At 52.2% G+C, this 57,671-nt stretch carries 57 protein-coding genes and 1 other annotated feature (2 of these 58 only partly in view); of the genes, 21 read left to right on the forward strand and 36 right to left on the reverse strand.

The window, feature by feature from the left end; all coding sequences use genetic code 11:
* The 6 genes from OGY71_RS16415 to ibpA all read right to left on the reverse strand — a co-directional run.
* Positions 1–157, reverse strand: the 5' portion of a protein-coding gene (locus OGY71_RS16415) for a radical SAM protein (RefSeq protein ID WP_286613475.1). 356 nt of this gene lie to the left of the window's left edge; 157 of the gene's 513 nt are visible here — the first part of the coding sequence; it begins with the start codon at positions 155–157; its stop codon lies beyond the left edge, outside the window.
* 14 nt (positions 158–171) lie between these two features.
* The gene (locus OGY71_RS16420; RefSeq protein WP_003827101.1) at positions 172–534 is read right to left on the reverse strand and encodes a DUF202 domain-containing protein; all 363 of its coding nucleotides are present in this window, start codon (positions 532–534) and stop codon (positions 172–174) included.
* Positions 524–871 carry a YidH family protein gene (locus tag OGY71_RS16425; protein WP_003023888.1) on the reverse strand — a complete coding sequence of 116 codons (348 nt, stop codon included), beginning with the start codon at positions 869–871 and terminating at the stop codon, positions 524–526. Before OGY71_RS16425 ends, OGY71_RS16420 begins: the two co-directional genes overlap by 11 nt.
* A 185-nt stretch (positions 872–1,056) precedes the next feature.
* The gene (locus tag OGY71_RS16430; protein ID WP_003827099.1) at positions 1,057–2,718 is read right to left on the reverse strand and encodes a putative transporter; all 1,662 of its coding nucleotides are present in this window, start codon (positions 2,716–2,718) and stop codon (positions 1,057–1,059) included.
* Positions 2,719–2,841: 123 nt separating this feature from the next.
* Entirely contained in the window at positions 2,842–3,270 is a 429-nt protein-coding gene (ibpB, locus tag OGY71_RS16435) for a small heat shock chaperone IbpB (protein ID WP_003827096.1), read from the reverse strand.
* A gap of 92 nt (positions 3,271–3,362) precedes the next feature.
* Positions 3,363–3,776 (reverse strand): small heat shock chaperone IbpA, encoded by a 414-nt coding sequence (gene ibpA, locus OGY71_RS16440; RefSeq protein WP_003023882.1) that lies wholly within the window; start codon positions 3,774–3,776, stop codon positions 3,363–3,365.
* Positions 3,770–3,841, reverse strand: a sequence feature (ROSE (Repression Of Heat Shock gene Expression) occurs in the 5'-region of heat shock genes and acts as an RNA thermometer to modulate expression.). Its footprint overlaps the gene before it by 7 nt.
* A gap of 238 nt (positions 3,842–4,079) precedes the next feature.
* On the opposite strand from ibpA, the gene OGY71_RS16445 reads away from it, so the two are divergent.
* Positions 4,080–4,412, forward strand: coding sequence for a YceK/YidQ family lipoprotein (locus OGY71_RS16445; protein WP_164084788.1), 333 nt, complete (start codon positions 4,080–4,082; stop codon positions 4,410–4,412).
* Between the two features lies 1 nt (position 4,413).
* On the opposite strand, the gene OGY71_RS16450 is transcribed toward OGY71_RS16445, so the two are convergent.
* Positions 4,414–5,640, reverse strand: coding sequence for a YidR family protein (locus OGY71_RS16450; RefSeq protein ID WP_286613476.1), 1,227 nt, complete (start codon positions 5,638–5,640; stop codon positions 4,414–4,416).
* Between the two features lie 99 nt (positions 5,641–5,739).
* Between OGY71_RS16450 and cbrA the strand changes: the two genes are divergently transcribed.
* On the forward strand, positions 5,740–6,858 hold the full coding sequence (gene cbrA, locus OGY71_RS16455) for a colicin M resistance lipid reductase CbrA (RefSeq protein ID WP_286613477.1): 1,119 nt from the start codon (positions 5,740–5,742) through the stop codon (positions 6,856–6,858).
* Between the two features lie 4 nt (positions 6,859–6,862).
* On the opposite strand, the gene yidA is transcribed toward cbrA, so the two are convergent.
* The 5 genes from yidA to dnaA form a co-directional block, all read right to left on the reverse strand.
* A complete protein-coding gene (gene yidA, locus OGY71_RS16460) occupies positions 6,863–7,675 on the reverse strand; it encodes a sugar-phosphatase (RefSeq protein ID WP_003827086.1) in 813 nt (270 codons plus the stop codon).
* Positions 7,676–7,884: 209 nt separating this feature from the next.
* The gene (gyrB, locus tag OGY71_RS16465; RefSeq protein WP_008786542.1) at positions 7,885–10,299 is read right to left on the reverse strand and encodes a DNA topoisomerase (ATP-hydrolyzing) subunit B; all 2,415 of its coding nucleotides are present in this window, start codon (positions 10,297–10,299) and stop codon (positions 7,885–7,887) included.
* Between the two features lie 28 nt (positions 10,300–10,327).
* The gene (gene recF / locus OGY71_RS16470) at positions 10,328–11,401 is read right to left on the reverse strand and encodes a DNA replication/repair protein RecF (protein WP_063941195.1); all 1,074 of its coding nucleotides are present in this window, start codon (positions 11,399–11,401) and stop codon (positions 10,328–10,330) included.
* 138 nt (positions 11,402–11,539) lie between these two features.
* Positions 11,540–12,640, reverse strand: coding sequence for a DNA polymerase III subunit beta (gene dnaN / locus OGY71_RS16475; RefSeq protein ID WP_003023863.1), 1,101 nt, complete (start codon positions 12,638–12,640; stop codon positions 11,540–11,542).
* A gap of 4 nt (positions 12,641–12,644) precedes the next feature.
* Positions 12,645–14,048, reverse strand: a complete 1,404-nt coding sequence (gene dnaA, locus OGY71_RS16480) for a chromosomal replication initiator protein DnaA (RefSeq protein WP_003827078.1) — start codon at positions 14,046–14,048, stop codon at positions 12,645–12,647.
* A gap of 297 nt (positions 14,049–14,345) precedes the next feature.
* Here dnaA and OGY71_RS23325 point away from each other — a divergent pair, with 297 nt between their 5' ends.
* The 10 genes from OGY71_RS23325 (at position 14,346) to OGY71_RS16525 (ending at position 22,315) form a co-directional block, all read left to right on the forward strand.
* Positions 14,346–14,426 (forward strand): hypothetical protein, encoded by an 81-nt coding sequence (locus OGY71_RS23325; RefSeq protein ID WP_418222139.1) that lies wholly within the window; start codon positions 14,346–14,348, stop codon positions 14,424–14,426.
* A 228-nt stretch (positions 14,427–14,654) separates the two neighbouring features.
* The gene (gene rpmH / locus OGY71_RS16485; protein ID WP_003023858.1) at positions 14,655–14,795 is read left to right on the forward strand and encodes a 50S ribosomal protein L34; all 141 of its coding nucleotides are present in this window, start codon (positions 14,655–14,657) and stop codon (positions 14,793–14,795) included.
* Between the two features lie 17 nt (positions 14,796–14,812).
* The gene (gene rnpA / locus OGY71_RS16490; protein WP_003844432.1) at positions 14,813–15,172 is read left to right on the forward strand and encodes a ribonuclease P protein component; all 360 of its coding nucleotides are present in this window, start codon (positions 14,813–14,815) and stop codon (positions 15,170–15,172) included.
* Positions 15,136–15,393, forward strand: a complete 258-nt coding sequence (gene yidD / locus OGY71_RS16495) for a membrane protein insertion efficiency factor YidD (RefSeq protein WP_003023846.1) — start codon at positions 15,136–15,138, stop codon at positions 15,391–15,393. Before rnpA ends, yidD begins: the two co-directional genes overlap by 37 nt.
* Before the next feature lie 2 nt (positions 15,394–15,395).
* A complete protein-coding gene (gene yidC, locus OGY71_RS16500; protein WP_003827058.1) occupies positions 15,396–17,042 on the forward strand; it encodes a membrane protein insertase YidC in 1,647 nt (548 codons plus the stop codon).
* 105 nt (positions 17,043–17,147) lie between these two features.
* Complete coding sequence (gene mnmE / locus OGY71_RS16505) at positions 17,148–18,512, forward strand: tRNA uridine-5-carboxymethylaminomethyl(34) synthesis GTPase MnmE (RefSeq protein ID WP_032945460.1); 1,365 nt, start codon at positions 17,148–17,150, stop codon at positions 18,510–18,512.
* Between the two features lie 183 nt (positions 18,513–18,695).
* The gene (locus tag OGY71_RS16510; RefSeq protein WP_003827053.1) at positions 18,696–19,877 is read left to right on the forward strand and encodes an MFS transporter; all 1,182 of its coding nucleotides are present in this window, start codon (positions 18,696–18,698) and stop codon (positions 19,875–19,877) included.
* Positions 19,846–20,805, forward strand: a complete 960-nt coding sequence (gene yidZ, locus OGY71_RS16515) for an HTH-type transcriptional regulator YidZ (RefSeq protein WP_003827051.1) — start codon at positions 19,846–19,848, stop codon at positions 20,803–20,805. Before OGY71_RS16510 ends, yidZ begins: the two co-directional genes overlap by 32 nt.
* Before the next feature lie 166 nt (positions 20,806–20,971).
* On the forward strand, positions 20,972–21,718 hold the full coding sequence (locus OGY71_RS16520; protein ID WP_003827048.1) for a 4'-phosphopantetheinyl transferase family protein: 747 nt from the start codon (positions 20,972–20,974) through the stop codon (positions 21,716–21,718).
* Positions 21,719–21,748: 30 nt separating this feature from the next.
* A complete protein-coding gene (locus OGY71_RS16525) occupies positions 21,749–22,315 on the forward strand; it encodes an NADPH-dependent FMN reductase (protein ID WP_003827046.1) in 567 nt (188 codons plus the stop codon).
* Positions 22,316–22,371: 56 nt separating this feature from the next.
* Here OGY71_RS16525 and adeP read toward each other — a convergent pair whose 3' ends face one another.
* The gene (adeP, locus tag OGY71_RS16530; protein ID WP_003827042.1) at positions 22,372–23,709 is read right to left on the reverse strand and encodes an adenine permease AdeP; all 1,338 of its coding nucleotides are present in this window, start codon (positions 23,707–23,709) and stop codon (positions 22,372–22,374) included.
* A 167-nt stretch (positions 23,710–23,876) separates the two neighbouring features.
* On the opposite strand from adeP, the gene yieH reads away from it, so the two are divergent.
* Positions 23,877–24,542, forward strand: a complete 666-nt coding sequence (yieH, locus tag OGY71_RS16535; RefSeq protein WP_003827040.1) for a 6-phosphogluconate phosphatase — start codon at positions 23,877–23,879, stop codon at positions 24,540–24,542.
* Positions 24,543–24,663: 121 nt separating this feature from the next.
* Here the strand turns inward: yieH and phoU are convergent, their stop codons facing one another.
* The 20 genes from phoU to asnC all read right to left on the reverse strand — a co-directional run bounded on the left by phoU (position 24,664) and on the right by asnC (position 45,189).
* The gene (phoU, locus tag OGY71_RS16540) at positions 24,664–25,389 is read right to left on the reverse strand and encodes a phosphate signaling complex protein PhoU (RefSeq protein WP_003023824.1); all 726 of its coding nucleotides are present in this window, start codon (positions 25,387–25,389) and stop codon (positions 24,664–24,666) included.
* A 14-nt stretch (positions 25,390–25,403) separates the two neighbouring features.
* Positions 25,404–26,177 (reverse strand): phosphate ABC transporter ATP-binding protein PstB, encoded by a 774-nt coding sequence (gene pstB / locus OGY71_RS16545; RefSeq protein WP_003023821.1) that lies wholly within the window; start codon positions 26,175–26,177, stop codon positions 25,404–25,406.
* Between the two features lie 46 nt (positions 26,178–26,223).
* Positions 26,224–27,114 carry a phosphate ABC transporter permease PstA gene (gene pstA, locus OGY71_RS16550; protein WP_003827037.1) on the reverse strand — a complete coding sequence of 297 codons (891 nt, stop codon included), beginning with the start codon at positions 27,112–27,114 and terminating at the stop codon, positions 26,224–26,226.
* Positions 27,114–28,073 carry a phosphate ABC transporter permease PstC gene (pstC, locus tag OGY71_RS16555; RefSeq protein ID WP_003827035.1) on the reverse strand — a complete coding sequence of 320 codons (960 nt, stop codon included), beginning with the start codon at positions 28,071–28,073 and terminating at the stop codon, positions 27,114–27,116. Before pstC ends, pstA begins: the two co-directional genes overlap by 1 nt.
* Positions 28,074–28,216: 143 nt before the next feature.
* A complete protein-coding gene (pstS, locus tag OGY71_RS16560; RefSeq protein WP_003827033.1) occupies positions 28,217–29,257 on the reverse strand; it encodes a phosphate ABC transporter substrate-binding protein PstS in 1,041 nt (346 codons plus the stop codon).
* Positions 29,258–29,591: 334 nt separating this feature from the next.
* On the reverse strand, positions 29,592–31,421 hold the full coding sequence (gene glmS / locus OGY71_RS16565) for a glutamine--fructose-6-phosphate transaminase (isomerizing) (protein ID WP_003827031.1): 1,830 nt from the start codon (positions 31,419–31,421) through the stop codon (positions 29,592–29,594).
* 240 nt (positions 31,422–31,661) lie between these two features.
* The gene (glmU, locus tag OGY71_RS16570; protein ID WP_003827028.1) at positions 31,662–33,032 is read right to left on the reverse strand and encodes a bifunctional UDP-N-acetylglucosamine diphosphorylase/glucosamine-1-phosphate N-acetyltransferase GlmU; all 1,371 of its coding nucleotides are present in this window, start codon (positions 33,030–33,032) and stop codon (positions 31,662–31,664) included.
* 673 nt (positions 33,033–33,705) lie between these two features.
* Complete coding sequence (locus OGY71_RS16575; protein ID WP_003023809.1) at positions 33,706–34,125, reverse strand: F0F1 ATP synthase subunit epsilon; 420 nt, start codon at positions 34,123–34,125, stop codon at positions 33,706–33,708.
* Between the two features lie 20 nt (positions 34,126–34,145).
* Positions 34,146–35,528 carry a F0F1 ATP synthase subunit beta gene (gene atpD / locus OGY71_RS16580; RefSeq protein ID WP_003023806.1) on the reverse strand — a complete coding sequence of 461 codons (1,383 nt, stop codon included), beginning with the start codon at positions 35,526–35,528 and terminating at the stop codon, positions 34,146–34,148.
* A gap of 26 nt (positions 35,529–35,554) precedes the next feature.
* Complete coding sequence (atpG, locus tag OGY71_RS16585) at positions 35,555–36,418, reverse strand: F0F1 ATP synthase subunit gamma (RefSeq protein WP_003023804.1); 864 nt, start codon at positions 36,416–36,418, stop codon at positions 35,555–35,557.
* A gap of 50 nt (positions 36,419–36,468) precedes the next feature.
* Positions 36,469–38,010, reverse strand: coding sequence for a F0F1 ATP synthase subunit alpha (atpA, locus tag OGY71_RS16590; protein WP_003827026.1), 1,542 nt, complete (start codon positions 38,008–38,010; stop codon positions 36,469–36,471).
* A gap of 12 nt (positions 38,011–38,022) precedes the next feature.
* Complete coding sequence (atpH, locus tag OGY71_RS16595) at positions 38,023–38,556, reverse strand: F0F1 ATP synthase subunit delta (RefSeq protein WP_003827024.1); 534 nt, start codon at positions 38,554–38,556, stop codon at positions 38,023–38,025.
* Between the two features lie 14 nt (positions 38,557–38,570).
* Positions 38,571–39,041, reverse strand: a complete 471-nt coding sequence (atpF, locus tag OGY71_RS16600) for a F0F1 ATP synthase subunit B (protein ID WP_003827022.1) — start codon at positions 39,039–39,041, stop codon at positions 38,571–38,573.
* Positions 39,042–39,100: 59 nt separating this feature from the next.
* On the reverse strand, positions 39,101–39,340 hold the full coding sequence (atpE, locus tag OGY71_RS16605) for a F0F1 ATP synthase subunit C (RefSeq protein WP_003023794.1): 240 nt from the start codon (positions 39,338–39,340) through the stop codon (positions 39,101–39,103).
* Positions 39,341–39,386: 46 nt separating this feature from the next.
* The gene (gene atpB / locus OGY71_RS16610; protein WP_003023792.1) at positions 39,387–40,202 is read right to left on the reverse strand and encodes a F0F1 ATP synthase subunit A; all 816 of its coding nucleotides are present in this window, start codon (positions 40,200–40,202) and stop codon (positions 39,387–39,389) included.
* A 7-nt stretch (positions 40,203–40,209) separates the two neighbouring features.
* On the reverse strand, positions 40,210–40,590 hold the full coding sequence (gene atpI, locus OGY71_RS16615) for a F0F1 ATP synthase subunit I (RefSeq protein ID WP_003827019.1): 381 nt from the start codon (positions 40,588–40,590) through the stop codon (positions 40,210–40,212).
* Between the two features lie 614 nt (positions 40,591–41,204).
* Positions 41,205–41,828, reverse strand: a complete 624-nt coding sequence (rsmG, locus tag OGY71_RS16620; protein WP_003827017.1) for a 16S rRNA (guanine(527)-N(7))-methyltransferase RsmG — start codon at positions 41,826–41,828, stop codon at positions 41,205–41,207.
* A gap of 102 nt (positions 41,829–41,930) precedes the next feature.
* Entirely contained in the window at positions 41,931–43,820 is a 1,890-nt protein-coding gene (gene mnmG, locus OGY71_RS16625; protein WP_003827014.1) for a tRNA uridine-5-carboxymethylaminomethyl(34) synthesis enzyme MnmG, read from the reverse strand.
* A 372-nt stretch (positions 43,821–44,192) separates the two neighbouring features.
* Positions 44,193–44,642 (reverse strand): FMN-binding protein MioC, encoded by a 450-nt coding sequence (gene mioC / locus OGY71_RS16630; protein ID WP_197385410.1) that lies wholly within the window; start codon positions 44,640–44,642, stop codon positions 44,193–44,195.
* An 88-nt stretch (positions 44,643–44,730) separates the two neighbouring features.
* On the reverse strand, positions 44,731–45,189 hold the full coding sequence (gene asnC, locus OGY71_RS16635; protein WP_003023780.1) for a transcriptional regulator AsnC: 459 nt from the start codon (positions 45,187–45,189) through the stop codon (positions 44,731–44,733).
* 151 nt (positions 45,190–45,340) lie between these two features.
* On the opposite strand from asnC, the gene asnA reads away from it, so the two are divergent.
* Positions 45,341–46,333 carry an aspartate--ammonia ligase gene (gene asnA / locus OGY71_RS16640; RefSeq protein ID WP_003827009.1) on the forward strand — a complete coding sequence of 331 codons (993 nt, stop codon included), beginning with the start codon at positions 45,341–45,343 and terminating at the stop codon, positions 46,331–46,333.
* A 3-nt stretch (positions 46,334–46,336) separates the two neighbouring features.
* Here the strand turns inward: asnA and viaA are convergent, their stop codons facing one another.
* Positions 46,337–47,788 carry an ATPase RavA stimulator ViaA gene (gene viaA / locus OGY71_RS16645; protein ID WP_197385409.1) on the reverse strand — a complete coding sequence of 484 codons (1,452 nt, stop codon included), beginning with the start codon at positions 47,786–47,788 and terminating at the stop codon, positions 46,337–46,339.
* Positions 47,782–49,278: an ATPase RavA gene (ravA, locus tag OGY71_RS16650; RefSeq protein ID WP_149335700.1), complete on the reverse strand. Its 1,497-nt coding sequence runs from the start codon at positions 49,276–49,278 to the stop codon at positions 47,782–47,784. The genes viaA and ravA overlap by 7 nt, the downstream gene beginning before the upstream one ends.
* Before the next feature lie 329 nt (positions 49,279–49,607).
* Between ravA and kup the strand changes: the two genes are divergently transcribed.
* The 7 genes from kup (at position 49,608) to rbsR (ending at position 57,554) form a co-directional block, all read left to right on the forward strand.
* A complete protein-coding gene (gene kup, locus OGY71_RS16655) occupies positions 49,608–51,476 on the forward strand; it encodes a low affinity potassium transporter Kup (protein ID WP_003827003.1) in 1,869 nt (622 codons plus the stop codon).
* Positions 51,477–51,668: 192 nt separating this feature from the next.
* Positions 51,669–52,088 carry a D-ribose pyranase gene (gene rbsD / locus OGY71_RS16660; protein ID WP_003827001.1) on the forward strand — a complete coding sequence of 140 codons (420 nt, stop codon included), beginning with the start codon at positions 51,669–51,671 and terminating at the stop codon, positions 52,086–52,088.
* Between the two features lie 7 nt (positions 52,089–52,095).
* Positions 52,096–53,601 (forward strand): ribose ABC transporter ATP-binding protein RbsA, encoded by a 1,506-nt coding sequence (gene rbsA / locus OGY71_RS16665; protein ID WP_003023764.1) that lies wholly within the window; start codon positions 52,096–52,098, stop codon positions 53,599–53,601.
* 5 nt (positions 53,602–53,606) lie between these two features.
* Entirely contained in the window at positions 53,607–54,572 is a 966-nt protein-coding gene (gene rbsC / locus OGY71_RS16670; protein WP_003826999.1) for a ribose ABC transporter permease, read from the forward strand.
* Between the two features lie 24 nt (positions 54,573–54,596).
* On the forward strand, positions 54,597–55,487 hold the full coding sequence (gene rbsB / locus OGY71_RS16675; RefSeq protein ID WP_003023760.1) for a ribose ABC transporter substrate-binding protein RbsB: 891 nt from the start codon (positions 54,597–54,599) through the stop codon (positions 55,485–55,487).
* A gap of 141 nt (positions 55,488–55,628) precedes the next feature.
* Positions 55,629–56,558 (forward strand): ribokinase, encoded by a 930-nt coding sequence (gene rbsK / locus OGY71_RS16680; RefSeq protein ID WP_003826997.1) that lies wholly within the window; start codon positions 55,629–55,631, stop codon positions 56,556–56,558.
* Between the two features lie 3 nt (positions 56,559–56,561).
* The gene (gene rbsR, locus OGY71_RS16685) at positions 56,562–57,554 is read left to right on the forward strand and encodes a ribose operon transcriptional repressor RbsR (RefSeq protein WP_003023757.1); all 993 of its coding nucleotides are present in this window, start codon (positions 56,562–56,564) and stop codon (positions 57,552–57,554) included.
* Here the strand turns inward: rbsR and mdtD are convergent.
* Positions 57,520–57,671 carry the 3' end of a multidrug transporter subunit MdtD gene (gene mdtD / locus OGY71_RS16690; RefSeq protein WP_003826995.1) on the reverse strand. 1,276 nt of this gene lie beyond the right edge of the window, so the window shows 152 of its 1,428 coding nt (coding positions 1,277–1,428); its start codon lies beyond the right edge, outside the window; it ends in the stop codon at positions 57,520–57,522. The two genes, rbsR and mdtD, sit on opposite strands and share 35 nt — an antisense overlap.

Here is a 57,671-nt window from a genome sequence, read left to right on the forward strand (position 1 = left end):
ATTCGTCTGTCAGATGACCTGAACCATCGTGCTTAACCAGCGGAATAAATTGTACCAGGCGAACATTTCCTTGTTGCAAACCACGGTACACTTCAACCGGTTGTAAACACTTCTGAAGGTCAATCACCACGTTTAAAACATCATCACTAACATCCATGTTCTCACATCCTGTCATGCAAAATTCCCTATAAATACGATAAGTTGGCGAACATGCGTTACAGCAAACAGCATTGCGAGGGATAACACCGCGAGGGAGATCATAAATTTGTCACGCACCGCGCGAGATTCAGAAAAATCGCTATGACTCACATCCATCAGATTACGGCTGCGGGTGTAGCGCCAGAGGATAATCGCCACTATCACCAGCACAACTACCGATATCCAGAACAGCACTCCCGCCTGGTGCCAGTTGTGCTTAATCGCCAGCGCCATTAACGCGCCATAGCCCAACAACGTGCGAAACCAGGCAAGTGAAGTCCGCTCCGGTTGTAACCCCGGGTCAGCGATGCGTCGCGATTTTCGGCTATCCGGCATACAGCACCAGCGTCATGACAATCACCGCCACAATAGTCAGCATGACACTGATAATCAGCAGGCTGTGGGTGTAGGGCAAGTCCTCTTTCAGTCGCATCGCCTTTTCATTACGTAGCCAGCGCAGGTAGCCGTAGATCGCCAGACCGCCGGCAAACAGACACAGCAACAAGGCAAGCGCCTCACGGATGACCGGCGTGGCAAAATCCGGGGCCAGTTGATCAAGGCCAACCCCCGCCGCCAGAAATCCGAGCGCGGTGCGGATCCACGCCAGAAAAGTACGCTCATTTGCCAGTGAGAAGCGATAATCCGGTGCTTCTCCAAGGCGAGAAATCTTCATGACAGCTCCTTAAATATTGTTGTCTGGTCGTTATACCGGAACAGTTAAGGAGTATGAACCTGATTCTCAAACGAGAGGGCGAGTCGGGTGATGAGACAATGGGAAAGAGAGAGGGTGTTTGTAATGCCGGATGGTGAGTTGCGTTTTATCCGGCCTACAGGAGATGCAGGCCGGATAAGTCAGTTTTAACCTAATCCCCAGAAGATCACCGCCAGCAGCTGTGGCGTGATAATCCTCAGGAACATAACCAGCGGATAAACGGTGGCGTAGGAGAGCGCTGCCGCCCCGCTGGTAGCATGCAGGTTATTAGCAAACGCCAGAGCCGGGGGATCGGTCATTGAGCCAGCCAGCATGCCGCACAGCGTCAGATAGTTCATTTTGACAAATAGACGAGCTAACAAACCCACGGTAATCAGCGGAATCGCAGTAATGAAAATACCGTACCCCACCCAGCTCAGGCCATCGCCCTGTGTCAGAGTATCGACAAAATCACCGCCTGACTTCAGACCAACTACCGCGAGAAACAGCACGATACCCAACTCTCGCAGCGCCAGGTTAGCACTGGGAGGCATAAACCAGTACAGCTTACCAATGCTGCCAATACGCCCCAGGATCAAGGCCATAATCAGCGGCCCACCGGCCAGACCCAGTTTTAACGCCACCGGAAACCCTGGGATGAACAGCGGGATTGAACCCAGTAGAACACCCAGCCCGATACCGATAAATACCGGCAGCATCTGCACTTGCTGCAGTTTTTGCTGCGCGTTACCCACAACATTGGCAACGGCATCAATAGACGAAGGGCGCCCCACCAGATTGAGGATATCCCCGAATTGCAGGCTGGCGTCGCTGCTGGCTACCAGCTCAACACCCGCACGGTTCAGGCGGGAAATCACCACGTCGTAACGTTCTTTAAAGTGCAGGTCACGGATACGTTTACCCAGCACCTGCTCGTTAGTCACCACCACGCGTTCGACGCGTAAATCGGTACCTCGCGTAGACAGCGATGTATCCACCTCCTGCCCAATCACCACCTGCGCGTTATGCAGGTCAGCAGGCTGCCCGACCAGGTGGAGCAGGTCGCCCAACTGGATAACTGTCCCTGGCGACGGCACCATCAATGTCTCGTCACGTTTCAGACGCGAGCAGATAATTTTGTCGCTGTTCAGAATCGGGACATCCTGAATCGCCATATTGTTGATGTTTGGGTTTTCCACGCGGATGTTCATCGTCTGAATCAGTGCGTGCCCGTTGGTCAGCGTGGATTCATGCTGCTGGGCTTCAGCATCGACGTTAACGCGGAAAATAAGGCGCATCAGCCACATGGTCAGTAAAATTCCGCAAATGCCGAAAGGATAAGCCATGGCATAGCTCATCCCCATCTGGTCAACCACATCGCCAGGCGTACCCAAATCGCGCAGAATTTGCTGCCCCGCGCCCAACGCCGGGGTGTTGGTGACCGCACCAGAGAATATTCCCAGCACCACAGGGAGAGGAATGGCAAAAATCTTATGCAGGATCGCGGTGACCAGGCCACCCATAATAACAATCAGTACGGCAAACAGATTCAGCCGCAGCCCGGAAACGCGCAGTGACGCAAAAAAGCCCGGCCCCACCTGAATACCGATGGTGTAGACGAAAAGAATCAGGCCAAATTCCTGAATAAAATGCAGCATGTCGCCGCTCAGGGTCATCCCTGCCTGATCGACAAAATGCCCGACAATAATGCCGCCGAACAGCACACCTCCAATGCCAAAACCCACACCACGTATTTTTATGTTGCCGATCCATAACCCGACAACTGCCACCAATGCCAGAACGCTGACCGTCAATGCTATATCACTCATATCCTGTTCCCTGTGAATAACATCATTAAGTAAATGGATTCTCGCAGAGTACAGTCGCAATGTATGGGTGGTAAAGCACAAAAAAGCCCCGTCATTTCTGGCGGGGCAAAGGCATGGAGCTATTTAACTGTCTAATGCGGGACGTTCGCTGATGGCGATACGTTGTGGAGCAATGGTTTCAGGTTCATTCCGGGTCAAATCAATATGCAGCAAGCCGTTAGTGAAGCTTGCGCCGGAGACCTCCATATTTTCAGCCAGCGTAAAGCTCAGGCTGAACGGCTGAGTGACCAGTCCCTGATGCAACCATTTGGTCTCTTTTTCCGGCTGCTGCGGCGTACCTTTCACTGTCAGGCGCGTGCCTTCCAGTTGAATATCCAGATCTTCCTGGCGGAAACCGGCTAACGCAAGGGTAATGCGGTAGTGGTTATCATCGCTCTTTTCGATGTTATAAGGCGGGAAGCTCTGGCTTTCACCGGTGTTTTGCAAGGCATTGGCCAGTTTGTCAAAACCGATCCATTGACGCAGCAGCGGGGATAAATCGTAGTTACGCATAATAATCTCCTTCTAAGAAGCGAGTAGGTACCTTTCGGCTCCCTGACGGCAAGCCGATGACTTAGCAAGGCCGCCTGAAGCGGCCTACAGAATTAGTTGATTTCGATGCGGCGCGGTTTGTTCGCTTCAGGAATCACGCGCTCAAGATCGATATACAGCAGACCATTTACCAGGTTTGCGCCGCGAACATGAATGTTCTCCGCTAACTGGAACTTGCGTTCAAAGTTGCGCTCGGCAATACCCTGATACAGGTAAGTACGTTCTTTTTGATCGTCCGCATGGGCGCCTTTTACCACCAGCAGATTGTCCTGGGCAGTAATTTCCAGTTCGCTTTCAGCAAAACCGGCAACGGCAATTGCAATGCGGTAATGGTTTTCGTCTACCAGCTCAACGTTGTACGGAGGGTAGCCGCCATTGCTCTGGCCCTGATTGTTTTCCAGCAGGTTAAACAGACGGTCAAAACCAATAGCAGAACGGTACAGCGGGGATAAATCAAAGTTACGCATAATCAATAGCTCCTGAAATCAGCGAGAATATTGACCTTCCATCATGGACAGGTCAGGTAGCCAGGACACCCATCAGGCATGCCCTTCATTTGCCTACACTCTAAAAATGGGTCTTAATACAAACTTTTCAAGCGTATTCATCTGACTTTTTTTGCAGTTTGTTGTCTATTGCATACACTGGGGGGAGCAGTTGTTCTCGTTAAATCGCGATGGCCGCCACAGTGCGACGAAATGGTGATGTTATTTTCGCAACGGATCGCTTTAACTCACCATGCAAACACGATAAATACAGATGAATAAATGATGATTAAAAAAATGTTGGTAACACTGACGATGTGTAGTGGGATGGTGTTTGTAAGCGGCTGTTCCAGCATCATGTCACATACAGGTGGCAAAGAAGGGACGTATCCTGGCACGCGAGCCAGTGCCACAATGATTAGCGAAAGTGATACGAACTGGGGAACCAAGTCGCTGGCGATTCTGGATATGCCTTTTACCGCGGTGCTCGATACGGTATTGCTACCTTGGGATCTCTTTCGCAAAGATAACTCGGTGAGATCCCGCGTAGAAAAGAGCGAGGAGAGAACCCAGGCCACGAACGCCGTTATTCCCCCGGCAGAAATGTCTGCTCCATAAATTAACGCCCGGTTTCAGTCACCCACAGCTGGCGGAAACCCTCGACGTCTTCCATCCACGCAACCTGTCGACCATCAGGGGAGAAGACGATCGCATCGGCCGACGGCGGGTTATCATGACGTTCCGTTAAAAAATCAATTTCGCCCGTTTGAACATCACAACAGGCAATTCTGTTCTCCAGTACAAATCCCAGCCATTTCCCCGATGGGTGCCAGTTAAAGGCTGACTGAATATTCGTAGCGCACTGGGTAAGCTGACGCAGCGATCCGCCCTGTGGGGAAATCAGCCATAGCTGCACAATACCGTTGTCATCACGCATTAAAAACGCAATCTCAGATGCCTTTGGATTACTGCGTACCCAGTGGCGAGGCTGATTCACCAGCCCCGGAAAGGCGCGCTCATGGGTAAACGTCAGACGGCGTTGGCGAATACCGGATGGCGGCGCAGGAATGGTCATGTCAGTCCCCTCCAGAGGCGCGTCCCCCGGCTGTTTCCAGCCGCTTTCATCCTGTGGCAAATCAACAATAAACAGCTCCGGTACTTTCTCGCCAGTGGCTGATAGCGTATCACCGATAAACGCCAGCCTGTTTTCTCCAACCCAGCCCTCTTCATAGGCGCGGTTAATCTCATCGCTACCCGGTTTTGGCGTTGGTGTCGTCTGGCTCACCAGCACACACCAGTAGCTACCGCTGTATTCACGGGGATGCTGCGCGGAGACATTCACCGGACCATACGGTGCAGCCACGCCGACGTTGCGTAAATCGAGCGCCGGAGAGCGCTCATGCAGAACATGGTCGTTATAGGTGAAACTGACAAACTCACCGTTCGGGCTAAAGACATGCACATGACTCCCGCCGCGCAGCGCACCTGGCGTATAGGGCGCAGTAATATCCATTGCATCCAGATTCTCCACCCCAGCCTGCGTAACAATCACCCCACGGCGATGATGGAAGTCGTAATACCATGTTTCATCAGGATTTTCAGGCCCGTGAATGAATACATATTTTTCCGAATTTGGATGAACGGTCACCACGCCAACGTGCGATCCCTGAGTAGCCCGGTAAATCACCTCCAGCTCGCCAGTATGGATATTGACGCGCTCAATTGTTTCACCGGTAAAGGAAGCGCCGGAAGGGCGCACATCAAAGACCAGCCACTGGCTGTCCGGTGTCCAGGTGTTGATATTGGTAAGCTGATGATTACGCGGCGTAAAGGTGATTTGCTTCATGGGATGCCCTGATACAAGACGATTAAAACAATCATACTTCACAAGCACTTCACTTTCAGGCTTTAGCGTATCGCCATCTTCATTTTTGCGGACAGAAAGATGGAACATTTTGACGTAGCGATTATCGGTTTAGGTCCGGCAGGCGCAGCGCTGGCGCGACAGTTAAGCGGAAAAATGCGCGTGATTGCGTTGGATAAAAAACGCCAGTGCGGTAACGAAGGTTTCACTAAACCCTGCGGCGGTCTGCTGGCCCCGGACGCCCAGCGTTCGTTTATCCGCGACGGGATAACCTTACCTGTTGATGTTATCGCCAACCCGCAGATTTTTAGCGTTAAAACGGTTGATGTTGCCGCTTCTTTGACGCGTAACTACCAGCGCAGCTACATTAATATCAACCGCCATGCTTTTGATTTATGGCTTAAATCTCTCATCACTGATGATGTGCAGGTGTATCACGACAGCCTGTGCCGGAAAATCTGGCGCGAGGGCGATAAATGGCACGTTATCTTCCGCGCCGACGGTTGGGAGCAGCAGATCACCGCGCGTTATCTGGTGGGGGCAGACGGTGCGAATTCACTGGTACGCCGTCATCTTTATCCCCAGCACCAAATCCGTAAATATGTCGCGATTCAACAATGGGTTGCGGAAAAACATCCCGTTCCGTTCTATTCCTGTATTTTTGATAACGATACAACTGACTGTTATTCATGGAGTATCAGCAAAGATGGCTATTTTATCTTTGGTGGTGCCTACCCCATGAAGGACGGACAGGCACGCTTTGACGCACTGAAAGAGAAGCTGGAAGCGTTCCATTTCCAGTTCGGCAAACCAGTAAAAAGTGAAAAATGTACGGTGCTATTCCCCTCACGCTGGAAAGACTTCGTCTGCGGCGAGGACAACGCATTTTTGATTGGTGAAGCGGCCGGTTTTATCAGCGCCAGCTCGCTGGAAGGGATTAGCTATGCGCTGGACAGCGCGGAGATCCTCAAATCGGTACTACTGCGGGATACGCCAGATATGAATCACGCTTACCGTAAAGCCACCCGCAAGTTACGACTCAAACTGTATGGCAAAATCCTGAAAAGCCGGGCCCTGACGTCGGCATTTTCCCGTAAATGGATTATGCGCAGCGGCGTTGCGCATATTCCCCAGGGAGACCATTCAGCACCACAAATCATGGCTGAAACGGGGCAAATACGACGAAGCATTTGCCCATAACATCTTAATTCAGTGCAAACTTCTCTATGGCGTACGCGACGCCATCTTCAAGATTGGATTTGGTCACGAAGTTGGCGATTTCTTTGACTGATGGAATAGCGTTGTCCATGGCAACGCCCACACCTGCATATTCAATCATCGCGATGTCGTTTTCCTGATCGCCAATCGCCATCACCTCTTCGGCTTTAATGCCTAACGCATCGGCCAGCGATTTTACGCCCGTCCCTTTATTGACGCGTTTATCGAGGATTTCGAGGAAATACGGCGCACTTTTCAGCACGGTGTACTTCTCTTTTACTTCCGCAGGTAGACGAGAGATAGCTTTATCGAGGATCTCCGGCTCGTCAATCATCATCACTTTCAGGAACTGGGTTGCGGGATCCATTTTCTCGGCTTCACAGAACACTAGCGGGATGGTCGCGACAAACGATTCGTGCACCGTGTAGTAGCTGATATCACGGTTCGCGGTATACAGCGTATTGCGATCGAGGGCGTGGAAATGCGAGCCGACTTCCCGGGAGAGCTGCTCCAGGTAACGATAATCATCATAGCTCAGCGCGGTTTGCGCCACGGTACTGCCATCCCCTGCTTTCTGCACCAGCGCACCGTTGTAGGTAATGCAGTAGTCACCGGGTTGTTCCATATGTAGTTCTTTCAGATAGCTGTGAACGCCGGCATACGGGCGTCCCGTGGTCAGTACCACATTCACGCCACGCGCGCGCGCCGCGGCAATCGCCGTTTTGACCGCAGGTGAAATGGTGTGATCGGGCAGCAGAAGTGTGCCATCCATGTCGATAGCAATAAGTTTGATAGCCATGAGTTCCCCGGATTAAATGAGTCCGTCCTCATGCTAACGCGATTCCGCTCAAAAAACAGCTACGAAAAGGGGGATAGAAAGGGGAATCGAGATTCCCCTTTTGTAGATTGGTTGTCGTTTGTAGGCCTGATAAGCAACGCGCCATCAGGCACAATACAACGTCTTGCCGGATAGCGGCGTAAACCGCCTTATCCGGCCTACAGATTGGCTTAAATATCGATGTTCGCCGCTTTCAGGGCGTTTTCTTCGATAAATGCGCGACGCGGTTCAACGGCATCGCCCATCAGCGTGGTGAACAGCTGGTCGGCAGCAATCGCATCCTTCACGGTAACGCGCAGCATACGACGGCTTTCCGGATCCATGGTGGTTTCCCACAGCTGTTCCGGGTTCATCTCGCCCAGACCTTTATATCGCTGGATAGCGAGGCCACGACGAGACTCTTTCTGCAGCCATTCCAGCGCCTGCTCAAAGCTGGCAACCGGCTGGCGACGCTCGCCACGTTCGATAAACGCATCGTCTTCGATCAGCCCACGCAGCTTCTCGCCAAGCGTACAAATACGATGGTACTCGCCACCGGTCACAAATTCATGCTCCAATGGATAGTCAGTATCGACACCGTGGGTACGCACCCGGATCACCGGTTCGAACAGGTTCAGTTCAGCGTCTTTACGCACGAAGCTATTCCAGGTGCTGCCGTGCATTTCGTTTTCATTAAGCACGTTAACCAACTGGGAAACCCAGGCCGTAACTTTCGCTTCATCAGCCAGATCGGCTTCTGGCAGCGTCGGTTGATAAACCAGCTCTTTCAGCAGCGCTTTCGGGAAACGACGTTCCATACGGCCAATCATTTTCTGCGTCGCGTTGTATTCAGAAACCAGTTTCTCTAACGACTCACCGGAAAGGGCTGGTGCGCTAGCGTTGGTGTGCAGCGTTGCGCCATCCAGAGCGATAGAGATCTGATACTGATCCATCGCTTCGTCATCTTTAATGTACTGTTCCTGCTTGCCTTTTTTCACTTTGTACAGCGGTGGCTGTGCAATGTAAACGTGGCCGCGTTCAACGATTTCCGGCATCTGACGATAGAAGAAGGTCAACAGTAGCGTACGAATGTGCGAGCCGTCGACGTCGGCATCGGTCATGATGATGATGCTGTGATAACGCAGTTTGTCCGGGTTGTACTCGTCACGACCGATGCCACAGCCGAGCGCGGTGATCAGCGTCGCGACTTCCTGAGAGGAGAGCATCTTGTCAAAGCGCGCTTTCTCGACGTTGAGGATTTTACCCTTCAGCGGCAGAATCGCCTGGTTTTTACGGTTACGGCCCTGCTTCGCAGAACCGCCCGCGGAGTCCCCTTCCACAAGGTACAGTTCGGACAGCGCCGGGTCACGTTCCTGACAGTCCGCCAGCTTGCCCGGCAGACCGGCTAAGTCCAGCGCGCCTTTACGACGGGTCATTTCACGCGCACGACGTGCAGCTTCACGAGCACGCGCAGCATCAATAATTTTGCCGACAACGATTTTCGCGTCAGACGGGTTTTCCAGCAGATATTCGCTCAGCAGTTCGTTCATCTGCTGTTCTACCGCCGATTTCACCTCAGAGGAGACCAGCTTGTCTTTGGTCTGTGAGGAGAACTTCGGATCCGGTACTTTCACGGAAACAACGGCAATCAGGCCTTCACGGGCATCGTCACCGGTAGCGCTGACTTTCGCTTTTTTACTGTAGCCTTCTTTGTCCATGTAGGCGTTCAGGGTACGGGTCATCGCCGCACGGAAGCCTGCAAGGTGAGTACCGCCGTCACGCTGTGGAATGTTGTTGGTGAAGCAGTAGATGTTTTCCTGGAAACCATCGTTCCACTGCAGCGCAACTTCAACGCCGATACCGTCTTTTTCGGTGGAGAAATAGAAGATATTCGGGTGGATCGGCGTTTTGTTTTTGTTGAGGTATTCAACAAACGCCTTGATGCCACCTTCGTAGTGGAAATGGTCTTCTTTGCCGTCACGCTTGTCGCGCAGACGAATAGAGACGCCGGAGTTCAGGAATGACAGCTCACGCAGACGTTTCGCCAGAATGTCGTATTCAAATTCAACAACATTGGTAAAGGTTTCGTGGCTTGGCCAGAAACGGACCTGAGTTCCCGTCAGTTCTGTTTCGCCAGTTACTGCCAGCGGCGCCTGCGGCACACCGTGCACGTAAGTTTGCTGATGCACTTTGCCTTCACGACGAATCACCAGTTCCAGCTTCTGTGACAGGGCGTTAACGACGGAAACACCCACGCCGTGCAGACCGCCGGAAACTTTATAGGAGTTATCATCGAATTTACCGCCTGCGTGCAAAACGGTCATGATAACTTCCGCTGCCGAAACGCCCTCTTCCGGGTGAATACCGGTTGGGATACCACGGCCATCATCGGTAACGGACACGGAGTTGTCAGCGTGAATCGTTACCACGATATCTTTACAGTGACCCGCGAGCGCTTCGTCGATAGCGTTATCTACCACCTCGAATACCATGTGGTGCAGACCGGTGCCGTCATCCGTGTCGCCGATATACATACCCGGGCGCTTACGCACCGCATCCAGTCCTTTCAGGACTTTGATACTGGAGGAGTCATAAGAATTCGACATCAACGTTTCTCGCTCATTTTATCTTGGGTTAATCCGTTATTTTACCCTTTTCCACGGTAAACATCTTCGAATTTTCATCGGACATGTCTATAACGTGTTCAGCGCTTATTGCGCTGACAAAGACCTGAGATTGCGTGGCTTTTAAGCGGCTGGCCAGCAGTCCGCGACGCGCGTCATCCAGTTCAGAGGCAAAATCATCTATCAGGTACAGGCAGCGCCGCCCGCTTTCACGGGTCAGGAACTCCCCTTGCGCCAGACGTAAGGCGCACATCAGCAGCTTTAGCTGCCCACGCGACAACGTATCTTCCACCGGCGCACCGTCGGCGCGAATGCGGAAATCCGCCTTATGCGGGCCGTGCGCAGTGTAGGTCAACATGCGATCGCGTTCAAAACTGCGTTCCAGCACTTCGGCATAATCAGTCTCTTTCTCCCAGCCGCGCTGGAATGAGAAGGAGAGCGAAAACTCGGGAAGAAACTGCTGGCAGGTATCCGCCATATCCTGCGCGATACCGGCGCTGTACTCCGCGCGCCAGGTGCTGATTTGTTCCGCCAGTGGGATCAGTTCTTTATCCCACGGGCGCAGTTGCTCATAACGACTCACCTGGCGCAGCGCTGCATTGCGCTGCTTGAGCAGTCGCTTCAGGTTGCTCCAGGCGGTGAAAAATCCGACTTCATTGTGAAAACATCCCCAGTCAAGGAATGCTCTTCTGTATTTGGGGCCGCCATTGAGTAAAGTAAACCCCTCAGGCGTGATCAGCTGCATCGGCATCAGGTGCGCCAGTTCTGCGACCTTGTGCCCGTCAGTGCCGTCAATGCGCACTTTGCTGTCGCCCAGTTTGTCTTTCGTCAGGCCAATCGACGTCTCACGTTCTTCACCCTGCAAGCGCCCGTGTAAAACAAACGACTCCTGCTCGTGGCGAATCACGCGGCCAATCTGCAAACTGCGAAACGCCCGACCGTGGCCGAGCGTATAGATAGCTTCCAGTACGCTGGTTTTGCCGCTGCCATTCGCGCCAACCAGGAAGTTAAAGCCGGGGGATAAAGCGAGATCCGCGCTTTCAATATTGCGGAAATCTTTGATTAGCAGTCGGGATAGCGACATATCAACTCATAACCTGGGCGTTATCGTCGCAGTTAGTCTGGTTACGGCCAGCGCACAGCAACCGGAGCGTACTGAAGTACGTGAGGATTGCGAGCACTGCCCGGAGCCAGAATAACAAGTAAGATAGCCCGATATTCTTTACAAGCGCATAGGCATGACGACATAGGCTGCGGATTGGCTGGCCGCATCTTCAATCTGTACGCTCGATACGGAATCGGTCAGCAGAATACGCACGTTCTCGCACTTCAGCGCGTTCAGAACGTCCAGTACGTAGCTCACGTTAAAGCCGATTTCCAGTTCTGTACCAGGATAGGAGACATCCAGAATTTCTTCTGCTTCTTCCTGTTCCGGGTTGTTGGCGGTGATTTTGAGCTGGTTTTCGCTGACATACAGACGCACGCCGCGGAATTTCTCGTTCGAGAGGATCGCCGCACGCGCAAACGCCTGTTTGAGGATATCGCAACCGGCTTCCAGATGTTTGTCCGGGTTCTTCGGCAATACGCGGCGATAATCCGGGAAACGGCCATCAACCAGCTTGGAGGTGAAGATGAAATCACCAACGTGCGCACGAATGTTGTTGCTGCCAATCTGCACGCGCAGCGGGTTATCGCCGCCGTCGAGCATACGCATCAGTTCAATCACGCCTTTACGCGGTACGATCACCGAATGGCTTGGCAACGGTTGACCAACAGGCATTGAACAGACCGCCAGGCGGTGGCCGTCGGTCGCCACGGTACGCAGCTCTTCCCCTTCGGTTTCAAACAGCATGCCGTTTAAGTAGTAACGTACGTCCTGATGCGCCATCGAAAACTGCGTGGCTTCAATCAGGCGCTTCATCGTCGCCTGCGGCAGGGTGAATTCGACTTCGCTCTGCCAGTCGTCCAGATTCGGGAAGTCGGCGGCAGGCAGCGTAGACAGCGAGAAACGGCTGCGGCCAGAACGCACCAGCATACGGTCGCCTTCCAGTTGAACGGCAATTTCCGCGCCTTCCGGCAATCCACGGCAAATATCGAAGAATTTACGCGCCGGAACGGTGGTAGCACCAGGTTCATGAGGCTGGATCAGCGCCACGCGCGCCACCATCTCCATTTCGAGATCGGTACCGGTCAGCGAAAGCGTGCCGTCAGCAACCTGCAGCAGCAGGTTTCCGAGAATAGGCAGTGTAGGACGTCCACCCAGCGGGCCGCTGACCTGCTGAAGCGGTTTTAATAAATGTTCACGTTCAACGGTAAATTTCATAGCGTCACGAAGATAATGTTCTGATTAAATTGGAGAAATCTTCTTTAATATCATGGCTTTCTTCACGCAACTGCTCAATCTTCCGGCAGGCATGAAGCACGGTAGTATGGTCACGCCCACCAAACGCGTCGCCGATTTCCGGCAAACTGTGGTTAGTGAGCTCTTTTGCCAGCGCCATCGCCATCTGGCGCGGGCGAGCTACCGAGCGAGATCGACGCTTAGAAAGCAGATCCGCAATTTTGATTTTGTAATACTCCGCCACCGTCTTCTGAATATTGTCGATGGTGACCAGCTTTTCCTGCAAAGCCAGCAGATCGCGCAGCGCTTCGCGCACGAAATCTATAGTAATCGCCCGGCCGGTAAAATTGGCGTTGGCGATCACGCGGTTCAGTGCGCCTTCCAGCTCACGTACGTTAGAGCGTAGACGCTTGGCAATAAAGAACGCTACTTCACCTGGCAGACGAATGTCGTTTTCGTCGGCTTTTTTCATCAGGATCGCAACACGCGTTTCCAGTTCAGGCGGTTCGATCGCGACAGTCAGTCCCCAGCCAAAGCGGGATTTCAGACGATCTTCAACGCCGTTGATCTCCTTCGGATAGCGATCCGAGGTCAGGATGATCTGCTGATTGCCTTCCAGCAGGGCGTTAAAGGTGTGGAAAAACTCTTCCTGCGATCGCTCTTTATTCGCGAAGAATTGGATATCGTCAATCAGCAGCGCGTCAACGGAACGGTAGTAGCGTTTAAACTCTTCGATCGCGTTGTTTTGCAGGGCTTTGACCATATCCTGCACAAATCGCTCGGAGTGCATATACACCACTTTGGCGTTTGGCTTACGCGCCATAATGCCGTTACCGACAGCGTGCAGCAGGTGGGTTTTACCCAGACCCGTACCGCCATAAAGGAATAACGGATTGTAGGCGCCGCCAGGATTGTCCGCCACCTGACGTGCCGCCGCGCGCGCCAATTGGTTAGATTTACCTTCAACGAAGTTATCAAACGTGTGTTTGACGTTGACGTTAGAACGATAGGTAGGTTCTGCCGGAGCCGGGACGTTATCCCAGCCTGGACGCGCCGCCGGAGCAGCACGTTGCGGTTGCACTTGCTGAGCCACGTGGGCGGGCGCAACAACGTTGTTGACCGGCGTTTTCAGCGTTTGCGTGACGGGTTTAGTGCCGACTTCAAAGCGCAGCTGTGGGGCATCCGCGCCACAGAAATTATTGAGTAATCCATTAATATTATTAAGGTATTTATCCCTTACCCAATCGAGCACGAAACGGTTTGGCGCATACAAAGCCAGCGTGTTATCGCTCAGTTCCGCCTGCAACGGGCGTATCCACATACTGAACTCTGTGGCTGGTAACTCATCCTGCAATCGGGCAAGACACTGCTGCCAAAGCGAAAGTGACACGGCGGACTCCACTCGAACAAAAGTCGATAAATGACAAAGGCTGAAACATTCATGATTGTTGACGCACATCGACAAGACCCTATGCAAAGGGTGACGTGCGAATTGCTATCTGCAATTTTTACCCGATCAGGATCCATTGAAACGATCAGGACCGCGGATCATAGCGTAAACTGAGAAAGAGATCTTCTGTTTCTCACAGATTCTTCCCGATTTATCCACAGGATGATCCAGAATCGGCTAAGTGTAAACGATCCTGGAGAAGTGCTGCAGGTTTTAGCGCGCATATTGAAAAAATTAATGAGTAAAGATGCTTTACTGCTTAAACGATCTAATAAAGATCCCGAGCGATCCTTGCGCTTTATCCACCAGCCCGTATAATTCTTACCCCCAGCGAGTAACGGTCGCCTTACGGCGTCAACGCTGCCTGTTTTTTACGCGAAACCATGCGGAAAAAAGCGGGAAATAAGGAAAGAGAATTGACTCCGGAGTGTACAATTATTACAATCCGGCCTCTTTAATCACCCACACTGTGGCGTAAGTCGTTCGAAATTCGTTCGGGTATACGCAAAAGTCAGTGAATTTATTCAAGTTTAGGTAGAAATCGCCATGAAACGCACTTTTCAACCGTCTGTACTGAAGCGCAACCGTTCTCACGGCTTCCGTGCTCGTATGGCTAATAAAAATGGTCGTCAGGTTCTGGCACGTCGTCGTGCTAAAGGCCGTTCTCGTCTGACCGTTTCTAAGTAATAAAAGCTAGCCCCTGAGTGGTTAAGCTCGCATTTCCCAGGGAGTTACGTTTGTTAACTCCCACTCATTTCACATTCGTCTTCCAGCAGCCACAACGGGCTGGCACGCCGCAAATCACCATCCTCGGCCGCCTGAATTCGCTGGGGCATCCCCGTATCGGTCTTACAGTCGCCAAGAAAAATGTTAAGCGTGCGCATGAACGCAATCGGATTAAACGTCTGACGCGTGAAAGCTTCCGTTTACGTCAGCACGAGCTTCCAGCAATGGATTTCGTGGTGGTGGCGAAAAAAGGGGTTGCTGACCTCGATAACCGTGCTCTCTCGGAAGCGTTGGAAAAATTATGGCGTCGCCATTGTCGCCTGGCTCGCGGGTCCTGATAGCCCTCATTCGGGTCTATCAACGCCTGATCAGTCCGCTGCTTGGGCCGCATTGCCGTTTCACTCCAACCTGTTCGAGCTACGGAATTGAGGCATTGCGCAGGTTTGGAGTGATAAAAGGCAGTTGGTTGACGGTGAAACGCGTATTAAAATGCCACCCTTTACACCCTGGTGGTGACGATCCCGTCCCGCCCGGACCATTTGATACCAGAGAACACTAACGATGGATTCGCAACGCAATCTTTTAGTCATCGCTTTGCTGTTCGTGTCTTTCATGATCTGGCAAGCCTGGGAGCAGGATAAAAACCCGCAACCTCAGGCCCAACAGACCACGCAGACAACGACCACCGCAGCGGGTAGCGCCGCAGACCAGGGCGTACCGGCCAGTGGCCAGGGGAAACTGATTACGGTTAAAACTGACGTGCTTGATCTGACCATCAACACCCGTGGTGGTGATGTGGAACAGGCTTCACTGCCAGCTTACCCGAAAGAACTCGGTTCTACCGAACCGTTCCAGTTACTGGAAACTACGCCACAGTTCATCTACCAGGCACAAAGTGGCCTGACAGGTCGTGACGGCCCGGATAACCCGGCTAACGGCCCGCGTCCGCTGTACAACGTCGATAAAGACGCGTTTGTACTGGCTGACGGTCAGAACGAACTGCAGATCCCGATGACCTATACTGACGCAGCGGGTAACACATTCACTAAAACGTTTGTTCTTAAGCGTGGTGAATATGCTGTCAACGTTAACTACAGCGTGCAGAACGCCGGCGAAAAACCGCTGGAAATCTCCACCTTTGGTCAGCTGAAGCAATCCATCAATCTGCCATCTCATCGTGACACCGGTAGCAGCAACTTTGCGCTGCACACCTTCCGTGGAGCGGCGTACTCCACGCCGGATGAGAAGTATGAGAAATACAAATTCGACACCATTGCTGAAAACGAAAACCTGAACGTCAATGCTAAAGACGGCTGGGTCGCAATGCTGCAACAGTATTTCGCAACGGCATGGGTTCCGCGTAACGACGGCACCAACAACTTCTATACCGCTAACCTGGGTAACGGCATTGCCGCTATCGGCTATAAATCACAGCCGGTACTGGTACAGCCTGGCCAGACTGGCGCGATGACCAGCACCCTGTGGGTCGGCCCGGAAATTCAGGATAAAATGGCGGCCGTTGCACCGCACCTGGATCTGACCGTGGATTACGGCTGGTTGTGGTTCATTTCTCAGCCGCTGTTTAAACTGCTGAAGTGGATCCATAGCTTCCTGGGTAACTGGGGCTTCTCCATCATCGTTATCACCTTTATCGTTCGTGGCATCATGTACCCGCTGACCAAAGCGCAGTACACATCCATGGCGAAGATGCGTATGCTGCAGCCGAAGATTCAGGCTATGCGTGAACGTCTGGGCGATGACAAACAGCGTCAGAGCCAGGAAATGATGGCCCTGTACAAAGCTGAGAAGGTAAACCCGCTGGGCGGCTGCTTCCCGCTGATCATCCAGATGCCAATCTTCCTGGCGTTGTACTACATGCTGATGGGCTCCATTGAACTGCGTCATGCGCCGTTCGCCCTGTGGATCCATGACCTGTCGGCACAGGACCCGTACTACATCCTGCCGATTCTGATGGGCGTGACGATGTTCTTCATTCAGAAGATGTCTCCGACCACCGTAACCGACCCGATGCAGCAGAAGATCATGACCTTCATGCCGGTCATCTTCACCGTGTTCTTCCTGTGGTTCCCGTCAGGTCTGGTGCTGTACTATATCGTCAGCAACCTGGTAACCATTATTCAGCAGCAGCTGATTTACCGTGGTCTGGAGAAACGTGGCCTGCATAGCCGCGAGAAGAAAAACTCCTGATTCGGTGTAGGCCGGATTAGGCGAAGCCGCCATCCGGCAAACGGAACATAAAGTAAAGGGCGGTCATTAGACCGCCTTTTTTATTGCATTAAGAAGAGACAAACCATGAGCCATAACGACACCATCGTCGCTCAGGCCACCCCACCGGGACGTGGTGGCGTGGGTATCCTGCGTATCTCCGGCCTGAAAGCGCGTGAGGTCGCAGAAACCGTACTTGGGAAACTGCCCAAACCGCGTTATGCCGATTATCTGCCGTTCAAAGACGCGGATGGCAGCGCGCTGGATCAGGGGATTGCCTTGTGGTTCCCCGGCCCAAACTCCTTTACCGGCGAAGACGTTTTAGAGCTTCAGGGCCACGGAGGTCCGGTGATTCTTGACCTGCTGCTCAAACGTATTCTGACCATTCCCGGGCTGCGCATTGCCAGACCGGGTGAATTCTCCGAGCGAGCGTTTCTCAATGATAAGCTCGATTTAGCCCAGGCAGAGGCGATTGCCGACCTGATCGATGCCAGCTCAGAGCAAGCCGCTCGCTCGGCGCTGAACTCGTTGCAGGGCGCATTTTCCGCCCGGGTAAATCATCTTGTGGAAGCGCTCACTCACCTGCGCATCTATGTTGAAGCAGCGATCGACTTCCCGGATGAAGAAATCGACTTCCTGTCTGACGGCAAGATTGAAGCGCAACTCAACAGCGTTATCAGCGATCTTGATGCCGTGCGTGCGGAAGCGCGTCAGGGCAGCCTGCTGCGCGAAGGGATGAAGGTGGTGATTGCCGGGCGTCCAAATGCCGGGAAATCAAGCCTGCTGAACGCGCTGGCTGGCCGTGAGGCGGCCATTGTCACCGATATCGCCGGGACTACCCGCGACGTGCTGCGTGAGCATATTCATATCGACGGCATGCCGCTACACATCATCGACACCGCCGGTTTGCGCGATGCCAGCGACGAAGTTGAACGCATCGGTATCGAACGTGCCTGGCAGGAAATTGAACAGGCCGACCGCGTGCTGTTTATGGTGGATGGCACCACCACCGACGCCGTGGACCCGGCAGATATCTGGCCAGACTTTATTGCCCGTCTGCCAGCCAAACTGCCGATCACCGTGGTGCGTAACAAAGCGGATATTACCGGTGAGACGCTGGGCCTTAGCGAAGTAAATGGCCACTCACTGGTTCGCCTCTCCGCGCGTACCGGTGAAGGCGTTGACGTGCTGCGTAACCATCTCAAACAGAGCATGGGCTTTGAAACCAATATGGAAGGCGGCTTCCTGGCCCGTCGTCGTCACCTGCAGGCGCTGGCAGAAGCGGCGGAGCATCTCGAGCAGGGTAAAGCCCAACTGCTCGGAGCATGGGCCGGAGAATTGCTGGCTGAGGAGCTACGCCTGGCGCAGCAGAACCTCAGTGAGATCACCGGAGAATTTACCTCCGACGATCTGCTGGGACGGATTTTCTCCAGCTTCTGTATTGGTAAGTAACGTTGTGTTGCCCGGTGACGCGATGCTAACCGGGTCTACAGGCCCCGTAGGCCGGGAGAAGGCGTTTACGCCGCCACCCGGCAACAACAATTTCCCATGTGGAAATCACTGTTGTCCAAATGGCAACTCGTGCAGTTGACTCTCTGACCGTATGCTTAGCGCCACATTTCTTATGAGGTCGCTATGACACGCTTTCTAATCTGCAGTTTCGCCCTGGTTCTTCTTTATCCTGCCGGTATTGATATGTATCTGGTGGGGCTGCCCCGTATTGCTGCCGATTTACAGGCCAGCGAGGCACAACTGCATATCGCGTTTTCGGTTTATCTGGCGGGAATGGCGACGGCGATGCTGTTCGCCGGTAAAATTGCCGACCAGTCAGGTCGCAAACCGGTCGCCATAGTCGGCGCACTCATCTTTATTTTCGCCTCTGCACTATGTTCTTTCGCCGAAAGCGGTACGCCATTCCTCATAGGTCGTTTTATTCAGGGCGTAGGTGCGGGCTGTTGCTACGTGGTGGCTTTCGCTATCCTGCGCGACACACTCGACGATCGCCGTCGGGCGAAGGTACTGTCGTTGTTGAACGGTATTACCTGTATCGTGCCGGTGCTGGCTCCGGTGATGGGGCATCTGATTATGCTCAAATTCCCGTGGCAGAGCCTGTTCTACACGATGATGGGTATGGGTGTTGCCGTTTGCCTGCTGTCGGTATTTGTCCTGCGAGAATCGCGCCCAGCAACGCTTATGGCGACGACGGAAAAGAACCACACAACCGAATCACTGGTAAACCGTTTTTTCTTAAGCCGTCTGGCCATTACCACCCTCAGCGTGTCGGTGATCCTGACCTTCGTGAACACATCTCCGGTGCTGCTGATGGAAGTGATGGGCTTCGACCGTGGTGAGTACGCTACCACGATGGCCATGACCGCAGGCATCAGTATGGCGGTCTCTTTCTCTACGCCATTTGCTCTGAGCGTATTTAAGCCTCGCGTTCTGATGCTGACCTCACAGGTGCTGTTTCTGTGTGCCGGCGTGGTGTTAACCCTTGCCACTTCACACGCAGTAACGCTTTTCGGGCTGACGTTAATCTGCGCTGGATTCTCGGTCGGCTTCGGTGTTGCGATGAGCCAGGCGCTTGGGCCGTTCTCGCTGCGCGCGGGCGTCGCCAGCTCGGCATTAGGTATTGCGCAGGTTTGCGGTTCCTCGCTGTGGATTTGGCTGGCGGCGGTTCTTGGCCTTGATGCGCTGAATATGCTGATCGGGATTCTGATTGGCTGTAGCATAGTGAGTATCATGCTGATTATCACTGTTGCACCTAACCGGTCCGCGCCAACTCATGAAGAAATCCCTCAGCAGTCTCGATCTTAATTTATTGCTCTGCCTGCAGCTGTTGATGCAGGAACGCAGCGTCACTAAAACCGCCAAACGGATGAACGTCACGCCGTCGGCGGTCAGTAAGTCGCTGTCGAAGCTGCGGACCTGGTTTGATGATCCCTTGTTTGTGAACACCCCGCTGGGGCTATCGCCGACGCCGCTGATGGTCAGCATGGAGCAGAGCCTTGCTGAATGGATGCAGATGGGCAATCAGTTGCTCGATAAGCCGCACCATGAGTCTCCACGCGGGCTGAAGTTTGATCTGGCGGCCGAGACGCCGTTAGTGATGATCATGTTCAATGCGCTCTCCCAGCAGATTTATCAGCGCTATCCCCAGGCGACAATCAAAATACGTAACTGGGACTATGACTCGCTGGATGCCATTATTCGCGGTGAAGTGGATATTGGCTTTACCGGGCGCGAAAGCCATCCGCGTTCGCGCGAACTGCTGAGTTTGTTGCCATTGTCGATCGACCATGAAGTGCTGTTTTCCGATCTGCCTTGCGTCTGGCTACGTGAAGATCATCCCGCACTGCAGGAAGAGTGGAATCTGGACACCTTTCTGCGCTATCCGCACATCAGCATTAGCTGGGAGCAAAGCGATACATGGGCGCTGGATGAAGTCCTGCAAGAAATGGGACGCGCACGCAATATCGCGTTATGTCTGCCCGGTTTTGAGCAATCGCTGTTTATGGCCGCGCAGCCGGATCACGCGCTGATAGCCACCGCACCGGTCTATTGCCAGCGTTATAACCAACTCCACCAGCTTCCACTCGTTGCACGGCCGATGCCATTTGATACGGCGCAACTGGAAAAAATGCGCGTACCGTTCACTCTTCTTTGGCATAAACGCAACAGCCACAATCCTAAGATCGTCTGGCTAAAAGACACGATCAAGGCGCTTTATCGCGATATCTCCTGACGATCCTTCATTTTGGTGTTGCTAAATCGACCATTCTGGCAACAGAAATGTAAATATCGCGTAATGTCTCCCATTTTCGCTTAGTTTTTGGGCAGCAAAGCCTGCCCGGAGGCCGTGTAAATGTTACTCTGGTAATAATCACGGACCATTAATCACGGAGCGACAAATGGCGACACATTTTGCCAGAGGGATTCTTACGGAGGGACACCTGGTTTCAGCTCGCCTCCCTTCTCCATGTCATATCGAAGCAAGAGATCTACCCGCTCATCGCCGGACACGTTTCCTGGCTTCCCGAAGTCTTCTCGCTGAACTGATGTTTATGCTTTACGGCACCAGCACGCTGCCCGAAATTGTTACTCAGGCCAAAGGTAAGCCCGTTTTTCGCGATAAGAACCTGCCGGGTTTTTCGATTTCCTATGCCGGGAATATCGTCGGCGTTGTGCTAACAACTGAAGGAACGTGCGGCCTGGATATGGAACTTCAGCGGGCCACCCGCGGGTTTCACAATCCAAATTCAGCGGAAACGTGGCGCTTCTCCAGTAACGAAAACCTGTGGATCAATAACCAAAACGATCCCAACGAAGCACGCGCGCAGCTCATTACATTGCGCCAGAGCGTACTCAAACTCACTGGCGATGTGTGCAATGACGATCCGCGTGAGCTCCAGCTTTTACCCGGCGCAGGGCGTCTGAAATGTGCCCATGTGGCGCAGGTTGAAGCCATTTGCGATGCGGAAGATGTACTGGTGTGGTCAGTTGCGGTTACGCCAACCATTGAAAAACTCAAGGTTTGGGAGTTTGATGGTAAACAGGACTGGAAAAGTTTGCCTGATATCCAGACTCGCGCCAATGAGCCAACGGGTCGTCTGATCCGGTTCTCTCAATTATGTGCAGCGAAGAGCCATACGCTTTGATTTAACCTTCATGATGAAACAGGAGCCACCATGTCTGAAACATTGAATGTTGTTACGTTACTGGGAAGTCTGCGCAAAGGTTCGTTTAATGGAATGGTTGCCCGTACGCTGCCCAAGATTGCTCCAGCGGGAATGGAAGTGAACGCGCTGCCGTCGATTGGTGATATCCCTCTGTACGATGCCGACCTCCAGCAGGAAGAAGGTTTTCCGGCCAGCGTAGAAGCGCTGGCTGAGCAAATCAGAAAGGCTGACGGTGTCGTCATCGTCACACCTGAATATAACTATTCTGTCCCGGGCGGACTGAAGAACGCCATCGACTGGCTGTCCCGCCTGCCCGATCAGCCATTATCGGGTAAGCCGGTGCTGATCCAGACCAGTTCTATGGGCGCTATTGGCGGCGCGCGCTGCCAGTATCATCTGCGTCAGATCCTGGTATTCCTCGACGCCATGGTAATGAACAAGCCGGAATTTATGGGCGGCGTCATTCAGAACAAAGTAGACCCGCAGACAGGTGAAGTGATCGACCAAAGCACGCTGGACCATCTGACCGGTCAATTGACCGCATTTGGCGACTACATTCAGCGCGTGAAAGCATAAAAGAAAAAGCCCGGCGATATGCCGGGCTTGTTTACATATGGGCAAATAAACAGCGATTAGTGCGCGTCGATAAACACAATCTTCAGCACAAACAGCAGCGCGACAATGATGACGCACGGGCTGAGATCGCGGAAACGTCCGGTACCAATCTTCATCACGCAATAAGAAATAAAGCCCAGTGCAATACCTTCGGTAATTGAGAAGCTAAAGGGCATCATCACGGCAGTAATAAACGCCGGAACCGCTTCTGTCAGGTCATCCCACTTCACGCGCGACAGGCTTGATGTCATCAGGACGCCAACGTAAATCAGCGCACCAGCGGCTGCATAACCCGGTACCATCCCCGCCAGCGGCGACAGGAAGATAACCAGCAGGAACAGCAGACCAACGACCACAGCGGTCAGACCGGTACGTCCACCGACCGAAACCCCGGAAGAAGATTCGATATACGCAGTAACGGAAGAAGTCCCGATAAACGCCCCGGTAACCGACGACACGCTATCCACATACAGCGCTTGCTTCATGCGCGGGAACTTGCCCTTCGCATCCGCCAGACCGGCTTTATCCGTAACGCCAATCAGCGTACCGGAGGAGTCGAACAGGTTAACCAGCATGAACGAGAAAATCACACCCGCCAGGCCAATGTTAAACGAACCGGCCAGGTCGACATGTCCGATAACAGACATCACGCTCGGTGGCGCAGAAACGATACCGTTGTAATGGACATCGCCCAGCATCCAGCCCAGTAGCGTGGTTACAATGATAGAAATCAGCACCGCCGCGTGAATGTTACGTGACGCCAGAATCGCGATGATAAAGAAGCCCAGGATACCGAGCAGTACACTGTGGGACGTCAGGTTACCGATAGACACCAGCGTGTCTTTGTTGGCGACGATAACACCGGCGTTTTTCAGCCCCATCATGCCGATGAACAGACCAATACCGCTGGTGATCCCCACACGCAGGCTAACCGGGATATTGGCAATCATCCAGTAACGAACGCGGAAAATCGTCAGCAGCAGCAGACCAACAGCGCCCCAGAAGATAGCGCCCATACCAATCTGCCATGACAGCCCCATCGCGCCAACGACCACGAAAGCGAAGAATGCGTTCAGGCCCATAGCAGGCGCAAGTGCGACCGGCAGGTTGGCAAACAGGCCCATCAGGATGCTACCAAATGCAGCAATAAGGCAGGTGGTAACAAAGACAGCGCTGGTATCCATGCCAGCCACGCCAAGAATTTGCGGGTTAACAAAAACGATATACACCATCGTCAGGAAGGTCGTTAAACCGGCGATCACTTCGGTCCGTGCCGTCGTGCCATGTTCGCGCAGTTTGAACACGCGTTCCAGCATCCCCTGGCCAGAAGCCTGGGTAGTGTGTTGTTGACTCATTATCAATTTCCGAACAAGGAGGGAAAATTCGTCGCTATCCTATACCAAAATGCGACAATAGGGTTGGGTTATGAGCAACTTTTTTCATTGATTTTGCTTATACGGCAACGATTGCGTCGCCCAATAATGCATTACGAAAACGTTAAACTTGTTAAAACGGAAATGACATGTCCCAGATAGAAGCCGTATTTTTTGACTGTGACGGTACCCTTGTCGACAGTGAAGTGATTTGTTCTCGCGCGTATGTCAGCATGTTCCAGGCGTTTGGCATTACGCTCGATCTTGAAGAAATTTTCAAACGCTTCAAGGGGGTAAAGCTGTACGAGATCATCGACATTATCAACGAAGAGCACGGTGTCGAACTGGCAAAAGCCGATTTAGAACCGGTTTACCGCGCTGAGGTCGCACGTCTGTTCGATACGGAACTGGAGGTGATTGCCGGTGCCAATGCGCTACTGGACAGCATGGCCGTACCAATGTGTGTGGTCTCTAACGGTCCAGTCAGCAAAATGCAGCATTCGCTGGGTAAGCTGGGCATGTTGCACCATTTCCCTGATTTACTGTTCAGCGGCTACGATATTCAGCGTTGGAAGCCCGATCCGGCCCTGATGTTCCATGCGGCGAAAGCGATGGACGTTAACGTTGAGAACTGCATTCTGGTTGATGATTCCAGCGCAGGTGCGCAGGCGGGGATTGCCGCCGGGATGGAAGTGTTCTACTTCTGTGCCGATCCGCATAACAAACCGATCGATCATCCAAAAGTGACGACGTTTACCGATCTGGCACAGTTGCCGGAATTGTGGAAGGCGCGGGGTTGGAATATCGTCGAATAAACAGTAGGCCCGATAAGCAAAGCGCCATCAGGCGAATGGCGCAGAATGCCGGATGCGGCGTAACACCTTATCCGGCCTACAATAGCGACGCCGGGGGAACCCGGCGAACGCAACAAGCTGCTTATTCCTTCGGATCTTTGCCCGCCAGCAGCTTATCCAGCTCATCGCCGCCCACGTGACGGAAGTCTTGTCCCTTCACGAAGTAGAAGATGTATTCGCAGATATTCTGGCAGCGGTCACCGATACGTTCGATGGAACGTGCGCAGAACAGCGCGGTCAGCACGCTTGGAATGGTACGTGGGTCTTCCATCATATAAGTCATCAGCTGACGCACGATGCCTTCATATTCCTGGTCAACTTTCTTATCTTCGCGATAAATACGCACTGCTTCGTCCAGATCCATACGTGCAAACGCATCCAGAACGTCATGCAGCATTTGTACGGTATGGCGGCCCAGTGATTCCAGGCTTACCAGCAGCGGCTGGTGCTGTTGCGAGAACTTCTCCAGCGCGGTACGGCAAATTTTGTCCGCCACGTCGCCAATACGTTCCAGCTCAGCGATGGTTTTGATAATCGCCATCACCAGACGCAGGTCGCTCGCTGTCGGTTGACGCTTGGCGATGATACGCACGCAGGCTTCGTCGATCGCCACTTCCATCATGTTGACGTTCTTATCGCCTTCAATGACGCGCTTCGCCAGCTCGCTGTCCTGGTTGTGCATCGCCGTGATTGCATCAGAAAGCTGCTGCTCGACCATGCCGCCCATGGTCATCACCTGGGTACGGATGCTTTCCAGCTCTGCATTGAACTGGCCGGAAATATGTTTATTAAGGTTAAGGTTATCCACAACAAGCTCCTGAATCAGCCGTAACGACCGGTGATGTAATCTTCAGTTTGTTTCTTCGCGGGCTTGGTGAACAGATCGTCCGTGTTGCTGAACTCAATCAACTCGCCCAGGTACATAAATGCCGTGTGATCGGAACAACGCGCAGCCTGCTGCATGTTGTGGGTAACGATAACAACGGTGTAATCCTCTTTCAGCTCAGTGATCAGCTCTTCGATACGCCCGGTAGAAATAGGGTCGAGCGCTGAACATGGCTCATCGAGCAGAAGCACTTCCGGGCGAATGGCGATACCACGCGCAATACACAGACGCTGCTGCTGACCACCCGAGAGAGAGTACCCGCTCTGGTGTAATTTATCTTTGGTTTCGTTCCACAATGCGGCCTTGGTCAATGCCCACTGCACACGCTCGTCCATATCCGCACGCGAGAGTTTCTCAAACAGACGCACGCCAAAAGCGATGTTGTCGTAGATGGACATCGGGAACGGCGTTGGCTTCTGGAATACCATGCCCACTTTGGCACGCAGCAGAGCGATATCCTGGGTATTGGTGAGAATATTGTCGCCATCCAGCAGGATTTCACCTTCCGCACGCTGCTCCGGGTACAGTTCAAACATTTTGTTGAACGTACGCAGCAGCGTCGATTTACCACAGCCTGACGGCCCGATAAACGCCGTTACCTGGTTTTTAGCAATATCCAGGTTGATGTTCTTCAGGGCATGGAATTTGCCATAGTAGAAGTTCAAATCACGAACCTGAATCTTACCCGGGGCAGTATCAACCATACTCATTTCAATCTCTTCCTCATTCGGCGCCGCATCAGCCACGCCGTAAAAATTAACCGTGTTTCTTCTTCGCGAAAATGACGCGCGCCAGAATGTTCAGCAGCAGTACGCACAGGGTAATAATCAGTACCCCGGCCCAGGCCAGTTGCTGCCACTCAGCAAACGGGCTCATCGCAAACTTAAAGATAGTGACCGGCAGGTTGGCGATAGGCTGCATCATGTCGGTGCTCCAGAACTGGTTGGAGAGCGACGTAAACAGCAACGGAGCCGTTTCACCTGCGATACGAGCAATCGCTAACAGAACGCCTGTAATGATCCCCGAGACAGACGCCTTCAGGGTGATCGCAGAAATCATTTTCCACTTCGGCGTACCCAGTGCATAGGCGGCTTCACGCAGGCTATCCGGCACCAGCTTGAGCATGTTCTCCGTGGTACGGATAACAATGGGCACCTGCAGCAGCGCCAGCGCGATAACGCCTGCCCAGCCAGAGAAGTGTTCCATTTTTGCTACCACGATGGTGTAAACGAACAGACCGACCACGATTGATGGTGCAGACAGCAGAATGTCGTTGATAAAGCGGATAACCTCAGCCAGCCAGGACTTACGTCCGTACTCTGCCAGGTAGATACCCGCCATAATGCCAAGCGGTGTACCAAACACGGTCGCCCACAGAATTAACAGTCCGCTACCGGCCAGGGCGTTCGCCAGACCACCACCCGCTGTATTCGGCGGAGGCGTCATTTCGGTGAACAGCGCCAGCGACATACCGTCAATACCACGGGTGATCGTGGACATCAGGATCCAAATGAGCCAGAACAGACCGAACGCCATGGTCGCCATAGAGAGCGTCAGCGCGATGCGGTTCTTCAGACGGCGACGTGCCTGCATTTTACGGCGGGACTCCGCCAGCGCAGTGGTGTTTTGCATTTCAAGCGTAGCCATTAGCGTGCCCCCTCGTTCTTCGCAAGGCGCATGATCATGAACTTAGACGCCGCCAGTACGATGAAGGTGATCACAAACAGAATCAGACCCAGTTCCATCAACGCAGCAACGTGCAGGCCAGATTCCGCTTCGGCAAATTCATTCGCCAGCGCAGAGGTAATACTGTTGCCCGGCATGTACAGCGAGGCGCTATCGAGCTGGTAGGTGTTACCAATGATAAAGGTCACCGCCATGGTTTCACCCAGCGCGCGGCCCAGACCCAGCATCACACCGCCGATCACACCATTTTTGGTGAACGGCAGGACGATACGCCAGATAACTTCCCAGGTGGTACAGCCGATGCCGTAGGCTGACTCTTTCATAAGCACCGGCGTTTGTTCGAACACATCACGCATAACCGCAGCAATGTACGGAATGATCATAATCGCGAGGATCACACCAGCCGCCAGAATACCGATACCAAACGCCGGGCCGGCAAACAATGCGCCAACAAACGGAATGTTGGAAAGGATGTTCCCGACCGGCTCCTGGAAGTAAGTCGCAAACAGCGGGGCAAAGATAAACAGGCCCCACATGCCGTATACGATACTCGGAATTGCTGCCAGCAGTTCAATAGCGATACCCAACGGGCGACGCAGCCAGCCAGGTGCAAGTTCAGTCAGGAACAGCGCAATGCCGAAACTCACCGGAACGGCAATCAGCAATGCAATAAACGAGGTGACCAGCGTACCGTAAATAGGTACCAGCGCGCCGTAGATATCGTTCGGCGCATCCCAGTCTTTGGTCCACAAAAAGGAGAAACCAAATTTCTGAATGCTTGGCCAGGAGGAGATAACCAGAGAGACAATAATGCCACCCAACATCAATAGCACAATCAGCGCAGCCAGTTTTACCAGCACGCTGAATATCATGTCACCCTTTTTACCCGGTGGGTTAAAAGCAGGCTTGGTTGCAGCCATAAATCACTCTTTAAGTTAAACGCGTTTACGAAATTGCCCTGCCGGATGGCGCTACGCTTATCCGGCCTACAAATTGGGCCTACAGTCGGAACTGTAGGGCGGATAAGCGTAGCGCCATCCGCCAACTCGTTAAAGATATTCTATTAGTACAGCGCTTTACCGCTGCTGTCTTTCACGTTGGTCTTCCATGCAGCACGAATCTGCTCAACCACGCTGTCCGGCAGGCTGGCGTAATCCAGGTCATTAGCCTGTTTGCCACCATTTTTGTATGCCCAGTCGAAGAATTTCAGCACTTCAACGCCCTGCTCAGGCTTCTTCTGCTCTTTATGGACCAGGATGAAGGTGGTGGAAGTGATTGGCCACGCATCGTCACCTTTCTGGTTAGTCAGATCCTGAGCGAAGGTTTTGCTCCAGTCAGCGCCTTTAGCGGCGTTGGCAAAGTTTTCTTCGGTCGGGCTTACCGGTTTGCCATCAGCAGAGACCAGCTTGGTGTACGCCAGGTTGTTCTGCTTAGCGTAAGCGTACTCAACGTAACCGATAGAACCCGGCAGACGCTGTACGAACGCGGCGATACCGTCGTTACCTTTACCGCCCAGACCGGTCGGCCAGTTAACGGTAGAGCCGGAACCAATTTTAGATTTCCACTCTTCGTTCACTTTCGCCAGGTAGCTAGTGAAGACAAAGGAAGTACCAGAACCATCAGCGCGACGCACAACGGCGATATTTTGCGAAGGCAGCTTCAGACCTGGGTTCAGTTTGGTGATGGCTTCGTCATCCCACTTCTTAATTTTACCGAGGTAGATGTCGCCCAGCGTTTTACCGTCAAGCACCAGCTCGCCGGATTTCAGTCCTGGGATATTCACCGCCAGCACCACACCGCCGATAACGGTCGGGAACTGGAACAGGCCTTCTTGTGCCAGTTTCTCGTCAGATAGCGGTGCATCAGAAGCGCCGAAATCAACGGTATTGGCCGTAATTTGTTTTACACCACCGGAGGAGCCGATACCCTGGTAGTTTACTTTGCTACCGGTCTCTTTCTGATAGGTATCTGCCCATTTGGCATACACTGGCGCAGGGAAGGTTGCACCTGCACCTGTCAGGCTCGCTGCTGCAAACGCAGAGAACGCGCTCATGGATAAGGTCGCGGCGACAACAGTTGCGACAGTGGTACGCATAACTTTCATAATGTCTCCTGCACGGTTTTCGTAAATTGTTGTTTGAGTTGCTACTGTGAGCAAAATAGGACAAACAGGTGACAGTTAAATGTACGAAATATGACAGTTTTATGACAATGAAAAATACGGAAAGCTATTTATCTAAAAATACATTTAAAACAAAACGTTAATCATTACCATGACAATAACATTTCGCTAAAATTTTCTTTTTATGACACTGCAAACAGTAGCTGAAGATGACGGTTTGTCACATAAAACAGGCGGGATAATTGATTAAAAACAGAACAAGTTTAAAAAAATGCCCCGCTTATAGCAGGGCATTTTCAGTTCAGTTAGGTACGGATTACTCTACGGTAACCGACTTAGCCAGGTTACGCGGCTGATCCACGTCGGTGCCTTTAATCAGCGCCACATGATACGCCAGCAGCTGCAGCGGAACGGTGTAGAAGATCGGTGCAATCACCTCTTCCACATGCGGCATCTCAATGATGTGCATGTTTTCGCTGCTGGTAAAGCCAGCATCCTGGTCAGCAAAGACGTACAGCTGACCGCCACGGGCGCGAACTTCTTCAATGTTGGACTTCAGTTTTTCCAGCAGTTCGTTGTTCGGCGCGACTACGATAACCGGCATATCGGCATCAATCAGCGCCAGCGGACCGTGTTTCAGTTCGCCTGCGGCATAAGCTTCAGCGTGAATATAAGAGATCTCTTTCAGCTTCAGCGCGCCTTCCAGCGCAATCGGGTACTGATCGCCACGGCCCAGGAACAGCGCATGGTGTTTATCAGAGAAACCTTCAGCCAGAGCGGCAATGCGTTTGTCCTGAGACAGCATCTGCTCAATACGGCTCGGCAGCGCCTGCAGACCGTGAACGATTTCCTGCTCAATAGCCACATCCAGGCCTTTCAGACGAGACAGTTTCGCCACCAGCATCAGCAGAACGGTCAGCTGAGTGGTAAATGCTTTTGTGGAGGCCACGCCGATTTCGGTACCAGCATTGGTCATCATCGCCAGGTCGGATTCGCGCACCAGAGAAGAGCCCGGTACGTTACAAATAGCCAACGAGCCCAGATAGCCCAACTCTTTGGATAAGCGCAGACCCGCCAGGGTATCTGCCGTTTCACCTGACTGGGAAAGGGTGATCATCAGGCTGTTACGACGCACGGCGGATTTGCGATAGCGGAATTCGGAAGCAATTTCGACATCACAAGGAATGCCAGCCAGCGATTCAAACCAGTAGCGGGACACCATACCGGAGTTGTACGACGTACCACAGGCGATAATCTGGATATGCTCAACCTGAGACAGCAGCTCGTTGGCATGCGAACCCAGCTCGCTTAAATCCACTTCACCGTGGCTGATACGGCCGGTCAGCGTGTTTTTAATTGCGTTCGGCTGTTCGTAGATCTCTTTCTGCATGTAGTGGCGATAAATACCTTTTTCGCCCGCATCGTATTGCAGATTAGATTCGATATCCTGACGTTTCACTTCCGCGCCAGACTTGTCGAAAATAGAGACCGAACGACGGGTCACTTCCGCGATATCGCCCTCTTCCAGGAAGATGAAGCGACGGGTTACCGGCAGCAGTGCCAGCTGATCGGAAGCGATAAAGTTCTCACCCATACCCAGACCAATCACCAGCGGGCTGCCAGAACGGGCCGCCAGCAGGGTTTCCGGGTTACGGGTATCCATGATCACCGTGCCGTAGGCACCGCGCAGCTGCGGAATAGTACGCAGCACGGCTTCACGCAGCGTACCACCCTGTTCCAGCTCCCAGTGCACCAGGTGAGCAATCACTTCGGTGTCGGTTTCAGAAACAAAGGTGTAGCCACGCGTTTTCAACAGCTCACGCAGTGGTTCATGGTTTTCAATGATGCCGTTATGCACCACAACAATGTGTTCAGAAACATGGGGATGCGCGTTCGCTTCTGAAGGTTCACCGTGTGTCGCCCAGCGGGTGTGAGCAATACCAGTACCACCATGCAGCGGATGTTCTTCCGCAGCAGCAGTCAGCATCTGCACTTTACCCAGACGACGCAAACGGGTCATGTTGCCTTCAGCATCGACAACGGCCAGACCAGCAGAGTCATAACCACGATATTCCAGACGACGTAAACCTTCGAGAAGGATTTCAGCTACATCACGCTGCGCGATAGCGCCAACAATTCCACACATATTTTTTGATTCCGAATTTAGGCATTGTGCCTGTCGTTGTCGGTCAACCTGATACCCGTATTCCGGGCGCCCCGAGCCTTGTAGAGAGTGGGGTTATTTTTATAGGTACTGCTTGTTGAGCGGAGGATTATATTATCCCCTCATCTCTTGTCTGCCTGGTGGCGCTCACGCTTATCAGGCCTACAGAACGTCACCGCACGTAGGCCGGATAAGGCAAAGCCGCCATCCGGCAAAAATAAATTACTTCTTCTTCACCGGACGCTGCCAGCCCTGTTTATGAACCTGAGGTACACGGCTTAATACCAGTTCATTATCGGCGACATTACGCGTTACGGTGGTTCCGGCGGCAATCGTCGCACCTTTACCCACGGTGACAGGCGCCACCAGCTGAGTATCAGAACCCACAAACACATCATCACCAATAATGGTTTTAAACTTATTGGCACCATCGTAGTTGCAGGTGATCGTACCCGCGCCGATATTCACGTTATCGCCAATTTCCGCATCGCCCAGATAGGTCAAATGACCAGCTTTAGAGCCTTTACCCAGACGCGCTTTTTTCATTTCGACGAAGTTACCCACGTGTGCGCCTTCCTGCAGCTCAGCACCCGGGCGCAGACGCGCGAATGGACCGATGGTGCAAGCGGCTTCCAGATGGGCATCTTCCACCACACTGTACGGGCTAAGCTCACAACCCTCACCAATCACGCTGTTTTTGATGATGCAGCCAGCGCCAATCTTGACGCGATCCCCAACGGTTACGTTACCTTCAATGATAACGTTAGTATCAATTTCAACATCGCGCCCGTGAATCAGCGTACCGCGAAGATCAAAACGTGCAGGATCGCGCAGCATCACGCCCGCCAGCAGCAGTTTTTCTGCCTGCTCGGACTGATACACACGTTCCAGACGGGATAACTGAAGGCGGTTATTTACCCCTTCCGTTTCACTGATTCGTGCCGGATGTACCGCAGCAATTTCACGTCCTTCCTGATACGCCATCGCGATGATATCGGTGATGTAGTATTCACCCTGCACGTTGTTGTTGGTCAGTTTAGACAGCCAACGCTTCATGTCAGCGCCGTTGGCAATCAGAATGCCTGTGTTGATTTCCTGGATTTGACGCTGCTCGTCAGTTGCATCTTTGTGCTCGACGATCCCTGTGACGTTACCGTTTTCGCGCGTAATACGCCCATAGCCGGAAGGGTCGTCCAGTTTTACCGTTAACAAACCGATACCACCCTGCGGTTTGGCTTCACGCAGGCGACGTAAGGTATCGGTAGAGATCAGCGGCACATCGCCATAGAGCATTAAAATGTCTTCGTCATCACTAAAGAATGGCGCCGCCTGCTGCATTGCATGGCCGGTACCCAACTGCTCAGCCTGCAGAACCCAATTCAGATTGCCATCTTTCAGCGTTTGCTTAAGCAGATCGCCACCGTGTCCGTAGACAAGGTGTACATGAGTCGCACCTAATTCATTAGCTGCATCAATGACATGCTGAACCATCGGCTTTCCTGCGAGGGTGTGCAGCACTTTAGGAAGATCGGAATACATACGCGTGCCTTTGCCTGCGGCAAGGATCACAACGCTCATAGCATTATTCAACATACACGTCCTGACTGTAATTTGAGAACGAATTTATACCGTTTCACATTGAAAATACTACATTTTTTTCAGCGTGAAATGGACCGAGGATAAAACGTTCAACAGGGGGGATTCCCCATCTGATAACTCACTATTTTCGTCTATATCTGCGTCTTTTGTCTCCCAAAAACCAGGAGTCTGCTCTTATTAAAGCCTTAGGTTAATGTTTTTGCTATTTTTTTACCGCATGAATAAAGCATTACATCAGCATAGAACGATTTTATTTATGTGATTCAGTGAGAAGCAGAAAAATGGATTGGGAAAATTGAGGGGAGGAATGATAGAAAACGAATGATACAGCGAAGGAGGGGGGATTTAATAACGATGGCGCTAGCTGATAACCGTATTAAGCATCGCGCCACAGAACAGGTAGGGAACGACTAAACGTCCATGCTGCTGAAAAGGGCGATGATTTTGTTAAACAATTTCATGTTGGTATCCTGTTTTTATCTGAATTAATTTTGTGACGCACATCACATAAAAAGAGTCTACGCCTCATTTTTTAACCGATCAACATTTTTTGTGATGTAAATCACAAAATAATAAAACAGCTTTTTAGTTCCACTTTTACTGAAACAAATCCATAAAAAAAGCCAGCCTGGAAACCAGACTGGCCTTTGTGCTTTTCAAGCCGGTGTTACATCGCTTTTTTGGTCAACTCGATAACGCGCAGTTTCGCGATCGCTTTGGCCAGTTCCGCAGATGCCTGAGCGTAATCCACGTCACCATGAGAGCTCTTAATGTGCTCTTCAGCCTTACGCTTCGCTTCCAGGGCTCTCGCTTCATCGAGATCCTGTCCGCGAATCGCGGTATCAGCCAGTACGGTCACACTGCCAGGCTGCACTTCGAGAATGCCGCCGGACAGATAGATAAACTCTTCATGACCGAACTGTTTAACGATGCGGATCATACCAGGCTTAATGGCGGTGAGCAGCGGTGCGTGACCCGGGAAAATACCCAGTTCACCTTCACTACCCGTTACCTGGATTTTCTCGACCAGACCAGAGAACATTTGTTGCTCTGCGCTGACGACGTCCAGGTGGTAAGTCATTGCCATATCACCCTCCGATTAAGGCGTTAAAGTTTTTTGGCTTTTTCCACGGCTTCGTCGATAGAACCAACCATGTAGAACGCCTGCTCTGGCAGGTGGTCGTATTCGCCTTCCATGATGCCTTTAAAGCCACGGATGGTGTCTTTCAGGGAAACGTATTTGCCCGGAGAACCGGTGAATACTTCCGCAACGAAGAACGGCTGGGACAGGAAGCGCTGGATCTTACGCGCACGTGCTACCACCAGTTTATCTTCTTCAGACAGTTCATCCATACCCAGGATGGCGATGATGTCTTTCAGTTCCTGATAACGCTGCAGCAGGGACTGTACGCCACGCGCGGTGTCGTAGTGTTCCTGACCAACAACCAGCGGATCCAACTGACGGCTGGTGGAGTCCAGCGGGTCAACTGCCGGGTAGATACCCAGAGAAGCGATCTGACGGCTCAGTACCACGGTTGCATCCAAGTGAGCAAAGGTGGTTGCTGGGGACGGGTCAGTCAAGTCATCCGCAGGTACGTATACCGCCTGAACGGAGGTGATAGAACCGGTTTTGGTAGAGGTGATACGTTCCTGAAGAACACCCATCTCTTCCGCCAGGGTCGGCTGGTAGCCTACCGCTGATGGCATACGACCCAGCAGTGCAGATACTTCTGTACCGGCCAGGGTGTAACGGTAGATGTTATCAACGAACAGCAGAACGTCACGACCTTCGTCACGGAACTTCTCAGCCATGGTCAGACCGGTCAGTGCAACGCGCAGACGGTTGCCCGGCGGCTCGTTCATCTGGCCATATACCAGGGATACTTTGTCCAGTACGTTGGAGTCGGTCATTTCGTGGTAGAAGTCGTTACCCTCACGAGTACGTTCACCTACGCCCGCAAACACGGAGTAACCGGAGTGTTCGATCGCGATGTTACGGATCAGCTCCATCATGTTTACGGTTTTACCTACACCCGCACCACCGAACAGACCGACTTTACCGCCCTTAGCGAACGGACACATCAGGTCGATAACTTTGATGCCGGTTTCCAGCAGTTCCTGAGAGCTGGACAGCTCTTCGTAGGAAGGTGCTGCGCGGTGGATAGCCCAACGCTCTTCTTCACCGATATCGCCTTTCATGTCGATCGGGTGACCCAGGACGTTCATGATACGACCCAGGGTTGCTTTACCTACCGGGACTTCGATCGGGTGTTCGAGGTCTTTAACTTCCAGACCACGACGCAGACCGTCGGAAGAACCCATGGCGATGGTACGTACGATACCGCCGCCGAGCTGCTGCTGAACTTCCAGCACCAGGCTCTCTTTACCATTCATAACCTCAAGAGCATCGTACACGCGCGGTACGGCATCCTGAGGGAATTCGACGTCAACCACGGCGCCGATTACCTGGACAATTTTTCCAGTAGCCATCTTGAATCCTCTACGAATTAACCTGGTTATACCGCGGATGCACCACCGACGATTTCGGTGAGTTCCTGAGTAATGCTGGCCTGACGAGCTTTGTTGTATACCAACTGCAGCTCTTTAATCAGGCTGCCGCCATTGTCGGTCGCGGCTTTCATCGCCACCATACGTGCGGCCTGCTCGCTGGCCAGGTTTTCTACCACGCCCTGATAAACCTGAGACTCGACATAACGACGCAGCAGGGTATCCAGCAGCGCTTTCGGGTCTGGTTCATACAGGTAATCCCAGGATTTACGCTTCAATTCATCATCATCTGATGCCGGCAGAGGCAGCAGTTGGGTGATGGTTGGCGTCTGAGACATGGTGTTAATAAATTTGTTGCTGACAACGTACAGTCTGTCCAGACGACCTTCATCGTAGGCTTGCAGCATCACTTTAACCGGACCGATCAGTTCGGACAGGGAAGGGTTATCCCCCATACCGGTTACCTGAGCGATCACGTTTCCGCCAACGGAGTTAAAGAAAGACACGCCCTTAGAGCCGATCATTGCGATATCGCACTGAACGCCTTTATCGGACCATGTTTTCATATCCGCCAGCAGCTTTTTGAACAGGTTAATGTTCAAGCCACCGCACAGACCACGGTCGGTCGACACCACCAGGTAGCCCACGCGTTTAACGTCGCGTTCTTCCAGGTAAGGGTGCTTATATTCCAGATTACCATTCGCAAGGTGACCAATCACTTTGCGCATGGTCTCTGCATAAGGACGGCTGGCCGCCATGCGATCCTGCGATTTACGCATTTTGGAAGCGGCGACCATCTCCATCGCTTTAGTGATCTTCTGCGTGTTCTGGACGCTTGCGATCTTACTACGTATCTCTTTTGCGCCGGCCATGAGCTTCTCCTCAATGCCTTGCGGTCCGCCCTAAAGCAGACCGCCAGACGTTACCAGGACTGGGTTGCCTTGAAGGAATCGAGGATAGCTTTCAGCTTGCCTTCGATTTCATCGTTATAGCCACCGGACTGGTTGATCTCTTGCATCAGCGGAGCGTGGTCACGGTCAACGTAAGCCAGCAGAGCGGCTTCGAAGCTACCGATTTTCGCCAGTTCCACATCTTCGAGGTAACCGCGTTCAGCCGCAAACAGCACCACACCCTGCTGTGCAACAGACATTGGCGCATACTGTTTCTGCTTCAGCAGTTCAGTTACTTTCTGACCATGGCTCAGCTGCTTACGAGTAGCTTCATCCAGGTCGGAAGCGAACTGAGAAAACGCAGCCAGTTCACGATACTGTGCCAGAGCGGTACGAATACCACCGGACAGTTTCTTGATGATCTTGGTCTGCGCTGCACCACCAACACGAGATACGGAGATACCCGGGTTAACTGCCGGACGAATACCGGAGTTAAACAGGTTGGTTTCCAGGAAGATCTGACCATCGGTAATGGAAATTACGTTGGTCGGAACGAACGCAGAAACGTCACCCGCCTGGGTTTCGATAATCGGCAGAGCGGTCAGGGAGCCGGTTTTACCTTTAACTTCACCATTGGTGAACTTCTCAACGTATTCCGCGTTTACGCGGGATGCGCGTTCCAGCAGACGGGAGTGGAGGTAAAATACGTCGCCCGGGAATGCTTCACGTCCTGGCGGACGACGCAGCAGCAGGGAAACCTGACGGTACGCAACGGCCTGTTTAGACAGGTCATCGTAAACGATCAGTGCATCTTCACCGCGGTCACGGAAGTATTCGCCCATTGCGCAACCGGCATATGGTGCCAGGTATTGCAGTGCAGCAGATTCAGACGCGGTCGCCACAACAACGATGGTGTTGGACAGTGCGCCGTGTTCTTCCAGTTTACGAACCACGTTGGAAATGGTGGACGCTTTCTGGCCGATAGCCACGTACACACATTTGATGCCGGAATCACGCTGGTTGATGATGGCATCGATTGCCATCGCAGTTTTACCTGTCTGACGGTCACCGATGATCAGCTCACGCTGGCCACGACCGATTGGGATCATGGCATCAACAGATTTATAACCGGTCTGGACTGGCTGGTCGACGGACTGACGTTCGATTACGCCTGGTGCGATAACTTCGATTGGCGAGAAGCCATCGTTATCAACCGGACCTTTACCGTCAATCGGGGAACCCAGAGTGTTCACCACACGACCCAGCAGGCCACGGCCAACCGGAACTTCCAGAATACGACCCGTACACTTAACCTTCATGCCTTCGGCGAGGTCAGCGTATGGACCCATCACTACTGCACCTACGGAGTCGCGCTCCAGGTTCAGTGCGATAGCGTAACGGTTACCCGGCAGGGAAATCATCTCACCCTGCATACAATCGGCCAGGCCGTGAATGCGGATAACACCGTCACTTACAGAAACAATAGTACCTTCGTTATGAGCTTCGCTCACAACACTGAACTGAGCAATGCGCTGCTTGATCAGTTCGCTGATTTCGGTGGAATTCAGTTGCATGCTCCAGTCCCCTTAAGACTGCAAGACGTCTGCAAGGCGCTCAAGACGGCCGCGTACGCTGCCATCAATGACCATATCACCCGCTCGGATGATTACGCCTGCCATTACAGACTTATCGATTTTGCAATTCAGCTTAACTTTGCGTGACAGACGTTTTTCCATCGCAGCACTAATCTTCGTAAGCTGTTCATCACTCAGTGCATTGGCAGAAGTGACTTCTACCTCAGAGATAGCCTCACTGGCTGCACGCAGGTGAATAAACTGCTCAAGAACATCCGGGAGCGCATTCAGACGGTTATTTTCAGCCATAACCCTAATCAGGTTTTGGCCGCTTTCGTCCAGCTGCTCACCGCACACGGCGATAAACGACTCAGCGAGCGTTTCCGGCGCCAGCGCGCCAGAGAGAAGCTCTGCCATTTGTTCGTTTTTTGTCACCTCAGCGGCGAACGTCAACATATCCTGCCAACGGTCAATGCTTTGGTGCTCAACGGCAAAGTCAAAAGCTGCTTTGGCGTAGGGGCGAGCTACCGTAATAAATTCAGACATCAGCCCCTCCCTCCTTACAGTTCAGCGACAAGTTTGTCCACGATGTCGCTATTAGCAGCTTCATCCACGGAACGTTCGATGATCTTCTCGGCGCCAGCAACAGCCAGGATAGCAACTTGCTTACGCAGCTCTTCACGAGCACGTTTACGCTCGGCGTCAATTTCCGCCTGCGCCTGTGCCACGATTTTAGTACGTTCCTGCTCTGCTTCAGTTTTAGCTTCGTCCAGGATCTGAGCACGGCGTTTGTTCGCCTGCTCAATGATTACCTGAGCTTCCGCCTTCGCTTTTTTCAGCTGGTCGGTCGCGCTGGCCTTTGCAAGGTCAAGATCCTTATGTGCTCGTTCTGCAGAAGCAAGGCCGTCAGCAATTTCTTTTTGACGTTTTTCGATGGCAGCCATTAAAGGCGGCCATACGTACTTCATGCAGAACAGAACGAACAGGACAAACGCGATGGCCTGGCCGAGGATTGTTGCGTTAAGATTCACAGCACAATGCCTCTATCTAGTTAACGTTCTGATATTGCTCTTAATTCAAGCAACGCTTACTACGCGACAGCAAACATCACGTACAGACCCAGACCTACAGCGATCATTGGGATTGCATCCACCAGACCCATAACGATAAAGAACTGAGTACGCAGCAGAGGAATCAGATCCGGTTGACGCGCTGCGCCTTCCAGGAATTTACCCCCGAGGATGCCGATACCGATCGCAGCACCGATTGCCGCCAGACCCATCATCACAGCGGCAGCAATGTACAGCAGATCCATATTCAGGTTTTCCATGACAGTCTCCAGTTTGTTTCAGTTAAAACGTAGTAGTGTTGGTAAATTAATGCTCTTCAGATGCCATCGACAGATAGACAATCGTCAGAACCATAAATATGAAGGCTTGCAGCGTGATAATCAGTATGTGGAAAATGGCCCAAGGCACATTCAGGATCCACTGTGACCACCACGGCAACAGACCAGCAATCAGAATGAAAATCAGCTCACCGGCATACATGTTGCCGAACAGTCGCAGACCAAGAGAGATTGGTTTGGACAGCAGGCTTACCCCTTCAAGGATTAAGTTGACAGGGATGAACGCCCAGTGATTGAACGGCTGCAGCGTCAACTCTTTCGCGAAGCCACCGATGCCTTTCATTTTGATGCTGTAGAACAGAATGAGGATAAATACGCCCAGCGCCATCGACAGGGTGATGTTCACGTCAGCAGACGGAACCACACGCAGAGCCGGTAGGCCAAAGATATGCTCACCGATGTACGGCAGCAGGTCGATAGGCAGCAAATCCATCAAGTTCATCAGGAATACCCAGACGAAAATCGTCAAGGCCAGCGGAGCAATCAGCTTGCTTTTGCCATGGTACATGTCTTTCACGCTACCATGCACAAAGCCGATTACCAGCTCAATCGCGGTCTGAAATTTACCTGGTACGCCGCTGGTCGCCTTTTTGGCTACGCTACGGAACATAAGCAGGAACAACAGACCCAGAACCACCGAGAAGAAAATGGAGTCAATATTGAGCGTCCAGAAGGTGGCTGGGGGGTTGTGCGGATCCACCAGCGAGAATGTACGTAGGTCCAACTGAAGGTTATTCAGATGGTGTCCTATGTAATCCTGCGGCGTCATATTTTCTGAAGCCATGATGCCTTTACCCTTTGTTGTTAATTACAGCCGGCGCCAGTATCTGAACCACCAGCACCAAAACCCACGTAACGATCAGCGGCATGAATACCGCTTTCAAAACAGCCAACGCCACCACCAACAACACCAGCATCGCTAATACCTTGAAGGCTTCGCCGAAAGCGAACGACCAGGCTACTCGGCCCTTCGCTGGTGTATGTACCTGGTGACGCCAGGCAAATATCATAAACAACACATTAGGCAGTAACACTGCCAATCCTCCACACAACGCGGAGATGCCCCAGAAAGGGTCTTTGAGGCTAAACAGCAATCCACTTGCTATTACAACCAGAAGCTGTGTGAGCAAAAGCTTACGAGCAACGTTTCGACTCAAGAGCGACATAGACATCACGTTTTTACTCCTGCTCCCTTCGAGGTATGCCGCGTGTCGTATAAAACGTTCTTTATGGCTTAGAGTCAAGCATCAAAAAGCGGACAAATTATACGGTGCGCCTTCGTGATTTCAAACAATAAGTAGCTAAAAAGTGAATAAATGTTTAAATATTTTTCGCTGCCCCACATTTATTACTTTTAGGCAAACTGTGAACGATCATGCAAAACTGCAAATACCGCGAAAACACTGGCGTCAAAGCGTGCACCAGATCACATATTGAACATATTCACCTTCGCATAATTTATTTACGTGGCAATTGATGCCTTTTCATCTTTTTGATATTTAAGCGTAAAAATAGCCACTATTTCAAAAACAACGCCTAACAACAAAAAAACCGCTCATTGACATTTATAATAAAAAATTAACACGAACGGTGATTCTTACGTTCTATTTTTAGCAGACTGATATTTTCACAGCTGACTTGTTTCGCTTTTAACAAAAAACGGTACGTTATAGTTATGATGCAAAACCGTAAGGCACTAGTGAAATGTAACGACATTTAACCACACTATTACCTATGACTTTTAACACCTGAAAAGCCGTTTTTTCTCTATTTTTTTTGATAAAAATTAAATTTTGTTTGGCTTAATAACCACCAAATGACGTTCACCATCCAACTGCGGAACGCGTAATTTTTCGACGGACTCAACGCTGAATTCTGCTGGCAGCGAATCAATTTCATCTGCAGGCAACTGCCCTTTTAGCGCATAAAAACGCCCATTCTGGCCCGGCAAATGGTGACACCAGCTAACCATATCATTGAGTGAAGCGAAAGCACGGCTAATCACCCCATCAAACGGCGGTTCTGAAGGAAATTCTTCAACACGGCTTTGCACTGGAGTGATGTTAGTAAGCGCAAGCTCATGCTGCACCTGACGCAAGAAACGAACACGTTTTCCCAGGCTATCGAGCAGTGTGAAATGCGCTTCTGGGCGCACGATAGAAAGCGGAATTCCCGGCAGGCCCGGTCCCGTACCTACATCGATAAAACGCTCACCCTTCAGATACGGTGCAACGACAATGCTGTCCAGAATGTGGCGTACCAGCATTTCGTTGGGATCCCGCACCGACGTCAGGTTGTACGCTTTGTTCCATTTGTGCAGCATATCGACATACGCAATCAGCTGATTTTTCTGGTGATCGGTAAGAGAAATACCGGCATCAGCCAGCAGACGAGAGAGTTTGTTGAGCACGGTCGTTACCTGTTAATAATCAAATGCCCGATGCGCTTTCGCTTATCGGGCCTATAAATTCGTACGGCGGGCAAGCGAAGCGCCCCCGCCAAAATAGTGTTATCAAGCGCTGCGGCGCAGCATACCTTGTTTTTTCAGCCATACCAGCAGAATGGAGATGGCGGCAGGCGTTATGCCGGAAATACGCGATGCCTGACCGATCGAGACGGGTTTGTGATCGTTCAGCTTAGCGATAACTTCATTCGACAAGCCAGAAACCTGGCGATAATCCAGCGTTGCAGGCAACAGGGTGTTTTCATTGCGCTGTTGTCTTTCAATTTCTTCCAGCTGACGGGCAATATACCCTTCGTATTTCACCTGAATCTCAACCTGTTCTGCGGCCTGAGCATCATCAAGCGCGGGTGCGAACGCAGATAAAGAGGTCAACTGAGCATAGGTCATATCCGGGCGACGCAGCAGATCTTCACCGCTCGCTTCACGTGACAGAGGTGTAGCCAGGTGAGCATTCACTTCTGCTGCGGACTCCGCTAACGGATTCACCCAGGTTGATTTAAGACGTTGGCGTTCCTGTTCGATACGCTCCAGTTTCTCGTTGAAGCGAGCCCAGCGCTCATCGTCCACCAGACCCAGTTCACGACCAATTTCGGTCAGACGCAGGTCGGCGTTATCTTCACGCAGCATCAAACGGTATTCAGCGCGAGATGTGAACATACGGTACGGTTCTTTGGTACCCAGCGTACACAGGTCGTCCACCAGCACGCCAAGATAAGCCTGATCGCGACGCGGTGCCCACCCCTCTTTTTCAGCAGACAAACGCGCGGCGTTCAGACCAGCCAGCATGCCTTGTGCGGCGGCTTCTTCATAACCAGTTGTACCGTTAATCTGGCCCGCAAAGAACAGACCCTGGATGAATTTGCTTTCCAGAGTAGGTTTTAGATCACGCGGATCGAAGAAATCATACTCAATTGCGTAGCCAGGGCGGACGATTCTGGCATTTTCCATCCCCTGCATGGAGCGGACAATTTGCATCTGCACATCGAACGGCAGGCTGGTGGAGATGCCATTCGGGTAAATTTCGTTAGAGGTTAGACCTTCCGGTTCGAGGAAGATCTGATGCTGGTTACGATCGGCAAAGCGCATCACTTTGTCTTCGATCGACGGGCAGTAGCGTGGGCCGATACCTTCGATCACGCCAGCGTACATTGGGCTACGATCGAGGTTATTGCGGATCACGTCATGGGTTTTCTCATTGGTATGCGTGATGTAACACGGCATCTGGCGCGGATGTTGAGAAGCATCGCCCAAGAATGAGAAGACCGGCATCGGGTTATCGCTGTTTTGCTGGCCGAGCACGCTGAAATCAATCGTGCGCGCATCGATACGCGGCGGTGTACCGGTTTTCAGGCGGCTGACGCGCAGCGGCAGTTCACGCAGACGGCGTGACAGCGGGATGGACGGCGGATCGCCAGCGCGGCCACCGCTGTAGTTATCCAGACCAATATGAATTTTGCCGTCGAGGAAAGTCCCCACGGTTAATACGACCGCTTTGGCACGGAACTTCAGTCCCATTTGGGTTACTGCACCCACAACGCGATCGTTTTCGACAATCAGATCTTCAACCGCCTGCTGGAAGATCATCAGGTTGGGTTGATTCTCCAGCGCAGTGCGTACCGCCTGGCGATAGAGCACACGATCGGCCTGAGCTCGGGTAGCGCGAACGGCTGGCCCTTTGCTTGCGTTTAGTATCCTAAACTGGATACCTGCGTGGTCGATCGCTTTTGCCATCAACCCACCAAGCGCATCCACTTCTTTTACCAGGTGTCCCTTCCCAATACCGCCGATCGCCGGGTTGCAGCTCATCTGCCCCAGAGTGTCGATATTGTGTGTCAAAAGCAGAGTCTGTTGACCCATTCGCGCCGCGGCCATTGCGGCCTCGGTGCCTGCATGACCCCCGCCAATGATGATGACGTCAAAAGGATCCTGATAAAACATGGTAATTGCCTCGCATAACGCGGTGTGAAAATGGATTGAAGCCCGGGCCGTGGATTCTACTCAACTTTAGTCGATGGAGAAAGACCTGGGATCCTGGGTATTAAAAAGAAGATCTTTTTATTTAGAGATCTGTTTTATTGTGATCTCTTATTAGGATCGCACCTTTCTGTGGATAAGGACGATCCTTTAAGTAAGATCAACAGGTTGCTGAGGATCATTAGCTGTGAATGATCGGTGATCCTGGTCCGTATAAGCTGGGATCAGAATGAAGGGTTATACACAACTCAAAAACTGAACAACGGTTGTTCTTGGGATAACTACCGGTTGATCCAAGCTTTTAACCAGAGTTATCCACATAAAAAAGTACGATCTTTACAAAACTCTGAGCAACGGATGCCACGATCCCAGCCAAATTTCAGCCGGATCTTCCGGAATTTCATGTTCCAGTACGTTGATCCTGAGTGTTTCGCCGATCTGTTTCGCCCCACAGGCCTTCAATTCGGCTTCCAGCTTGTCGATTGCGCCGCAAAAGGTGTCATATTCACGACTGCCGATCCCGATTGCACCAAAGCGCACTTGTGACAGGTCCGGCTTTTGCTCGCGTAACGCATCATATAAAGGCTGTAGGTTGTCAGGAATATCTCCCGCACCGTGCGTGGAGCTGATAATCAGCCAGATCCCGTCAGTCGGAACCTCTTCAAGCATTGGCCCATGCAGTATTTCGCTGGAAAAACCGGCGTCGTCCAGCTTTTCAGCCAGATGCTCTGCTACATATTCCGCACTGCCAAGCGTACTACCGCTGATAAGAGTGATGTCTGCCATGATCGCCCACCTTTATAAAGAGGGCGTATTGTACGCTGTGAGCGAGCTGGGATCTACCTGTGGAAAAATAGGGGATTAAAAAAATCGATCATGGCTTGATGGTACGCATGATCGGGTTTTGCAGGACGATCAGGGTTTCAGTGGACTGAATTTCGTCAATTGTTTGGATCTTGTTGATAAGTACCTGCTGCAATGCGTCGATCGACTTGCACATCACCTTAATAAAGATGCTGTAGTGCCCGGTGGTGTAATACGCTTCGGTCACTTCATCGAGGCTTTCCAGTCTGGCCAGCGCTGACGGATAGTCTTTCGCACTTTTCAGGATGATGCCGATAAAGCAGCCGACGTCATAACCCAATTGTTTGGGACTGACATCAATCCGCGCGCCGGTAATAATCCCCGCCTGCTTCATCTTTTCTACGCGAACGTGAATTGTTCCTGGGCTGACGCCGAACTGTTTGGCTAATTCTGCGTAGGCGGTACGAGCATTTTCCATTAAGGCGTCAAGAATGCCGCGGTCCAGATTGTCGATCTGATAATTTTCCATAGGTTTTTCTTATGTAGATTAATGATTCCCTCTATTTTAGACGTAATTTTTAACGAATCAAAATCGAAGTCGGCTTTTTGTTTGTTGATTATTGAATATTACCTCCATTCTGTTGCTTAATCATAGGCAACAGGACACAGGAGTACACATAATGAAAACCGCTTACATTGCCAAACAACGTCAAATTAGCTTCGTAAAATCTCATTTTTCTCGCCAGCTGGAAGAGCGTTTAGGCCTGATCGAAGTTCAGGCGCCGATCCTCAGCCGCGTTGGAGATGGCACGCAGGATAACTTGTCGGGCTGTGAAAAAGCGGTGCAGGTGAAGGTTAAAGCATTGCCAGACGCTCAATTCGAAGTGGTTCATTCACTGGCGAAGTGGAAGCGTCAAACGTTAGGACAACACGACTTTAGCGCAGGCGAGGGGCTGTACACGCACATGAAAGCCCTGCGTCCCGATGAAGATCGCCTCTCCCCGCTGCACTCAGTGTACGTTGACCAGTGGGACTGGGAGCGCGTGATGGGCGACGGTGAGCGTCAATTCTCCACTCTGAAAAGCACGGTAGAGGCTATCTGGGCGGGAATTAAGGCCACCGAAGCTGCGGTTAGCAAAGAGTTTGGTCTGGCACCGTTCCTGCCAGAGCAGATCCACTTTGTTCATAGCCAGGAGCTGTTATCTCGTTATCCGGATCTTGATGCAAAAGGTCGTGAACGTGCGATCGCTAAAGAGCTGGGTGCGGTATTCCTGGTGGGGATCGGCGGCAAGCTCAGTGACGGTCACCGTCATGACGTACGTGCGCCGGATTATGATGACTGGAGTTCAGCGTCCGAGCTGGGTCATGCCGGTCTGAACGGTGATATTCTGGTCTGGAACCCGGTTCTGGAAGATGCGTTTGAGCTGTCTTCTATGGGGATCCGTGTGGATGCTGACGCCCTGAAACACCAGCTGTCTCTGACCGGTGATGAAGATCGCCTGAGTCTGGAGTGGCACCAGGCGCTGCTGCGCGGTGAAATGCCGCAGACAATTGGTGGCGGCATTGGGCAGTCGCGTCTGACCATGCTGTTGCTGCAATTACCGCACATTGGTCAGGTTCAGTGTGGCGTATGGCCGGCCCAGGTTCGTGAAAGCGTCGCTTCTCTGCTGTAACAATTAACGCCGCCAGCGTCTGAGCAGGCGGCTTCGCATCCCGGTATCAAAGCGCCAGATATGATCGAAAATACGCATGATGCCGGGTTTGCCATGTGCTGACATCGCTACCGCATGAAAACGGTGCTGGTGCACCCGCTGTAATTCTCCCACTTTGCTGACTACTTCATCGGGCAATCGCTGAGCGATAAAATCTGAGATAACCACCGCATCGGCATCAAACCATTCCCGACCCTGCATGCGTTCAATAATGGCGCGAAAACAGCTGGCAATATCAGTGCCGCCACGAAAGCGCTGACTTAAAAAGCGGATCGCCTGCTCGATGCCCTCCGGACCGGAAAGCTCATAGCGCACCACTTCTGTTGAAAACAGCATAATGAAACAGCGCCGGTTATCGGCAAGGGCAACGCGCATTAGCGCCAGGCAAAAGGCTTTCGCACACTGCTCATTAAATCCCCCCATCGATCCCGAGGTATCAACGCAGACGATAAAAGGCCCGCGCGGCTGCTCGTCAAAATCCTGATGCACCACCGGACGTTCCGTTACTTTCTCACGCCATGCTTCGCCGTGCAGGCGGTAGGTGAGCAGTTGCTTTTCCACCAGCCGTCGGTAGAACTCGTATTCCAGTTCGGTAATGCCCAGCGTGGCCAGCTCTGGCGGTAGCAGGCGCAGGATATCGTCACTTTGCTGGATGCCATCCACCTGCTCTGGGACGGTTGCAGGTTCGCGCACCAGGGTACGGAAGGTTTCCATTGGCGCATCTTTACGCGGCACGGATTTCGCCTCTCTGGAACGACCTAACTGCTCGGCCAGGCGCTGGAGTTCGGGTTGTTGCGTCAGAAATTCGCCGTATTTCACCATCAACTGATAATCACCGCGCTTGATTTGGCCCGCGCTCATATCCCACAACCGGCCTGCTGCGTTGTCATTTTCTGCCAGTACAGGTTCCAGTTGCCCGCTGAGGGTCATCCGTTCTTGTACTTCACTGAGCAAATGCTCGCGCTCTTCTTCCAGCAGTTGCTGATTCAGCGTTGTGGTTTGCACCACCAGGCTCAGGCGCCAGCGCTGGAGAAAAAGCGTATGTAGGGCGGGTGTAAAGGTACTGTTGTCATTAACCAGTTGCTGCGCTTGCCCGGCCCAGGGCGAATGGAGGCGGTGTAATAGCGACAATATTTGCGGTAACTGGACGATAAACTGCGCATGAGAGAGGAGCTGGCTTTGTTGATAGCATATGACCTCTTCCATCAGCTCCGGCGGTACGTGGGTATCTTTGAGGCGGCTACGCAATGATTCACGCCAGCGGGGAATGTCGTCAGTGATCGCTTTTTTAAGGCGAGGAAATTTTTTAAAAAATACCACCATCTTTGGGGAAGCCAGCAGGGCGACGATCATCTCTTCGATCATCGCCTCTTCGCTGACTGCCAGCATGATGTTGAGCGTATCAAGGGTCAGCATTGTTGCGCCTGGCGGATTTGCGCCCCGACATCCTGCAGGCTGGCCTCAATGCGGCCTAACCAGTCGCTATGAATAAACAGGCATTTTTGCTGTTCGCTGAATGCGCTGTGCTGCTGATGCCACTCGTTATCGAGCACCTCAAGCTCCTGTTTTATCTCTGCGGGCATACTCTCTTGCGAAGCACCCGGCAGCGCCAGGCGAGAACCTTGTAAACTGACATCGCGCACAACCAGATGCTGTGCGCTATCGACTTCCATATTCAGCGTTTGGGCAAAGCCTATTCCGTTTAGTTTTCCGCGGATCTCACCGCCTTTTGTTAGCCACAGTTCCAGTGCGCCACGTTCGAAAGCTATATGGATAACCTCCATATCATGCAGTTTTAAAGGCTTTTGCAGCAGTAATGTCACGACAGAAGACGAGGCTTCTGGCGGTAAATCATAATGAGGACGACGGCTGAACATTCCGCCCTGGCGGATCACCGTGAACGCCGTTTTGTCGCTTTGCTGCTGCTGGAGCTGAATGCGGCGCTGCACAATGCTGCCCAGGCGCGTCAGCATGGCTTGCTGTTGCCAGGCGTGTCCGGTCATCAATATTTCAAGCTGTTGTTGCATCAGATTCAGGCTTTGTGCGTCGTACCACAGGCAATCTTTCAGCAGGATCAGGTCGATAGGTACTACCGCATCGCGTCCGCTAAAGAAAGCACTGGCCTGGAGTAAGCGGATCGCTTTTTTCCAGCGACGATCGGACACATAAGGTGCATTCGGTAACACGTCCAACTGCTGGCGCAGCGTGAAAATGAGCTCAAACACGCGATCGGGAAGCTTGATCGCACTAATGTCTTTTTGCCACTGGTGATACTCTTCATCCGTCACCTGCAATGATGCCGGGACCGGATTGTCGCTTTCATCCTGCTGACTTAACAGCATGGAGCGGAAATTGGCCTTGTCCTGAACTTTATCCAGCCACAGACGAATCAGCATACGGTCGTACAGCGCTTCCAGGCTGCTGTCGGCTTCAGGCAGTTCGTTGGAAGCAGCCACCAGCAGACGCATCGGAATTTTTTCTTCATACGCGCCGTTACGGAAATGACGTTCGTTAATGGCGGTCAACAGGGTGTTAAGAATTGCCGGGCCTGCTTTCCAGATTTCATCGAGAAAAACGATTTCAGCTTCAGGAAGATAGCCCGCCGTTAAGCGTTCATAGCGACCTTCGTCTTTTAACGCCTGAATGGACAGCGGACCAAACACCTCTTCGGGCGTAGAGAAGCGCGTCATCAGGTATTCAAAAGCGCGTGCGTTTTGGAAGGCAAACTTCAGTCGGCGGGCAATTAAGCTTTTTGCGATCCCCGGGGGGCCTAATAAGAAAACGCTCTCGCCGCTGAGTGCTGCCAGCAGACACAGACGAATGGCGTGGCTACGTTCATAAAGTCCCTTTTCCAGCGCATTGCTCAGACGGGAAATTCTTTCCGCTAATAAATGTGGGTGAGCCATAATGAAGTGGCGTCCTTTCGCCAAATGTACTGCATAAACTGCGAGTATAGATGCTTCACACCATTGCAGTAATAGACTGAAGGTGCGCTTATTTTTCTTTGAGCCAGATTAATCTGGTCTCATTTAGGGGTACGATTTTGTGATTAATCGTGCATACTGTGCGCCTTTTTGTGGGCCAAGGGACGACGCACACATTTCTTATATATACACCAAATCAATCAAGCTGCACCAAGGCGGCAATGGAGTTTTCTTCTGGGATGGGGGGAATAACGAATGCAGCCCACACGGAGTGGCTTGAAAGATGATGTGTATAAACGAAAGACGAGTCTATGAGCACTGATAATAAACAATCATTGTCTGCGATTACCCTTGCGGCCATTGGGGTTGTCTACGGTGATATTGGTACCAGCCCACTTTATACGCTTCGTGAATGTTTGTCCGGCCAGTTTGGTTTTGGCGTTGAACGTGATGCCGTATTTGGTTTTCTCTCGCTGATTTTCTGGCTGCTGATCTTTGTTGTCTCCATTAAATACCTGACGTTTGTCATGCGCGCAGATAACGCCGGAGAAGGCGGGATCCTGACGCTGATGTCATTGGCCGGGCGCAATACCTCGGCGCGAACAACCTCCATGCTGGTCATTATGGGATTGATAGGCGGCAGCTTCTTTTATGGTGAAGTGGTGATTACGCCAGCCATTTCGGTGATGTCTGCGATTGAAGGTCTGGAGATAGTTGCCCCGCAACTGGATACCTGGATTGTTCCGCTCTCAATAATTGTGCTGACCCTGCTGTTTTTGATTCAAAAACACGGTACCGGTATGGTCGGTAAGCTGTTTGCGCCGATTATGCTGCTATGGTTCCTGACGCTCGCGGTATTAGGCGTGCGCAGTATTATTGGCAATCCGGAAGTACTGCAGGCGCTCAATCCGTATTGGGCGGTGCATTTCTTCCTCGAATTTAAAACGCTGTCCTTTATCGCGCTGGGTGCGGTGGTGCTGTCGATTACCGGTGTTGAAGCGCTGTATGCGGATATGGGCCACTTCGGTAAATTGCCGATTCGTCTGGCATGGTTTTCCGTGGTATTGCCTTCACTGGTGCTGAACTATTTTGGGCAGGGCGCGTTGCTGTTAAAGCATCCCGAAGCGATCAAAAACCCGTTTTTCCTGCTGGCGCCGGACTGGGCATTAATTCCATTGTTGATCCTCGCCGCGCTGGCAACGGTCATCGCCTCTCAGGCGGTTATCTCCGGCGTCTTCTCGCTGACGCGTCAGGCCGTACGTCTGGGGTATTTATCGCCGATGCGTATCATCCATACCTCGGAAATGGAATCGGGCCAGATTTACATTCCTTTCGTTAACTGGATGCTCTATTTTGCGGTAGTTATCGTGATAGTGAGCTTTGAACACTCCAGTAACCTTGCTGCGGCGTATGGGATTGCGGTAACGGGGACGATGGTACTGACTTCAATTCTGTCGACCACCGTGGCGCGCAAAAACTGGCACTGGAATAAATACTTCGTCTTCCTGATCCTGGTGGCGTTCTTGTGCGTCGATGTTCCGCTGTTCTCCGCGAACCTCGATAAGCTTATTTCCGGCGGTTGGCTGCCTCTGACGCTGGGTCTGGTGATGTTCACCATCATGACCACCTGGAAAAGCGAACGCTTCCGTCTGCTGCGTCGCATGCATGAGCACGGTAACTCTCTGGAGGCGATGATTGCTTCTCTGGAGAAATCGCCACCGGTACGCGTGCCGGGAACGGCGGTGTATATGTCCCGCGCACTGAACGTCATCCCGTTTGCACTTCTGCATAACCTCAAGCATAACAAGGTGCTGCATGAGCGCGTTATTCTGCTGACGCTGCGCACGGAAGATGCGCCCTATGTTCACAACGTGCGTAGAGTGCAGATTGAGCAGTTATCGCCCACCTTCTGGCGCGTGGTGGCCAGCTACGGTTGGCGCGAAACGCCGAACGTGGAGGAAGTGTTCCATCGCTGCGGTCTGGAAGGCTTAAGCTGTCGGATGATGGAAACGTCCTTCTTCATGTCGCATGAGTCGTTGATTGTTGGCAAGCGGCCATGGTACCTGCGTCTGCGCGGCAAGCTGTATCTGCTGCTACAGCGCAACGCGCTGCGCGCGCCGGACCAGTTTGAAATCCCACCGAACCGGGTTATTGAGCTTGGTACTCAGGTAGAGATTTAATCTCATCGACGCCCTCTTTCATCGCGAAAGGGGGCGTTTTGTTTTGCCCCTCTCAGTTTTCATTTCATCGAATGATAATCCTTGCGAAACGTTTCGATGGCGATCACATTTTCGTAACGTCGCGGTGGTTTTCTGTCCACTCTTCGCACTACACTTATCTCCAGCGAAACGTTTCGCTAGTGGGGAAAGAAAATGAAGAAAGGCACGGTACTCAACTCTGAAATTTCAACGGTGATCTCCCGTCTGGGGCATACCGATACGCTGGTGGTGTGTGATGCAGGTTTACCCATCCCGAACAGCACAACGCGTATTGATATGGCATTAACCCAGGGCGTACCTTCTTTTATGCAGGTACTGGATGTGGTCACACGTGAAATGCAGGTCGAGGCGGCCATTCTCGCGTCGGAAATTAAACAACATAATCCGCAACTCCACGAAACGTTGCTCAGCCACATTGAGCAACTGCAACAACACCAGGGAAACACCATAGAAATTCGTTACACCACGCATGAACAATTCAAAAAACAAACCGCAGACAGTCAGGCGGTAATTCGCAGCGGAGAATGTTCTCCGTATGCGAATATTATTCTCTGTGCTGGCGTCACGTTCTGAGGCCATCATGAACGCATTACTGCAACTTAAAGGGATCGATAAAGCGTTCCCGGGCGTAAAAGCGCTATCCGGCGCCGCGTTGAATGTCTACCCTGGCCGCGTAATGGCGCTGGTGGGCGAAAATGGCGCGGGCAAATCTACCATGATGAAAGTGCTGACCGGGATCTATACCCGTGATGCCGGTTCTTTATTGTGGCTGGGGAAAGAGACCACCTTTAACGGCCCTAAATCCTCTCAGGAAGCTGGTATCGGTATCATCCACCAGGAGCTGAACCTGATCCCGCAACTCACTATCGCCGAGAACATTTTTCTTGGCCGTGAGTTTGTGAATCGCTTTGGCAAAATTGACTGGAAGAAGATGTACGCCGAAGCCGATCTGCTGCTCGCCAAACTGAATCTGCGCTTTAAAAGCGACAGACTGGTTGGTGAGCTATCGATTGGCGATCAGCAGATGGTCGAAATTGCCAAAGTGCTGAGCTTTGAATCGAAAGTCATCATTATGGATGAACCGACGGATGCCCTCACCGATACCGAAACCGAATCCCTGTTCCGCGTCATCCGCGAACTGAAATCCCAGGGACGCGGCATTGTCTATATTTCTCACCGTATGAAAGAGATCTTCGAGATTTGCGACGACGTAACCGTCTTCCGTGACGGGCAGTTTATTGCCGAGCGTGAAGTCGCCTCGCTGACTGAAGACTCGCTGATTGAAATGATGGTGGGACGTAAACTGGAAGATCAGTACCCGCGCCTGGAAAAAGCGCCGGGTGATATTCGCCTGAAGGTCGATAACCTGTGTGGCCCTGGCGTAAACGATGTTTCGTTCACGCTGCGTAAAGGCGAGATCCTTGGCGTATCCGGGCTGATGGGGGCCGGACGAACCGAACTGATGAAAGTGTTGTACGGCGCATTGCCGCGCACCAGCGGTTACGTCACGCTTGATGGCCATGAAGTGGTTACCCGTTCGCCGCAGGATGGGTTGGCTAACGGCATCGTCTATATTTCTGAAGACCGTAAACGCGATGGTTTAGTGCTGGGCATGTCGGTGAAAGAGAACATGTCACTGACCGCGCTGCGTTATTTCAGCCGCGCCGGTGGAAGCCTTAAACATAAAGATGAGCAGCAGGCGGTGGGTGATTTTATTCGTCTGTTCAATGTTAAAACACCATCAATGGAACAGGCTATCGGTCTGCTGTCCGGTGGTAACCAGCAGAAAGTGGCGATTGCGCGCGGTCTGATGACGCGGCCAAAAGTGCTGATCCTTGATGAACCAACGCGCGGCGTTGACGTTGGAGCCAAGAAAGAAATCTATCAGCTTATCAACCAGTTTAAGGCTGACGGGCTGAGCATCATTCTGGTCTCCTCTGAGATGCCAGAAGTATTGGGCATGAGCGATCGAATTATCGTTATGCATGAAGGGCATCTCGGCGGTGAGTTCACTCGCGAGCAGGCCACTCAGGAAGTATTAATGGCTGCCGCTGTGGGCAAGCTTAATCGCGTGAATCAGGAGTAAAAAAGATGACTACCCAGGCTGTTTCTGGTCGCCGTTATTTCACTAAAGCATGGCTTCTGGAGCAAAAGTCGCTCATCGCTCTGTTAGTGCTGATCGCGATTGTTTCCACCATGAGCCCTAACTTTTTTACCGTTAATAACCTTTTCAACATTCTCCAGCAAACGTCGGTGAACGCTATCATGGCCGTTGGCATGACGCTGGTTATCCTGACGTCAGGTATCGATCTGTCCGTCGGTTCCTTGCTGGCGCTTACCGGCGCGGTTGCGGCTTCAATTGTAGGGATTGAGGTCAATGCGCTGGTGGCTGTTGCTGCAGCCCTGGCGCTCGGCGCTGCCATTGGTGCAGTCACCGGGGTGATTGTTGCGAAAGGTCGGGTGCAGGCGTTTATTGCAACGCTGGTGATGATGCTGCTGCTGCGCGGCGTGACCATGGTGTACACCAACGGCAGTCCGGTTAATACCGGATTTACTGACAATGCCGATCTGTTTGGCTGGTTTGGTATTGGTCGTCCGTTAGGCATCCCTACGCCAGTGTGGATCATGGGGATTGTCTTCCTCGCGGCGTGGTACATGCTGCACCACACTCGTCTGGGCCGTTATATCTACGCGCTGGGCGGTAACGAAGCGGCAACGCGTTTGTCTGGTATCAGCGTCAGTAAAATCAAAATTATCGTTTACTCACTGTGCGGTCTGCTGGCATCGCTGGCGGGCATCATTGAAGTCGCGCGCCTCTCCTCTGCGCAACCAACAGCAGGTACTGGCTATGAGCTGGATGCGATCGCAGCGGTGGTGTTAGGCGGTACCAGCCTGGCGGGTGGTAAAGGACGTATTGTTGGGACGCTGATCGGCGCATTGATTCTTGGTTTCCTCAATAATGGTTTGAATTTGTTAGGTGTATCCTCCTATTACCAGATGATCGTCAAAGCGGTGGTGATTTTGCTGGCGGTACTGGTAGACAACAAAAAGCAGTAACAACGATTACAGGACATCTTAAATATGAACATGAAAAAACTGGCTACCCTGGTTTCTGCTGTTGCGCTGAGCGCCACCGTGAGCGCGAATGCGATGGCGAAAGATACCATTGCGCTGGTGGTCTCCACCCTCAACAACCCGTTCTTTGTTTCTCTGAAGGATGGGGCGCAAAAAGAGGCGGATAAGCTGGGTTACAACCTGGTGATTCTGGACTCGCAGAATAACCCGGCGAAAGAGCTGGCTAACGTTCAGGACTTAACGGTTCGTGGAACTAAAATTCTGCTGATCAACCCGACTGACTCTGATGCCGTTGGTAATGCTGTGAAGATGGCTAACCAGGCAAAAATTCCGGTTATTACCCTTGACCGTGTTGCCTCCAAAGGCGAAGTGGTAAGCCACATTGCGTCTGATAACGTGTTGGGTGGCAAAATTGCGGGTGATTACATCGCGAAGAAAGCCGGTGAAGGCGCGAAAGTTATCGAACTGCAGGGGATTGCCGGAACTTCAGCGGCGCGTGAGCGTGGTGAAGGTTTCCAGCAGGCCGTTGCGGCACACAAATTTAACGTACTGGCCAGCCAGCCGGCAGACTTCGACCGCACCAAAGGTCTGAACGTCATGCAGAACCTGCTGACCGCGCATCCTGATGTGCAGGCCGTATTTGCCCAGAACGATGAAATGGCGCTGGGTGCGCTGCGCGCACTGCAAACCGCGGGTAAATCTGATGTGATGGTGGTTGGATTTGACGGCACTCCAGATGGCGAAAAAGCAGTAAATGATGGCAAACTGGCTGCGACTATTGCTCAGTTGCCGGATCAGATCGGCGCGAAAGGCGTTGAGACTGCGGATAAAGTCCTGAAAGGCGAGAAGGTTCAGGCTAAATATCCGGTTGACCTGAAGCTGGTCATCAAGCAGTAATACCGATTCAGGTCACTCGCGGCCTGATGGAGACATAAATACGCCATCCCCGTATCTGATTTTGGGGATGAAAGCGTAAAAAGAAAAGCAGGGCACGCGCCACCCTAACCCGGTGGCGCACTTTGACTTGGAACACCAAATATGAAAACCGCAGGCAACCTCGTTGTTCTTGGCAGTATCAATGCCGATCACATCCTTAACCTTAACTCTTTCCCGACACCTGGTGAAACCGTAACTGGTAGCCATTATCAGGTCGCATTTGGCGGTAAAGGCGCGAATCAGGCTGTTGCTGCGGGTCGTAGTGGCGCGAATATCGCATTCATTGCCTGTACGGGCGATGATGATATTGGTGAAAGTGTGCGTAAACAGTTAGCCAAAGATAACATCGATATCGCGCCGATTAGCGTAATTTCGGGGGAATCGACCGGTGTGGCGTTGATTTTTGTGAATGGTGAAGGTGAGAACGTTATCGGCATTCATGCCGGAGCGAACGCAGCTCTTTCGCCAGCGCTGGTGGAAGCGCAGCATGAGCGTATTGCTCAGGCGTCCGCCTTACTTATGCAGTTAGAATCGCCGATCGAAAGCGTACTGACTGCAGCAAAGATTGCACATCAAAATAAGACCATGGTCGCCCTGAACCCGGCACCGGCACGTGAACTTTCTGATGAACTGCTGGCGCTGGTGGATATTATTACCCCGAATGAAACCGAGGCTGAAAAGCTGACGGGGATCCGGGTCGAAAATGATGAAGACGCGGCCAAAGCGGCGCAGGCATTGCACGCTAAAGGTATCCATACTGTACTGATTACTTTAGGTAGTCGCGGTGTGTGGGCCAGCGTTAATGGCGAAGGTCAGCGTGTGCCCGGTTTTAAAGTGGAAGCCGTTGATACTATTGCCGCTGGAGACACCTTTAATGGCGCGTTAATTACAGCGTTGCTGGAAGAGACTCCGCTGCCTGAAGCGATCCGTTTTGCGCATGCCGCTGCGGCGATAGCGGTTACCCGTAAAGGCGCACAGCCTTCCGTTCCGTGGCGCGAAGAAATAGAAGCGTTTTTAAGTCAACAGAGGTAACGCTTGGCTACAATGAAGGACGTCGCCCGCCTGGCGGGTGTTTCCACGTCGACGGTTTCTCACGTCATTAATAAAGATCGCTTTGTCAGTGAGTCCGTCACTGACAAAGTAGAAGCTGCAATTAAAGCGCTGAACTACGCGCCCTCAGCGCTGGCGCGTAGCCTCAAGTTAAACCAGACCCGCACGATTGGCATGTTAATCACTGCCAGTACCAATCCCTTCTATTCTGAACTAGTGCGCGGCGTTGAACGTAGCTGTTTTGAGCGCGGCTACAGTCTGGTGCTGTGCAATACCGAAGGCGATGAACAGCGCATGAACCGTAATCTGGAAACTCTGATGCAAAAACGTGTGGACGGCTTGTTGCTGCTCTGCACCGAAACACATCAGCCTTCCAGAGAGATAATGCAGCGTTATCCTTCTATACCGACCGTGATGATGGACTGGTCGCCTTTTGATGGTGAAAGCGATCTGATTCAGGATAATTCCTTGCTGGGCGGGGATTTAGCCACGCAACATCTTATCGAAAAAGGTTTTACGCGCATTGCCTGCATCACCGGGCCGCTGGATAAAACCCCGGCGCGTTTGCGTCTGGAAGGATATCGGGCAGCAATGAAGCGGGCGGGGTTGCCTGTTCCGGAAGGCTACGAGATTACCGGTGACTTTGAATTCGGCGGCGGCTTTGAAGCTATGCAAACGTTGCTGTCGCATAAACAGCGACCGCAGGCCGTTTTTACAGGCAATGATGCAATGGCAGTTGGCGCGTATCAGGCTCTGTACCAGTCAGGATTGCGCATTCCGCAGGATATGGCTGTGGTGGGTTACGATGATATCGAGCTGGCGCGCTATATGACGCCGCCCCTGACGACCATCCACCAACCAAAAGATGAATTGGGCGAACTGGCCATCGATGTATTAATTCACCGGATGGCGCAGCCCGCATTACAGCAACAGCGTTTGCAGCTTACTCCTGTTCTGATGGAGCGGGGGTCGGTTTAGGTTTGTGCCGATCTTTGATCAGGTTACGTCCATCTTTGGCTTTTAGCAGCATGAACATCAGCGCGGATATTACCGTGATAGCGCCCATCGTCATAAAGGTGTAGTGGAACTGCTCGA

The organism is Citrobacter sp. Cpo109, from assembly GCF_030332565.1.
Lineage (GTDB): Bacteria > Pseudomonadota > Gammaproteobacteria > Enterobacterales > Enterobacteriaceae > Citrobacter > Citrobacter portucalensis.

Bases quoted from the DNA above. Each gene is read 5' to 3' on its own strand.
- OGY71_RS16575 (WP_003023809.1), bottom strand. From the start codon at position 34,125: ATGGCAATGACTTACCACCTGGACGTCGTCAGCGCAGAGCAACAAATG.
- asnA (WP_003827009.1), top strand. From the start codon at position 45,341: ATGAAAACCGCTTACATTGCCAAACAACGTCAAATTAGCTTCGTAAAA.
- atpH (WP_003827024.1), bottom strand. From the start codon at position 38,556: ATGTCTGAATTTATTACGGTAGCTCGCCCCTACGCCAAAGCAGCTTTT.
- atpG (WP_003023804.1), bottom strand. From the start codon at position 36,418: ATGGCCGGCGCAAAAGAGATACGTAGTAAGATCGCAAGCGTCCAGAAC.
- dnaN (WP_003023863.1), bottom strand. From the start codon at position 12,640: ATGAAATTTACCGTTGAACGTGAACATTTATTAAAACCGCTTCAGCAG.
- atpE (WP_003023794.1), bottom strand. From the start codon at position 39,340: ATGGAAAACCTGAATATGGATCTGCTGTACATTGCTGCCGCTGTGATG.
- ibpA (WP_003023882.1), bottom strand. From the start codon at position 3,776: ATGCGTAACTTTGATTTATCCCCGCTGTACCGTTCTGCTATTGGTTTT.
- pstB (WP_003023821.1), bottom strand. From the start codon at position 26,177: ATGAGTATGGTTGATACTGCCCCGGGTAAGATTCAGGTTCGTGATTTG.
- mnmE (WP_032945460.1), top strand. From the start codon at position 17,148: ATGAGCCATAACGACACCATCGTCGCTCAGGCCACCCCACCGGGACGT.
- pstA (WP_003827037.1), bottom strand. From the start codon at position 27,114: ATGGCTACGCTTGAAATGCAAAACACCACTGCGCTGGCGGAGTCCCGC.
- ibpB (WP_003827096.1), bottom strand. From the start codon at position 3,270: ATGCGTAACTACGATTTATCCCCGCTGCTGCGTCAATGGATCGGTTTT.
- OGY71_RS16520 (WP_003827048.1), top strand. From the start codon at position 20,972: ATGGCGACACATTTTGCCAGAGGGATTCTTACGGAGGGACACCTGGTT.
- kup (WP_003827003.1), top strand. From the start codon at position 49,608: ATGAGCACTGATAATAAACAATCATTGTCTGCGATTACCCTTGCGGCC.
- rbsB (WP_003023760.1), top strand. From the start codon at position 54,597: ATGAACATGAAAAAACTGGCTACCCTGGTTTCTGCTGTTGCGCTGAGC.
- rpmH (WP_003023858.1), top strand. From the start codon at position 14,655: ATGAAACGCACTTTTCAACCGTCTGTACTGAAGCGCAACCGTTCTCAC.
- rbsC (WP_003826999.1), top strand. From the start codon at position 53,607: ATGACTACCCAGGCTGTTTCTGGTCGCCGTTATTTCACTAAAGCATGG.
- glmU (WP_003827028.1), bottom strand. From the start codon at position 33,032: ATGTTGAATAATGCTATGAGCGTTGTGATCCTTGCCGCAGGCAAAGGC.
- atpB (WP_003023792.1), bottom strand. From the start codon at position 40,202: ATGGCTTCAGAAAATATGACGCCGCAGGATTACATAGGACACCATCTG.
- rbsA (WP_003023764.1), top strand. From the start codon at position 52,096: ATGAACGCATTACTGCAACTTAAAGGGATCGATAAAGCGTTCCCGGGC.
- yidZ (WP_003827051.1), top strand. From the start codon at position 19,846: ATGAAGAAATCCCTCAGCAGTCTCGATCTTAATTTATTGCTCTGCCTG.
- OGY71_RS16445 (WP_164084788.1), top strand. From the start codon at position 4,080: ATGATTAAAAAAATGTTGGTAACACTGACGATGTGTAGTGGGATGGTG.
- mioC (WP_197385410.1), bottom strand. From the start codon at position 44,642: ATGGCAGACATCACTCTTATCAGCGGTAGTACGCTTGGCAGTGCGGAA.
- recF (WP_063941195.1), bottom strand. From the start codon at position 11,401: ATGTCGCTATCCCGACTGCTAATCAAAGATTTCCGCAATATTGAAAGC.
- gyrB (WP_008786542.1), bottom strand. From the start codon at position 10,299: ATGTCGAATTCTTATGACTCCTCCAGTATCAAAGTCCTGAAAGGACTG.
- rbsD (WP_003827001.1), top strand. From the start codon at position 51,669: ATGAAGAAAGGCACGGTACTCAACTCTGAAATTTCAACGGTGATCTCC.
- asnC (WP_003023780.1), bottom strand. From the start codon at position 45,189: ATGGAAAATTATCAGATCGACAATCTGGACCGCGGCATTCTTGACGCC.
- viaA (WP_197385409.1), bottom strand. From the start codon at position 47,788: ATGCTGACCCTTGATACGCTCAACATCATGCTGGCAGTCAGCGAAGAG.
- ravA (WP_149335700.1), bottom strand. From the start codon at position 49,278: ATGGCTCACCCACATTTATTAGCGGAAAGAATTTCCCGTCTGAGCAAT.
- mnmG (WP_003827014.1), bottom strand. From the start codon at position 43,820: ATGTTTTATCAGGATCCTTTTGACGTCATCATCATTGGCGGGGGTCAT.
- OGY71_RS16510 (WP_003827053.1), top strand. From the start codon at position 18,696: ATGACACGCTTTCTAATCTGCAGTTTCGCCCTGGTTCTTCTTTATCCT.
- yidC (WP_003827058.1), top strand. From the start codon at position 15,396: ATGGATTCGCAACGCAATCTTTTAGTCATCGCTTTGCTGTTCGTGTCT.
- pstC (WP_003827035.1), bottom strand. From the start codon at position 28,073: ATGGCTGCAACCAAGCCTGCTTTTAACCCACCGGGTAAAAAGGGTGAC.
- adeP (WP_003827042.1), bottom strand. From the start codon at position 23,709: ATGAGTCAACAACACACTACCCAGGCTTCTGGCCAGGGGATGCTGGAA.
- glmS (WP_003827031.1), bottom strand. From the start codon at position 31,421: ATGTGTGGAATTGTTGGCGCTATCGCGCAGCGTGATGTAGCTGAAATC.
- atpI (WP_003827019.1), bottom strand. From the start codon at position 40,590: ATGTCTATGTCGCTCTTGAGTCGAAACGTTGCTCGTAAGCTTTTGCTC.
- rbsK (WP_003826997.1), top strand. From the start codon at position 55,629: ATGAAAACCGCAGGCAACCTCGTTGTTCTTGGCAGTATCAATGCCGAT.
- yieH (WP_003827040.1), top strand. From the start codon at position 23,877: ATGTCCCAGATAGAAGCCGTATTTTTTGACTGTGACGGTACCCTTGTC.
- yidD (WP_003023846.1), top strand. From the start codon at position 15,136: ATGGCGTCGCCATTGTCGCCTGGCTCGCGGGTCCTGATAGCCCTCATT.
- OGY71_RS23325 (WP_418222139.1), top strand. From the start codon at position 14,346: ATGAGTAAAGATGCTTTACTGCTTAAACGATCTAATAAAGATCCCGAG.
- yidA (WP_003827086.1), bottom strand. From the start codon at position 7,675: ATGGCTATCAAACTTATTGCTATCGACATGGATGGCACACTTCTGCTG.
- atpA (WP_003827026.1), bottom strand. From the start codon at position 38,010: ATGCAACTGAATTCCACCGAAATCAGCGAACTGATCAAGCAGCGCATT.
- OGY71_RS16430 (WP_003827099.1), bottom strand. From the start codon at position 2,718: ATGAGTGATATAGCATTGACGGTCAGCGTTCTGGCATTGGTGGCAGTT.
- OGY71_RS16425 (WP_003023888.1), bottom strand. From the start codon at position 871: ATGAAGATTTCTCGCCTTGGAGAAGCACCGGATTATCGCTTCTCACTG.
- cbrA (WP_286613477.1), top strand. From the start codon at position 5,740: ATGGAACATTTTGACGTAGCGATTATCGGTTTAGGTCCGGCAGGCGCA.
- OGY71_RS16525 (WP_003827046.1), top strand. From the start codon at position 21,749: ATGTCTGAAACATTGAATGTTGTTACGTTACTGGGAAGTCTGCGCAAA.
- OGY71_RS16450 (WP_286613476.1), bottom strand. From the start codon at position 5,640: ATGAAGCAAATCACCTTTACGCCGCGTAATCATCAGCTTACCAATATC.
- atpD (WP_003023806.1), bottom strand. From the start codon at position 35,528: ATGGCTACTGGAAAAATTGTCCAGGTAATCGGCGCCGTGGTTGACGTC.
- pstS (WP_003827033.1), bottom strand. From the start codon at position 29,257: ATGAAAGTTATGCGTACCACTGTCGCAACTGTTGTCGCCGCGACCTTA.
- OGY71_RS16420 (WP_003827101.1), bottom strand. From the start codon at position 534: ATGCCGGATAGCCGAAAATCGCGACGCATCGCTGACCCGGGGTTACAA.